General features: G+C 68.0%; 52 protein-coding genes and 1 tRNA gene. 26 read left to right on the forward strand and 27 right to left on the reverse strand.

Annotated elements, in window-relative coordinates:
* The 5 genes from AP428_RS17275 to AP428_RS17295 all read left to right on the forward strand — a co-directional run.
* On the forward strand, positions 1-1,535 hold a 1,535-nt coding region (locus tag AP428_RS17275), incomplete at its 5' end, for an ABC transporter ATP-binding protein (RefSeq protein WP_054928338.1).
* Between the two features lie 146 nt (positions 1,536-1,681).
* Positions 1,682-3,865 carry a TonB-dependent siderophore receptor gene (locus AP428_RS17280; RefSeq protein ID WP_050768806.1) on the forward strand — a complete coding sequence of 728 codons (2,184 nt, stop codon included), beginning with the start codon at positions 1,682-1,684 and terminating at the stop codon, positions 3,863-3,865.
* Entirely contained in the window at positions 3,865-4,128 is a 264-nt protein-coding gene (locus AP428_RS17285) for a hypothetical protein (RefSeq protein ID WP_011547178.1), read from the forward strand. The genes AP428_RS17280 and AP428_RS17285 overlap by 1 nt, the downstream gene beginning before the upstream one ends.
* 1 nt (position 4,129) lies before the next feature.
* Positions 4,130-5,641 (forward strand): PepSY domain-containing protein, encoded by a 1,512-nt coding sequence (locus AP428_RS17290; RefSeq protein ID WP_011547179.1) that lies wholly within the window; start codon positions 4,130-4,132, stop codon positions 5,639-5,641.
* Positions 5,642-5,663: 22 nt separating this feature from the next.
* Positions 5,664-6,911: a RhtX/FptX family siderophore transporter gene (locus AP428_RS17295; RefSeq protein ID WP_011547180.1), complete on the forward strand. Its 1,248-nt coding sequence runs from the start codon at positions 5,664-5,666 to the stop codon at positions 6,909-6,911.
* 76 nt (positions 6,912-6,987) lie between these two features.
* Here the strand turns inward: AP428_RS17295 and AP428_RS17300 are convergent, their stop codons facing one another.
* On the reverse strand, positions 6,988-8,229 hold the full coding sequence (locus tag AP428_RS17300) for an MFS transporter (protein WP_027807286.1): 1,242 nt from the start codon (positions 8,227-8,229) through the stop codon (positions 6,988-6,990).
* 139 nt (positions 8,230-8,368) lie between these two features.
* Between AP428_RS17300 and AP428_RS17305 the strand changes: the two genes are divergently transcribed.
* Complete coding sequence (locus AP428_RS17305) at positions 8,369-9,241, forward strand: LysR family transcriptional regulator (protein ID WP_011547182.1); 873 nt, start codon at positions 8,369-8,371, stop codon at positions 9,239-9,241.
* A gap of 74 nt (positions 9,242-9,315) precedes the next feature.
* Here the strand turns inward: AP428_RS17305 and AP428_RS17310 are convergent.
* Positions 9,316-9,400: transfer RNA gene (locus AP428_RS17310), tRNA-Leu, on the reverse strand.
* 143 nt (positions 9,401-9,543) lie between these two features.
* Between AP428_RS17310 and AP428_RS17315 the strand changes: the two genes are divergently transcribed.
* The gene (locus tag AP428_RS17315) at positions 9,544-10,857 is read left to right on the forward strand and encodes a leucine-rich repeat-containing protein kinase family protein (RefSeq protein WP_011547183.1); all 1,314 of its coding nucleotides are present in this window, start codon (positions 9,544-9,546) and stop codon (positions 10,855-10,857) included.
* Positions 10,858-10,872: 15 nt separating this feature from the next.
* On the opposite strand, the gene AP428_RS17320 is transcribed toward AP428_RS17315, so the two are convergent.
* From AP428_RS17320 to AP428_RS17355, 8 genes are all read right to left on the reverse strand, one after another.
* Positions 10,873-11,502 carry a LysE family translocator gene (locus AP428_RS17320; protein ID WP_011547184.1) on the reverse strand — a complete coding sequence of 210 codons (630 nt, stop codon included), beginning with the start codon at positions 11,500-11,502 and terminating at the stop codon, positions 10,873-10,875.
* 93 nt (positions 11,503-11,595) lie between these two features.
* Entirely contained in the window at positions 11,596-11,769 is a 174-nt protein-coding gene (locus tag AP428_RS37190; protein ID WP_011547185.1) for a hypothetical protein, read from the reverse strand.
* A gap of 29 nt (positions 11,770-11,798) precedes the next feature.
* The gene (locus tag AP428_RS17325) at positions 11,799-12,242 is read right to left on the reverse strand and encodes a copper chaperone PCu(A)C (protein ID WP_041489472.1); all 444 of its coding nucleotides are present in this window, start codon (positions 12,240-12,242) and stop codon (positions 11,799-11,801) included.
* A gap of 92 nt (positions 12,243-12,334) precedes the next feature.
* Positions 12,335-12,700, reverse strand: a complete 366-nt coding sequence (locus tag AP428_RS17330) for a copper resistance protein CopC (RefSeq protein ID WP_011547187.1) — start codon at positions 12,698-12,700, stop codon at positions 12,335-12,337.
* Between the two features lie 292 nt (positions 12,701-12,992).
* Positions 12,993-13,370: a DUF2946 domain-containing protein gene (locus AP428_RS17340; RefSeq protein ID WP_011547188.1), complete on the reverse strand. Its 378-nt coding sequence runs from the start codon at positions 13,368-13,370 to the stop codon at positions 12,993-12,995.
* 92 nt (positions 13,371-13,462) lie between these two features.
* Positions 13,463-13,957 carry an SRPBCC family protein gene (locus AP428_RS17345; RefSeq protein ID WP_011547189.1) on the reverse strand — a complete coding sequence of 165 codons (495 nt, stop codon included), beginning with the start codon at positions 13,955-13,957 and terminating at the stop codon, positions 13,463-13,465.
* Positions 13,958-14,015: 58 nt separating this feature from the next.
* Entirely contained in the window at positions 14,016-14,318 is a 303-nt protein-coding gene (locus tag AP428_RS17350) for a 2Fe-2S iron-sulfur cluster-binding protein (RefSeq protein ID WP_006480747.1), read from the reverse strand.
* Positions 14,319-14,400: 82 nt separating this feature from the next.
* Entirely contained in the window at positions 14,401-16,314 is a 1,914-nt protein-coding gene (locus AP428_RS17355) for a sigma-54-dependent Fis family transcriptional regulator (protein WP_011547190.1), read from the reverse strand.
* A 184-nt stretch (positions 16,315-16,498) separates the two neighbouring features.
* Here AP428_RS17355 and AP428_RS17360 point away from each other — a divergent pair, with 184 nt between their 5' ends.
* The 3 genes from AP428_RS17360 (at position 16,499) to AP428_RS17370 (ending at position 19,490) form a co-directional block, all read left to right on the forward strand.
* A complete protein-coding gene (locus AP428_RS17360) occupies positions 16,499-16,774 on the forward strand; it encodes a DUF2964 family protein (protein WP_023477572.1) in 276 nt (91 codons plus the stop codon).
* 239 nt (positions 16,775-17,013) lie between these two features.
* Positions 17,014-17,301 (forward strand): DUF1488 domain-containing protein, encoded by a 288-nt coding sequence (locus AP428_RS17365; protein ID WP_006480750.1) that lies wholly within the window; start codon positions 17,014-17,016, stop codon positions 17,299-17,301.
* A gap of 230 nt (positions 17,302-17,531) precedes the next feature.
* On the forward strand, positions 17,532-19,490 hold the full coding sequence (locus AP428_RS17370; RefSeq protein WP_011547192.1) for a serine protease: 1,959 nt from the start codon (positions 17,532-17,534) through the stop codon (positions 19,488-19,490).
* Between the two features lie 87 nt (positions 19,491-19,577).
* Here AP428_RS17370 and AP428_RS17375 read toward each other — a convergent pair whose 3' ends face one another.
* Positions 19,578-20,879 (reverse strand): NCS2 family permease, encoded by a 1,302-nt coding sequence (locus AP428_RS17375; RefSeq protein ID WP_006480751.1) that lies wholly within the window; start codon positions 20,877-20,879, stop codon positions 19,578-19,580.
* A gap of 776 nt (positions 20,880-21,655) precedes the next feature.
* Here AP428_RS17375 and AP428_RS17380 point away from each other — a divergent pair.
* Positions 21,656-21,934 carry a hypothetical protein gene (locus tag AP428_RS17380; RefSeq protein WP_006480752.1) on the forward strand — a complete coding sequence of 93 codons (279 nt, stop codon included), beginning with the start codon at positions 21,656-21,658 and terminating at the stop codon, positions 21,932-21,934.
* Between the two features lie 171 nt (positions 21,935-22,105).
* Here AP428_RS17380 and AP428_RS17385 read toward each other — a convergent pair whose 3' ends face one another.
* From AP428_RS17385 to AP428_RS17405, 5 genes are all read right to left on the reverse strand, one after another.
* A complete protein-coding gene (locus tag AP428_RS17385) occupies positions 22,106-22,480 on the reverse strand; it encodes a DUF2917 domain-containing protein (protein ID WP_011547194.1) in 375 nt (124 codons plus the stop codon).
* 250 nt (positions 22,481-22,730) lie between these two features.
* On the reverse strand, positions 22,731-23,018 hold the full coding sequence (locus AP428_RS17390; RefSeq protein ID WP_006480754.1) for a hypothetical protein: 288 nt from the start codon (positions 23,016-23,018) through the stop codon (positions 22,731-22,733).
* Between the two features lie 79 nt (positions 23,019-23,097).
* Entirely contained in the window at positions 23,098-24,003 is a 906-nt protein-coding gene (locus tag AP428_RS17395; protein ID WP_011694810.1) for a metal-dependent hydrolase, read from the reverse strand.
* A gap of 29 nt (positions 24,004-24,032) precedes the next feature.
* Positions 24,033-25,820, reverse strand: a complete 1,788-nt coding sequence (locus AP428_RS17400) for an SDR family oxidoreductase (protein WP_011547196.1) — start codon at positions 25,818-25,820, stop codon at positions 24,033-24,035.
* 41 nt (positions 25,821-25,861) lie between these two features.
* Positions 25,862-26,761 carry a M24 family metallopeptidase gene (locus AP428_RS17405; RefSeq protein WP_011547197.1) on the reverse strand — a complete coding sequence of 300 codons (900 nt, stop codon included), beginning with the start codon at positions 26,759-26,761 and terminating at the stop codon, positions 25,862-25,864.
* A 511-nt stretch (positions 26,762-27,272) separates the two neighbouring features.
* On the opposite strand from AP428_RS17405, the gene AP428_RS17410 reads away from it, so the two are divergent.
* Positions 27,273-28,550 carry an HAD family hydrolase gene (locus AP428_RS17410; RefSeq protein WP_011694809.1) on the forward strand — a complete coding sequence of 426 codons (1,278 nt, stop codon included), beginning with the start codon at positions 27,273-27,275 and terminating at the stop codon, positions 28,548-28,550.
* Positions 28,551-28,642: 92 nt separating this feature from the next.
* On the opposite strand, the gene AP428_RS17415 is transcribed toward AP428_RS17410, so the two are convergent.
* The 3 genes from AP428_RS17415 to AP428_RS17425 all read right to left on the reverse strand — a co-directional run bounded on the left by AP428_RS17415 (position 28,643) and on the right by AP428_RS17425 (position 32,130).
* The gene (locus tag AP428_RS17415) at positions 28,643-29,416 is read right to left on the reverse strand and encodes a slipin family protein (RefSeq protein WP_011694808.1); all 774 of its coding nucleotides are present in this window, start codon (positions 29,414-29,416) and stop codon (positions 28,643-28,645) included.
* The gene (locus tag AP428_RS17420; protein WP_011547200.1) at positions 29,413-30,972 is read right to left on the reverse strand and encodes a nodulation protein NfeD; all 1,560 of its coding nucleotides are present in this window, start codon (positions 30,970-30,972) and stop codon (positions 29,413-29,415) included. The genes AP428_RS17415 and AP428_RS17420 overlap by 4 nt, the downstream gene beginning before the upstream one ends.
* 123 nt (positions 30,973-31,095) lie before the next feature.
* Complete coding sequence (locus AP428_RS17425; protein WP_011547201.1) at positions 31,096-32,130, reverse strand: AraC family transcriptional regulator; 1,035 nt, start codon at positions 32,128-32,130, stop codon at positions 31,096-31,098.
* Positions 32,131-32,267: 137 nt separating this feature from the next.
* Here AP428_RS17425 and AP428_RS17430 point away from each other — a divergent pair, with 137 nt between their 5' ends.
* From AP428_RS17430 to AP428_RS17455, 6 genes are all read left to right on the forward strand, one after another.
* A complete protein-coding gene (locus AP428_RS17430) occupies positions 32,268-33,401 on the forward strand; it encodes an acyl-CoA dehydrogenase family protein (protein WP_011547202.1) in 1,134 nt (377 codons plus the stop codon).
* A 198-nt stretch (positions 33,402-33,599) separates the two neighbouring features.
* Complete coding sequence (locus AP428_RS17435) at positions 33,600-35,306, forward strand: AMP-binding protein (RefSeq protein ID WP_011547203.1); 1,707 nt, start codon at positions 33,600-33,602, stop codon at positions 35,304-35,306.
* Positions 35,307-35,422: 116 nt separating this feature from the next.
* A complete protein-coding gene (locus tag AP428_RS17440; protein WP_011694807.1) occupies positions 35,423-36,952 on the forward strand; it encodes a CoA-acylating methylmalonate-semialdehyde dehydrogenase in 1,530 nt (509 codons plus the stop codon).
* Between the two features lie 18 nt (positions 36,953-36,970).
* Complete coding sequence (gene mmsB / locus AP428_RS17445; protein ID WP_006480765.1) at positions 36,971-37,870, forward strand: 3-hydroxyisobutyrate dehydrogenase; 900 nt, start codon at positions 36,971-36,973, stop codon at positions 37,868-37,870.
* Complete coding sequence (locus AP428_RS17450) at positions 37,870-38,661, forward strand: enoyl-CoA hydratase (protein ID WP_011547205.1); 792 nt, start codon at positions 37,870-37,872, stop codon at positions 38,659-38,661. The genes mmsB and AP428_RS17450 overlap by 1 nt, the downstream gene beginning before the upstream one ends.
* Positions 38,658-39,797 (forward strand): enoyl-CoA hydratase/isomerase family protein, encoded by a 1,140-nt coding sequence (locus AP428_RS17455; RefSeq protein WP_011547206.1) that lies wholly within the window; start codon positions 38,658-38,660, stop codon positions 39,795-39,797. Before AP428_RS17450 ends, AP428_RS17455 begins: the two co-directional genes overlap by 4 nt.
* 86 nt (positions 39,798-39,883) lie before the next feature.
* On the opposite strand, the gene AP428_RS17460 is transcribed toward AP428_RS17455, so the two are convergent.
* Positions 39,884-40,789, reverse strand: a complete 906-nt coding sequence (locus AP428_RS17460; protein WP_012339624.1) for a LysR family transcriptional regulator — start codon at positions 40,787-40,789, stop codon at positions 39,884-39,886.
* Positions 40,790-40,974: 185 nt separating this feature from the next.
* On the opposite strand from AP428_RS17460, the gene AP428_RS17465 reads away from it, so the two are divergent.
* Positions 40,975-42,513, forward strand: a complete 1,539-nt coding sequence (locus tag AP428_RS17465; RefSeq protein WP_011547208.1) for an MFS transporter — start codon at positions 40,975-40,977, stop codon at positions 42,511-42,513.
* Positions 42,514-42,557: 44 nt separating this feature from the next.
* Here the strand turns inward: AP428_RS17465 and AP428_RS17470 are convergent, their stop codons facing one another.
* The 5 genes from AP428_RS17470 to AP428_RS17490 form a co-directional block, all read right to left on the reverse strand.
* Positions 42,558-43,928 carry an efflux transporter outer membrane subunit gene (locus AP428_RS17470; RefSeq protein WP_172593238.1) on the reverse strand — a complete coding sequence of 457 codons (1,371 nt, stop codon included), beginning with the start codon at positions 43,926-43,928 and terminating at the stop codon, positions 42,558-42,560.
* A gap of 15 nt (positions 43,929-43,943) precedes the next feature.
* Positions 43,944-45,989, reverse strand: a complete 2,046-nt coding sequence (locus tag AP428_RS17475) for a MacB family efflux pump subunit (RefSeq protein ID WP_011694806.1) — start codon at positions 45,987-45,989, stop codon at positions 43,944-43,946.
* Between the two features lie 2 nt (positions 45,990-45,991).
* Positions 45,992-47,185: an efflux RND transporter periplasmic adaptor subunit gene (locus AP428_RS17480; RefSeq protein ID WP_011547212.1), complete on the reverse strand. Its 1,194-nt coding sequence runs from the start codon at positions 47,183-47,185 to the stop codon at positions 45,992-45,994.
* A 408-nt stretch (positions 47,186-47,593) separates the two neighbouring features.
* Complete coding sequence (locus AP428_RS17485; protein WP_011547213.1) at positions 47,594-48,175, reverse strand: HD domain-containing protein; 582 nt, start codon at positions 48,173-48,175, stop codon at positions 47,594-47,596.
* Between the two features lie 78 nt (positions 48,176-48,253).
* The gene (locus tag AP428_RS17490) at positions 48,254-48,820 is read right to left on the reverse strand and encodes a helix-turn-helix transcriptional regulator (protein WP_011547214.1); all 567 of its coding nucleotides are present in this window, start codon (positions 48,818-48,820) and stop codon (positions 48,254-48,256) included.
* Between the two features lie 448 nt (positions 48,821-49,268).
* On the opposite strand from AP428_RS17490, the gene AP428_RS17495 reads away from it, so the two are divergent.
* From AP428_RS17495 to AP428_RS17505, 3 genes are all read left to right on the forward strand, one after another.
* A complete protein-coding gene (locus tag AP428_RS17495) occupies positions 49,269-50,672 on the forward strand; it encodes an HdeD family acid-resistance protein (RefSeq protein WP_011547215.1) in 1,404 nt (467 codons plus the stop codon).
* A 99-nt stretch (positions 50,673-50,771) separates the two neighbouring features.
* Entirely contained in the window at positions 50,772-51,350 is a 579-nt protein-coding gene (locus tag AP428_RS17500) for a hypothetical protein (RefSeq protein WP_012339630.1), read from the forward strand.
* 127 nt (positions 51,351-51,477) lie between these two features.
* Positions 51,478-52,209, forward strand: a complete 732-nt coding sequence (locus tag AP428_RS17505) for a ribonuclease T2 (protein ID WP_006498851.1) — start codon at positions 51,478-51,480, stop codon at positions 52,207-52,209.
* A gap of 25 nt (positions 52,210-52,234) precedes the next feature.
* On the opposite strand, the gene AP428_RS17510 is transcribed toward AP428_RS17505, so the two are convergent.
* The gene (locus AP428_RS17510; protein WP_011547217.1) at positions 52,235-52,888 is read right to left on the reverse strand and encodes an isochorismatase family cysteine hydrolase; all 654 of its coding nucleotides are present in this window, start codon (positions 52,886-52,888) and stop codon (positions 52,235-52,237) included.
* A 260-nt stretch (positions 52,889-53,148) separates the two neighbouring features.
* Between AP428_RS17510 and AP428_RS17515 the strand changes: the two genes are divergently transcribed.
* The 4 genes from AP428_RS17515 to AP428_RS17530 all read left to right on the forward strand — a co-directional run bounded on the left by AP428_RS17515 (position 53,149) and on the right by AP428_RS17530 (position 55,683).
* Positions 53,149-53,754: a hypothetical protein gene (locus AP428_RS17515; RefSeq protein WP_102961848.1), complete on the forward strand. Its 606-nt coding sequence runs from the start codon at positions 53,149-53,151 to the stop codon at positions 53,752-53,754.
* Between the two features lie 118 nt (positions 53,755-53,872).
* On the forward strand, positions 53,873-54,589 hold the full coding sequence (locus AP428_RS17520; protein ID WP_172593237.1) for an alpha/beta fold hydrolase: 717 nt from the start codon (positions 53,873-53,875) through the stop codon (positions 54,587-54,589).
* 126 nt (positions 54,590-54,715) lie between these two features.
* A complete protein-coding gene (locus AP428_RS17525) occupies positions 54,716-55,159 on the forward strand; it encodes a hypothetical protein (RefSeq protein ID WP_011547220.1) in 444 nt (147 codons plus the stop codon).
* A gap of 41 nt (positions 55,160-55,200) precedes the next feature.
* Positions 55,201-55,683: a cupin domain-containing protein gene (locus tag AP428_RS17530; RefSeq protein WP_011547221.1), complete on the forward strand. Its 483-nt coding sequence runs from the start codon at positions 55,201-55,203 to the stop codon at positions 55,681-55,683.
* A gap of 137 nt (positions 55,684-55,820) precedes the next feature.
* Here AP428_RS17530 and AP428_RS35385 read toward each other — a convergent pair whose 3' ends face one another.
* Complete coding sequence (locus AP428_RS35385; RefSeq protein WP_011547222.1) at positions 55,821-56,195, reverse strand: cytochrome c; 375 nt, start codon at positions 56,193-56,195, stop codon at positions 55,821-55,823.
* Positions 56,196-56,217 lie beyond the last annotated feature (22 nt).

The following is a 56,217-nucleotide window of genomic DNA, read 5'->3' on the forward strand; positions in this document are numbered from 1 at the left end:
AACGTCGAGGCTATCGCGCGGGCGGCGCGCTGGCCGTCGGCCTCGTCGAACGCCTCGTGCACCACCTGCCGCGCATCGCGTCGTGGCAGGCCGTGCGCGACAGTCATCGGGCCGGGTTGCTGCGCGGGCCGGTGATGCAGGCGATGGGAATTCCCGCGCACCTGCTCGGGCCGTTGATCGGCGCGGTCGTCACGCCGCTCGCGGTGGTCGCGGGGCTCGCGTGGATCGACTGGCGCATCGCGCTGTGCCTCGCGGCGGCGGCCGTGCTGCTGTTCGCGCTGCTGGAACGCGGCGGCGCCCGCACGCTCGCGTTCGAACAGGCGCGCGCCGCCGGCGATCGCGACATGGCCGTGCAGCTTCAGACCTTCGCCGCGCATCAGGGGCTGCTGCGCTTCGCGGGCCGGGACGGCGACGCACGCGCGGCGCTGCAGCGCGCGTTCGACGAACAGCATCGCCGCACGCGGGCGCTGATGCGGCGCTCGCTGCCGATCGAGCTCGGCTTCGCGGGAGCGGTGCAGGGCGTGTTCGTCGCGATGCTGATCGGCGGCGCGTGGGCCGTCGCGGCCGGCCGGCTCGACGCGGCGACGGCCGTCGCGGTGCTGGTGCTGCTCGTGCGCTTCATCGAGCCGCTCGCGCAGCTCACGCAGCTCGACCAGGCGCTGCGCGGCGGCTGGCGCGCGCTCGATACGGTGCTCGCGGTGCTGCATGCGCCACTTTTCGACAGCCCCGAGCGCGGCACGCCGGTACACGACGCGAGCGTCGACGCGCTGCGCGTCGGCTATCGGTCGGCCGGCGGCGCGACGCTGCTCGACGGGATCGACCTGCATTGTCCGGCGGGCGGCTTCGTCGCGATCGTCGGCCCGACGGGCGCGGGCAAGAGCACGCTGCTCGGCCTGCTCGCGCGGCTCGACGATCCGTGCGCCGGGCGCGTGCTGCTCGGCCGCGCCGACGTGCGGCACCTGAGCGAGGCGACGCTCGCCGCGACGCGCAACCTCGTGTTCCAGGACAACGGGCTGTTTCGCGGCAGCCTCGCGTGGAACGTGCGGATGGGGCGGCCCGACGCGACCGATGCCGAGCTGCGCGCCGCGCTGGATGCGGTCGGCCTGCTGCGCGACGCCGAACGCCTGCCGGACGGCCTCGACACCGACGTGGGGCCGGGCGGCCAGTTGCTGTCGGGCGGGCAGCGCCAGCGCGCATGCCTGGCGCGTGCGCTGCTGGCGCGCGCGCCGGTGCTGATGTTCGACGAGCCGACCGCGAGCCTCGATGAACTGAGCGCGCGACGCGTGCGCGACAGTCTCGTCGCGCTGCGCGGGCAACGCACGCGCATCGTCGTCACGCATCAGCCGGCGCTCGCGGCGGCCGCCGACACGATCGTCGTGCTCGATGCGGGCCGCGTGCGGGCGACCGGCACGCATGCGCAACTGATCGAGACCGATGCGTGGTACGCGACGTTCTCCCGCGCTGGACGGCCGCCCGACGGAGCGCCGCCCGCCGGCGCGGACGCCGAAACCCGCCCGGCCGAATCCGAGCAGTGACGTGAACAATGCGGGCCGCCGTGCCCGGAATCGATAGGAAAAGCTCCACGATCGAAAAATCGCCTGCCGGTTCTAATTGATAATGAGAATGATTATCAAATACGGGGGCGTGAATGCGGTACGAGGTACGGGAACCTGAGAGATCGATGATGCAGGGCGCACGCGTCGCCCGTTTCGGGCGCTGGCGTCCGTCGCTGTACCTCGGCCTGCTGATCGCCGCGCATCCGGCGGCGGCGTTCGCCGATGCGGCGCCGGCGGCCGGCGCGGAAGTCCGCCGGGACAAAGCGGCCGCCGCGCAGCCTGCCGGGAGCGAGTTGAAGGCGATTGCGGTGAATGCGTCGCGCGGCGTCGCCGACGATCCGTCCGTGGCGACGGTCGGCAAGATGCCGCTCGCGTTGCGCGAGATTCCGCAGTCGGTCAGCGTGACGACGCGCGAGCGGATCGACCAGCAGAACCTGTTCTCGCTCGACGAGGTGATGCAGCAGTCGGCCGGCGTGACCGTCCAGCCGTACGTGCTGCTCACCACTGCGTACTTCGTGCGCGGCTTCAAGGTCGATTCGTTCGAATTCGACGGCGTGCCGGTCGTGATCGGCGACATGGCGAGCGCGCCGCAGGACATCTCGGTGTACGAACGCGTCGAAATCCTGCGCGGCGCGAACGGGCTGCTGCACGGCTCGGGCAATCCGGCCGCGACCGTCAACCTCGTGCGCAAGCGCCCGCAATACCAGTTCTCCGCGCATGCGACCGCCAGCGTCGGCAGCTGGGACCGCTATCGCGCGGAAGCCGACATCGGCGGCCCGCTCAATGCGGCCGGCACCGTGCGCAGCCGGCTCGTCGCCGCGTACGAGGATCGCCACTTCTTCTACGACCACGCGAAGCAGGACACGCGTTCGATCTACAGCGTCACGGAAGTCGACGTGACGCGCGACACGCTGCTCACGTTCGGCGCGCAGTACCAGACCACGACATCGGTGCCCGACATGTCCGGCGTGCCGATGGCGCGCGACGGGTCCAGCCTCGGCCTGTCGCGCTCGACGTTCCTCGACACCGCGTGGGGCCGTTTCAACTGGGACACGACGCGCGCGTTCGCGTCGATCGAGCAGAAGCTCGGCGCCGGCTGGAAGGCGAAGGTCAGCGGCGAATACCAGAGCGTGCGCTCGGACCTGAAGTACGCGGGTTCGTTTGGCGCGATCGATCCGGCGACGGGCGCCGGCGGCCGGCTGACCGGCGCCGCGTACCAGTTCAGCAGCTACAGCCGCAGCATCGATGCGAACGTGCAGGGCCCCGTGCATGCGTTCGGGCTCACGCACGACCTGCTGTTCGGCGTCACCTACGCGAACAGCAGCAGCGGGCAGATGACCGCGCCGCTGCTCGGCGACGTGGCCGGCACGCCGGTGAACGTGTACCGCTGGAACCCGAGCAGCGTGCCCGAGCCCGGCATCGGGCCGTACCAGCAGTCGCAGCAGAACGACGTTTCGCAGAAGGGCGTCTACGGGCTGGGCCGCATCAAGCTCGCGGAGCCGCTGACGCTCGTGCTCGGCGGCCGGATGAGCTGGTGGAACCAGGACAGCCTCGGCGCGCACTACAACACCGGCCACCAGTTCACGCCGTACGGCGGGCTGATCTGGGATTTCGCGCGCGACTGGTCGTGGTACGCGAGCTATGCGGAGGTGTTCCAGCCGCAGACCAAGTCGATGTGGGGCGGCGGCATCCTGACGCCGGTGAAGGGGCGCACCTACGAAACGGGCGTGAAGGGCGAACTGGCGGGCGGCAAGCTCGACGTGTCGCTCGCGGCGTTCCGCATCGATCTCGACAACAACCCGCAGGTCGACCTCGCGCATCCGTGCGCGGGGCCGAGCTGCTACTACGTGAACGGCGGCAGCGTGCGCAGCCAGGGCTTCGAGTTCGAGGCGAACGGGCGCATCACGCCGTGGTGGAGCGTGTGGGCGAGCTACACGTACGACACGATGCGTTATGCGGACAACCTCGCGAACGCGGGTTCGTTCGCGCCGCTGCTGAATCCGCGCCACCTGTTCCGGCTGTGGACCAACTACGACCTGCCGTGGCAGGAGCGGCGCTGGAGCATCGGCGGCGGCGTGCAGGTGCAGAGCAGCTACTCGGCGCAGGCGAACGGCGTCACGATGAGCCAGGGCGGCTACGCGCTCGCGAGCGTGCGGCTCGGCTACCGCTACGACAAGCACTGGAGCGCCGCGCTCAACGTCAACAACCTGTTCGACCGCACCTACTACCTGAGCCTGAGCCAGCCGGGCTGGAACAACCGTTACGGAGAACCGCGCAACGTGATGCTGACCGTGCGCGGGCAATTCTGATGGCGGCCGGCTGGGGCGCGCGGGCGGCGATCGCGATCGGCGGCGTGCTGCCGGGGGCGGTCGCGCTCGCGCTCACGCTGGCCCGTCATTACCCCGACGACGGCCTGAACCGGCTCTATGCGGCCGTGTTGCTGACGCTCGTCGCGAGCGTCGCCGCGCTGCTGTGGGTGCTCGTCGCCCCCGGCTGGCGACAGGCCGTGTGGCGTGCGGGTGCGTGGCTCGCGGTGCTCGTGCCGTGCGCGATGTTCTGGGGAGGGCGCTGACATGGATGCTTCGTCGCGTTCGCGCTGGCGCGCGCTGCATCGCGGCGCCGGCGCGCTGTTCGGCGTGGTGCTGTTCGTCGTGCTGTTCAGCGGCACCTGGAGTCTCGCGTTCGATTCGATGCAGGGCTGGTGGCGGCCGCCTGCGGTCGCCGTCGCACGGCCGACGTTGCCGCTCGACGCGCTCGTCGCGCGCGCGGCGTCGCTCGGGGTCGCGTTGCGCGACGCGCGCATCGTGCTGCCGCGGCCGGACGATCCGGCCATCCGTTTCTGCGACGCGCGCCAGACGTGCACGCTCGCGCTCGATTCGGCGACCGGCGCGCCGCTGCCCGACGCCGCGCGGGCGACGTTGATCGTCACGCTGCACAAGACGCTGTTCGCCGGCTTCCCCGGGCGCATCTTCGTGAGCCTGTGGGGCGTCGTACTGCTCGTGCTCATCGTCGCGGGCGTGGTCGTGCATCGCAAGCGCTGGCCCGACGCGGCGCGCATCCGGCGCGGCCACGGCTTGCGCGTCGCGCTGTTCGACCTGCACGCGTGGATCGGCCTGTGGGGCACGCCGTGGCTCGTGCTGTTCGCGTTCACCGGCGTGCTGTCGGGGCTCGGCGCGCTCGGCACGGTGTCGCTCGCGGGCGTCGCGTATCCGGGGCAGCCGCAGCGTGCGTTCGCCGAGCTGCTGGGCGGACCGTCGCCCGTCGAGGCCGGCGGCCCATGGCGGCATGCGCCCGATCTCGATGCGCTGCTGCGGCGCGACGCGGTGCGCAGGCCGGATTTCCGCCCCGAAGCCGTCGTGCTGCATCGCTGGGGCGACGTGAACGCACGCGTCGAGATTGCCGGTACGACCGCGGGCCTGCCGAGCACGGCCGTGTTCGAACGCCACCTGTACCGCGCGACGGACGGGCAATGGCTCGCCGATGCGACGTCGCGCGGCCGCGGTTTCTGGCTGCGCGCGTTCATCGCGGTGCAGCCGCTGCATTTCGCGCAATACGGCTGGGTGGGTGCGGCCGGTGATGGGCTGCGCGTGCTGCATTTCCTGATGGGGCTCGCCGCGTGTGCGTTGTGCGCGACGGGGCTGCATCTGTGGATCGAGCGGCGGCGCGCGCAGCGCGATCGCTCGGCGGACGTGCTGGCCGCCACCGCGGTCGGCGTGTGCGGCGGGCTCGTGCTCGCGGGCGGTGCGCTGCTGTTCGCCGGCCGTGCGCTGCCCGACGGCATGCACGTCGACCATGCGCTCGCGATGCTGTTCTGGGCCGTGTGGGGCGGCGCGATCGCGCTCGCGGCCTGCGTCGCCGATCGCGCGGCATGGCTGCGCGTGCTGATGCGTGCGGCCGGCGTCGCGTACGGGCTGGCCGGCGCGACCCATTGCGCGCTCGCGCTGCTGGACGCGGGCCGACCCGTGTACTGGCCGATCGACGCGGCGCTCGTCGCCTTCGGCGCATTGCTGCTGCGTGCGGCGCGCCGTCCGCGGCGCGACGCGATGCAGCCCGCGCGCGTGCCGGCCGGCGCCGAACCTTTTTAACCTCATGCAACTGGAGAATTCGATGCGCGACCTGCTCGAACATCGCCGCCTGGTCATCACGATCACGCTGCTTTACCTGTCACAGGGCATCCCGATCGGCATCGCGATGGACGCGATGCCGACGCTGCTGCGCCACGACGGCGCACCACTTCATGCGCTCGCGTTCCTGCCGCTCGTCGGGCTGCCGTGGGTCGTGAAATTCCTGTGGGCGCCTGTCGTCGACAACCGCTGGTCGCCCCGCATCGGCCGGCGGCGCAGCTGGATGCTGCCGATGCAGACGATCGTCGTGCTGTGCCTGGCCAGCCTCGCGCAGATCGGGATGACGGTCGCGACGGCGGGCTGGGCGGTCGGGCTGCTGGCCGTCGCGTCGCTCGCGAGCGCGACGCAGGACATCGCGAACGACGGGATGGCCGCCGAGCATTTCAGCGGCGACACGCTCGCGAGGATCAACGCGATCCAGATCGCGGGCGTGATGATCGGCTTCTTCGGCGGCGGCGCCGGCACGTTGACGCTGATCGGCCTGTTCGGCCAGCCAACCGCCTTTCTCGCGCTGGCCGCCGTCCCGCTCGCGAGCCTCGTCTGCGTGCTGTGGGTGTTGCCGCGCGACGCGGATCGCGCGCGCATCCGGCCTGATCACGATGCGAGCCTCGTGCGCTTCGCGAAGCGGCCGCGTTCGTGGTCGCTGCTGTCGCTCGCGCTGCTGTCGGCGATGACCGCCGTATCGGGCTTCGGCCTGTCGAAGCTGTTCCTCAACGACGCGGGCTGGTCGCTCGACGCGATCGGGAAGCTCGGAATGGCGGGCGGCGTCGTGACGGTCGTGCTCGGATGCGGCGGCGGCGCGTGGCTCGTGCGGGCGCTCGGCCTGTGGCGGGCGTTCACGGCCGGCGTGAGCTGCGCGGGCGCGGCGGCGCTGCTGTGGTTCGCGCAGGCGAGCGGGTGGCTGCCGGTGTCGCCGTCGTGGGCGTGGCTGTGCACGGTGCTCGGCTCGCTCGCGACCGGCATCACGTCCGTGTCGATCATGACGGCCGGCATGCGTTTCGCGGGCGGCAGCGATCAGGCCGGCACCGACGTGACCGCCGTGCAGAGCACGCGCGATCTCGGCGAGCTGATCGCGTCGTCGACGATCCTGTCGCTGACCGCGAAGGTCGGTTATACGGGCGGGTTTCTCACCGGCGTCGCGCTCGCGGTGCTGGCGGCGCTGATCGCGATGAAGCTGCGGCGGCGCGAGGCGGCGTATGCGATGAAAGGGGACGATGCGCTGGTGTCGTGACGGCTGAGCGGCCGGCGCAGGTGCACGGCGCGGGCCGCACCGCGCCGAGCCGCGTCACGCATGGCTCAAGGGCGACTCAAGCACGACTCAAGCGCCGCGCGGCCAGCAATGCGATGACGAGCAGCACCGCGACGTACGCGGCGACGCTCGTCCACGCGCCGCGTTGCCAGAACGCGCCGCCGACCGAGCCGAGCACGCTCGACCCGACGTAGTAGGCCAGCAGATACAGCGAAGCCGCATGCCCCTTCGCGGCGCCCGCGAGCGCGCCGACCCAGCCGCTCGCGACCGAGTGGGCGACGAAGAAGCCGATCGTCACGAGCACGATGCCGACGACGATCGCGACGAGCGAGTGCGACAGCGTCAGCGCGAGGCCCGCCGCGAACACGACGATGCCGCTGACCAGCACCGGCGCCCGCCCGAGGCGATCGGCGAGCGCGCCGGCGCTCGATGACGACACCATCCCGAACAGGTATGCGCCGAAAATCAGCCCGCACGCGGTCGGGCTCAGGTTGAACGGCGCCGCCATGAGCCGGAACCCGGCGTAGTTGTAGATCGTCACGAACGCACCCATCACCAGGAAGCCGATCGCGAACACGAACGGCAGGCGCGCATGACGCAGTTGCGCGTGCCACAGCCGCAGGTGGTGACGCAGCGTCAGGTCGGTGCGCTTCACGAAGCGTCGCGAGGCCGGCAGCAGCATCACGAACGCGATCGCCGCGAGCAGGTCGACGACGCCGATCGACAGCATCGCCGTGCGCCACGAGAAGTGCTCCTCGAGCGCGCTCATCCCGATCCGTCCGATCATGCCGCCGAACGCGGTCCCGCCGACATAGAGCCCCATCGAGAAGCCGAGCCCGTCGGCGGCGATTTCTTCCGCGAGATAGGCCATCGCCACCGCCGGCACGCCGCCCAGCGCGAAGCCTTCGAGCGCGCGCCAGACCAGCAGCAGGTGCCAGTTCGGCGACCACGCGGCGAGCAGGTTGAACAGCGCGGCCAGCGTCATCGACGCGAACATCAGCCCGCGCCGCCCGACCCGTTCGGACAGCGCGCCGGCGCACAGGATCGACACCGCGAGCATCCCGGTCGACAACGACAGCGACAGCGAACTCGATGCCGCGCCGACGTTGAACTCATGGGCGAACGCGGGCAGCAGCGGCTGCACGCAGTACAGCAGCGAGAAAGTGGAAAAGCCGGCGAGGAACAGCGCGAACGCGATGCGCTTGTACGCGGCCGAGCGCGGGGACACGCCGGCCGGCAGCGCATCGGGTGCGGCGTTCTGCGTGCCGGGCATGGAACGGGAAATCGAAGCGGAGGACATGAAGGCACTCGATGTGCGACGGAATACGCGAATTCTTGCGCACGGCCATGTATATGTCCAATATATGAAATGAACCGCAGCCATATGTTTTAACACTGGCCGACAGGCCGATCCGACTCACCGCGAGGTCACGTCACGCATGGAACTCCGGCATCTCCGCTACTTTCTGGCCGTCGCGGCCGCATCGAATTTCACGAAGGCCGCCGAAATGCTCGGTATCGGCCAGCCGCCGTTGAGCCAGCAGATCAAGGCGCTCGAGAACGAGCTCGGCGTGGAGCTGTTCAAGCGGACCGCGCGCGGCGCCGAGCTCACGCTGGCGGGTGAGGTGTTCGCGGAAGAGGCGCGACGCGTGCTCGACGACGCCGAGCGCGCGGCACGGGCGGCCAGGCGCGCCGCGCGCGGGGAAACCGGTCATTTGCGGGTCGGCTTCACCGGCACGGCCGCGTTCAATCCGAAAGTGTCGGATCTGATTCGCCGCTTTCGGGAGGCGTTCCCGGATGCCGAGCTGACGTTGCAGGAAGCGACGTCGGGCGTGCTGCTGGAAGCGCTGGAGGCCGGGCGCCTCGACGTCGCGATCGTGCGGCCCGAGCGCCGCGTCGCCGCGACGCTGCGGGTAGCCGACTGGGACGAGGAGCCGATGTTCGTCGCGCTGCCCGTCGCGCACCGGCTGGCGCAGCGCCGGCGCATCGAGTTGGCGGAGTTGGCCGACGAGTCGTTCGTGCAGGTGCCGCGCGCGGCCGGCGGCGCGCTGTTCGACGACATCGTCGCTGCGTGCCAGGCCGCCGGGTTCGAGCCGCGCATGGCACAACCGGCGCCGCAGATGGCGTCCGCGGTGACGCTGGTGGCGGCCGGGCTCGGCGTATCGGTCGTGCCGAAGGCGATTACGCAGGTGCAGGTGCCCGGCGTCGTATACCGGCCGTTCGCGGGTAACCGGTTTCGCGCGAGGCTGGCCATCGCGTCGCGCTGCGACGAGCCGTCCGCGGTGGTGCGGAATTTTCTGTTGTTGGCGTAGCTGAAAACAAAAAACCCGCGACGCCATCTGCTGTCGCGGGTTTCGGAAATGCTGGAATGCGAGGAAAACGCATCTGGTGCCGACGGCGAGACTCGAACTCGCACAGCTTTCGCCACTACCCCCTCAAGATAGCGTGTCTACCAATTTCACCACGTCGGCACTGCAAGGGGCGCAATTCTAACGTCACATTCCGCATTTGTGAAGGGGGTATGACAAGGTCATGTAGGGGCACGCGATCGATCCCGGTAGAATTCGTCCGATCGACCCGACGGGTCCCCGCAACCGCCACCCGTTTTCTCCCCGTGACCCACACCCTCGAACAACTGCAGGCCGGACAACTGTCGGGCGCGCGGCAACTCAAGCTCGCGTGCGGATTAACCGAATTTCCGCGCGAGATCTTCGATCTGGCCGACACGCTCGAAGTGCTCGACCTCACCGGCAATGCGTTGTCCGCGCTACCCGACGACCTGCCGCGGCTGCATCGCCTGCGCATCCTGTTCGCGTCGGGCAACCGCTTCACCGCTTTTCCCAACGTGCTCGGCGCGTGCGATCAACTCGACATGATCGGCTTCAAGGCGAACTCGATTCACACCGTGCCGCGCGGCGCGCTGCCGCGTGCGCTGCGCTGGCTGATCCTGACCGACAACGCAATCGAGGAACTGCCGGCCGACATCGGCGACTGTGCGCGGTTGCAGAAGCTCATGCTGGCCGGCAACCAGCTGCGGGCGCTGCCCGCGGAAATGGCCGCCTGCCGTGCGCTGGAGCTGGTGCGCCTGTCGGCGAACCGGCTGGACGCGTTGCCCGACTGGCTGTCGCGCCTGCCGCGTCTTGCGTGGCTCGCCGTGGCCGGCAATCCGTTCGGCGCGGTGCCGGAGGCCGCGGCGTCCGCCGGGCCGGACGTCGCGGAAATCGACTGGGCCGCGCTGTCATGCGAACAGAAACTGGGCGAGGGCGCGTCGGGTGTCATTTACCGTGCGCAGTGGCGTGCGGACGGTCATCCGCCGCGCACGGTCGCGGTCAAGCTGTTCAAGGGCGCGGTGACGAGCGACGGCCTGCCCGATTGCGAAATGGCCGCGTGCCTGCATGCCGGCGGTCATCCGAACCTGATCCCGGTGATCGGCAAGCTGCGCGGGCATCCGGATGGCACGCACGGCCTGGTGATGGAACTGGTCGATCCCGCGCTGACGAACCTCGCCGGGCCGCCGAGCTTCGCGTCCTGCACGCGCGACGTCTATGCCGCCGATGCGAGATTCGAGCCGGCACAAGCGCTGCGGATCGCGCACGGCATCGCGTCGGTCGCCGGCCATCTGCACGCGCGCGGCATCATGCATGGCGACCTGTATGCGCACAACATCCTGCACGACGGCGCAGGCGGCGCGCTGCTCGGGGATTTCGGCGCGGCGTCGCTGTACGACCCGACCGAGCGCACGCGCGGCGCAAGGTTCGAACGGCTCGAAGCGCGCGCGTTCGGCTATCTGCTCGGCGAATTGCTCGAGCGCTGCGAACCGCACGTCGGCGCGCTCGATGCGTTGGCGGCGGCCTGCGTGAACGAGGACGTCGATGCGCGGCCGTCGTTCGACGAGATCACGGCCGCGCTGGCCGCTCGCATGCGCTGACCGGATGGGGCCGGCTCATGCCTGCCGCGCGGTCAGCAGCTTGATGCCGAGCCCGACGAACAGCAGTCCGCTCGCACGCTTGAGCGCGCGCACCGCGCGGCTCATGCCGAAGCCGCGATGCAGGCGGCGCACGCCGGCCGAATAGACGCTGTGAACGACCACGACCGTGCAGGCGATCGTCGCGTACATCACGACGAACTGCAGCGCCAGCGGGCGGTCGTGCACGATGAACTGCGGCATGAAAGCGGACAGGAAGATCATCGTCTTCGGATTGCTGCCCGACACGAACAGCGCTTCACGAAACAGCTTCCGTCGATCGGGCACGGCGATCTCCGCGGCGCCGCTCGATGCGGCGGTCTTGCGCTCGCCGCGTAACTGCCGCACACCCAGAAAGATCAGATACGCGGCGCCGATCACCTTCATCGCGACGAACAGCGGCGGCATCGCGGCCAGCACCGCGCCCACGCCGAGCGCGACCAGCAGCACGACCACGCCCTGCGCGACGAGGTTGCCGGCGATCGTCGCGGCGGTGCCGTGCGCGCCGTAGCGCACCGTGTTGCGGATCACGAGCAGCACGTTGGGCCCCGGCGACAGCGTCGTGGCGAGATAGGCTGCGGCAAACAGCATCCAGGTCTGAATGGACATGCGGCGCTCCGGAAGGCGGTTCCAGCGGTCGGGATGAAGCGATGATGCCACGCCAATAAGGGCGCGGGCCGCCGCCGGAACCGTGCCGTCGCGTCAGCGTGCGTCGCGCATGCAGTACGCGGGAATCGACGGCGGCGTATCGATGGCGGCAGGCCGCGTCATCCACGCGATCCAGGCGGCCCATAACCCGCAGACGATCAGCACCGCGACATTCAGCGGCGTCCGGTAGCGAACGATCAGGTCGGCCAGCGGCAGGCGGTTTTTCATGTGCGTCTCCTTTCGTGAGGCAGGCGGCGTTACTGGCCGGCGTAGGTCGGCGCCTTCGCGTCGCAGGTCACGGACACGGTCGAGCCGTCCGCGAAGTGCAGCCGGAACGGCACCTTCGCGCCGGGCGTGACGGACTGGCGCGGTTCCTCGAGCATCACGTGATAGCTCTTCGGCTTGAACGTCACCGAGCCGTGCGCCGGCACGACGACCGAGTCGACGTGCACCATCTTCGCGGTGCTGCCGCTCGTCTGCGTTTCATGCACCATCGCCATCCCGTAGGCGGGCGTGTCGATACCGGTCAGCGTCGCGGGCGCGTCGCCGTGGTTCTTCAGCGTGAAGTAGCCGGAGGACGGCACCGTCGCCGGCATGGTGCGAATCCAGCACGCATCGGCCTGGATGGTCGACGCGGCGAAGGTGGCGGTGGCGTGCAGCGCCAGCGCCACGAGCAGGCCGGTCGGAATCGAGCGTTTCATCATGTGTTCTCCTGATTGGGTGCGATGCCGCGGGCATCGATGCGAATGTGCTCGGCACGAAGCACCGATGCGCATCGCGTGCGTGACATGCGTTACTTCAGCGTGAATGCGTAGCGGCCGTGCGTGCGATGGCCGTCGCTGGCCACCGCGATCCATGCGACCGTGTAGGTGCCGGGCTTCAGGCTCGCCAGTGCGACGTGCATCCGCTTCCGGTTGCCGGCGTCGACGGCCGACTTCCCGTCGACGACCGACTGCCCATGGCTGTCGGTCACGGCGATCGAGCTGAACGCGGGCTCGAGCGCTTCGCCGAACTCGATCGTGACCGCGGGCGGCGCGCTCGACAGTGTGGCGTCGGGGGCCGGGTCCTGCGTTTTCGGAAGGGCATGTGCATGAGCGGCGTGGATAACGACGAAGCCGAGTGCGGCGAGTGCGCCGCGAACGAAAGTGGTGGTTTTCATGACTGGATGAGCGAATGACGAATCGGATGGAAAAGACGGATTCGACGGACGGCCGCGTGAACGGCATCGATGTCGGCGGCGCTCGGCGCGGACGTGCGAGGACGGGCATTCGCATGCGGGCGAATGCCGGAGCGCGGCGATCCGAACCGGAGACGGCCAACCACGCGCGCGGCACGACGCCGTGCGCGGCAGGGTGAGACATGATCGTCCTTCGAAACGTGACACGTCGCGCACGCGGGCGGCGTGCGCGGGCGACGTGATGCACGACGGCATCACGCGTAATGACGACGGATCAGGACGTGAACGGCGGGGCGCGCGGTTGCGCGGCCGTGAGCGGCTGCGCGCGGCGCAGGCTTTCGAAGCGGGTGGCCGCGCGATGTTCGATCGCGTGCACGCGGGCCGCAAACGTCAGTTCGGGGGCGGGTAGCGCGGGGGTATGGGCAAGCAGGCTGCAGTAGCCGCATGCGTGGAGATGGGCCTGCAGGCTTTTCGTCGCCGTATCGGCGGACGGCGTGCCGGCGGCCGGCGCGGACGAACAGTAGCCGGCCAGCAGCGCGTCGACGCGCCCTTGCGTGGTCAGCGCCTGCGAGATCGTCGGCGCGAGCGCCGTCATCAGGATGGCGAGCATCCCGATCAGACTGCCGATCTTCCGGAGGCGACGACTCAGCATGCGATGCGCGGCGGCGGGTGGACGACGATGCGGCCGATTATGCCACGCACGCCGGTTCGCCGGCCGGCACCGACGTGCGGCATCGCGGCGCGCTACGCGGGCTGCGCCAGGTACTTCGCGATCAGCGTCATCTGCGCGGCCCAGCCCTGGTCGTTCATGTCGCGCGCCGTCGCGCGACGCGCTTCGATCAACTGGTCGAAACCCGTTTCGGTGACCGTGAGCAGCGTGCCGCCGGCCTGCGGCGCGAGCGTGAAGGTGACGAGCGTCATCGGCTCGGACGCATAATCGAATTCCGGATCGATCGCGAACGGATGCCAGCGAAACGAGAACAGTTGCTTGGGTTCGATGCGGTCGACGACGATTTCGAACACAGTGCCCGCATAGGGCTCCTGCGCCTTGGCGACGTCGTCGTCGACGCGGGTGGGGGTGATGCGGCCGAACAGCGACTGGCCGGCCTCGAACGGGCCGTCGAACGACACGCCGAACCACTGGCCGAATTCGCCGGAATTGCTCACGGCTGCCCAGACGCGGTCGGGCGACGCGGCGAGCAGCGTCTGTTTTTCGATGCGATCGGTTGGCTGGACCATCACGTTCTCCATGCAGGATAGAGCGTTGCAGGACGACGCGCGCGGTCGCGCGCCGCGTCTAGTCGAGCATGACCGCGTCGGGCACGTCGAGCACGAGGTCCGACGTCGCGACGGCCACGCACGGCAGCGTATAGCCGTCGGCTTTTTCCTCGCGGGAGAGCCCCGGCCATTCGATCGTGTAGCGTACGCTGCCGCTGACGATCCGGCAAAGGCAGCTTCGGCACGTGCCGTTGCGGCACGAGCGCGGCAGCGACACGCGCGCGAACGCGGCGGCTTCGAGCAGGGTGAGCGAATCGGGCGCGTCGAAGGTCGCGCCGAGCGGCTCGATGCGCACGAGGGGCGGGTGATCTGGATCGGTCATGACGGAAGCGGGTGGCGGTTCGGCGGCAACGCGCCAAGCATACCCGAACCCGCCGGCGGCCCACGGCCGCCAGCCGTGGGGGTCAGTGCCGCCGCAGATACCGGTACACGGTATTGCGGGCGAGGCCGAGCTCGCGCGCGGCCGCCGATACGTTGCCGCCGTGCCGCGCGAGCACCGCGTCGATCATCGCGGCCTGATGGCTTTGCAGCGTCGTGCCTTCGCGCCTGCCAGGCGACGCGGGCGATACGGCTGGCGTGTCGCCCGTCGGCGTAGCCGGCGCATCGTCGCAGTCGAGCCAGAAATCGTCGGGCAAATGCGCGAGCGTGATTTCGGCTTCGTCTTCGGCGAGCATGCCGGCCGTGCGCAGCACGTTGGTCATCTGCCGCAGGTTGCCGGGCCAGCGGTGGCGCGCGAACGCATCGAGCACGTCGGCCGCCAGACGGCGCGGCATCGGCTCGCTGCGCGCGAGCCGCGCAAGGATGCGCTCGACGAGGGCCGGCAGGTCGGTGCGCGCGGCAAGCGCCGGCAGCGTGACCGCGAGCCCGTTGATCCGGTAGAACAGATCCTCGCGGAACGTGCCCTCCGCGATCATCGCGCGCAGGTCGCGGTGGGTCGCACAGACCACCCGCACGTCGACCGGCACCGCGCGTGCGCCGCCGAGCGGCATTACCGCGCGCTCCTGCAGCACGCGCATCAGCCGCACCTGCTGCGCGAGCGGCATGTCGCCGATTTCATCGAGAAACAGCGTGCCGCCGTCGGCCTGCGCGATCTTGCCGGGGCTGCCGCGCTTGCGTGCGCCCGTGAACGCGCCGTCTTCATAGCCGAACAGCTCGGCCTCGATCAGCGAATCGGGCAGCGCCGCGCAGTTGACCGCGACGAACGGGCCGTCCGCGCGCGGCGACGCCTGGTGCAGCGCGCGGGCGAGCCATTCCTTGCCGGTGCCGGTCTGCCCGAGGATCAGCAGCGGCAGGTCGCGCCCGCGAATCTTCGCGACGCGTTCGAGCACGGCGGCCATGCGCGCGTCGCCGGTGTCGAGCGTCGCGAACGTGATCGCATCGGGGTCCGGCGCACGCACGCGTGCGGCCGGTGCCGGCGGCGTGACGGCGACGGTCGTTTTCTGCGCTTCCGGAAATTCGCAGCGCGCGAGCACGCGCACGCCGGTCGACAGCGTGAGGCGGAACGTGGCGCCCGGCGCGCGCGCGGCCTGCTGCGCGAGCTGGCCGAAGCGCATGCCGAACAACGCGTCGCTGGCCTGATGCTGCAGTGCATCGAACGATGCGCCGAGCTGGAATTGGGCGCTGCGGTTCGCGGCGATCAGGCCGCCGTCGGGGCCGAACGCGACGAGCCCGGCGAACAGCGAATCGACGCAATCCTCGTGGGCGTGAAAGCGCAACCGCAGCGCTTCGCCGCACTGGTTCGCGAACAGGTGGTTCTCGATCAGTTGCGCCGACATCCGCACGAGCGCGAGCGTATGCGGGCTGGCGCCGCGCGGGTCGCCGCTCACGTCGAGCGTGCCGAGCGTGCGGCCGAACGGATCGACGATCGGCGCGCACGCGCAGGTGAGGATGTGGTTCGCGCGCAGGAAATGTTCGGCACCGTGCACGACCACGGCCTGACCCGACGCGAGCGCGGTGCCGATCGCGTTGGTGCCGCGTGCGCCCTCGGCCCACGACACGCCGTTGCACAGCGCGACGCGGTTGGCTTTCTCGATGAAGTCCGCGTCGCCGATGCTGTGCAGGATCACGCCGTCGGCGTCCGTCAGCAGCACGAGGCTTTGCGTTTCGGCGATCTGCGCGTGGAGGTCCTCCATCACCGGGCGGGCGTGCGAGAACAGCGTGTGGTTCGTGTCGAGCAGTTCGCGCAGCGCGATGCGCGACAGCGGCGAGAAATCGGGGCGTTCGTGCGCGCGCAGGCCGACCGCGGTCGAACGCGCATGCGCCTGCGCGAGCAGGTCGGTGCGACCCGTGGTGGCGGGCAGCACGTAGGGTTGCGGCATGGTTTGTCTCCTGTTCCCGGGGCCGTCGGGGCGACCGGATCGGAATCGGCGGCGGAGTGCGGCTCCGCTCGCGGTGCACCATTCGGCGCGACAGCCGACCGTCCGGGTACGCATCATCATACAAGCGCCACGTGCGATGCGCGACTGCCGACAAAATCCCCTTGCTTTCAGGCGCCCGCCTGCAATGATGGAAATGGAGCACGCACGCGCCGTGTTCCGCAGTGCAACATGCATGCGACGCGACATGCATCCGTTCGGGAGACGCATCATGGTTCGGGCGGAACTGAGAGTCGTGCTGGCGGCCATCGCCACCTTCATCATGCTGGGCGGCATTGCCGTGGCGATCCACGGACTGCTGTTCGATCTGACCGATGCGGTGAGATACGGGGCGGCCGCGATTGCGGTGGGCGTCACGACCGCCGCGATCGCGCTCAACGTCTGGCCGACCGATCCGCACTGACGGCCATTGGCGAAACGGTGCCGGATGCCGCGCAGATCAGACGAAATGCGCGTCGGAACGACGCACACCGAAATTTTTGTGTCCCGCGCGAAACCGTCTAAAGTGGAATTCAACCGGCATGCATCGACCGCGCCACACTCCGCGGCCGGGGCCTCCGCCGGCGAGCCCGCGTACATTTCGTCCGGCCGGTAGCGGACGACGGACGCGGTCATTCGTTTTCTACCGGTCGAGGCGGCTCCATGCAGATCCATTTCACGAACGAGAAGCCGGAGTATTCGGGGCGTGACCTGATGCTGGCGTTCACGGCACTGGTCAATGGCGAGCGCGTCCAATGTCAGATCACCGCCGAGGCGCTGGAAGACCACTTCGGCGCGGCATCGCCGCGCTTCGAGGACATGGTCGGTGCATTCGACCAGCACCGCGAGCGCATCGAGGCGGCCGCGCGGCGCCTGCTGTCGGAAACGCGGGCGCAATGCGTGACGCTGCGCAGCGGCTACGTGCGCTTCTACGAGGCCAACTGGCGCTGACGACACGACGCTCGTCCGGCGGCGCGCACAAGCGAGCGGCGCACGCGCGGACGTGGCCTTCATGCAATGCCGTTCGGCGGAGTCGGGCGGCATTTTCGTATGCGGGCGGTACCGGATTGATGCTGCAACGGGGCGGCTGCTAGTGTGCCGACACGAACCGGCGTCTCGATTTGTCAGGATCGCAGAGAAAATCATTCGAATTCCAACACAATAAAAAGAGGGCACCGCACGTGGAGCATCGTTCGGGATGGGGGAGGGCGCGCCGTCTGCTGGCAGGCGCATGGTTGCTCGCGGCCGGCATGTCGATGGCCGACGGGGCCGTTGGATCGGACGACGACGCGATCGGTCGGCGCGCACCCGGTGAGGTCGACATCGTCGCGGGCGACGTCACGACGGGTGGCATCGTCGTGGCGCCGGGGCGCGTCGCGACGCCGTGTCATCGGCTCGCCGGCCGACCGGCATTCGACATTGCATCGGCCGATGGCCGCCGTCTTCCCGCGCGACTCGTCGCGGGCAACCAGGATCGGGACATCTGCATCATCGAAGCGACGGGTCTCGACGTCGCCGCCGTGCCGTTGACGGCGCGAAGTCCGGAAGCGGCCACGACCGCCTATCTGGCGGGCGCGCGATTCGACCGCCGTGATCCCGTTGCGTTGCGCGTGTGCTGCCATGCATGGGCCGCGGACGGCGGCGTGCATTCCGGCCTGCTCGCGTCGCCGAATCCGGCGCCGCCGCACCTGCCCGAACCGGGCGCCGGCGTCTACGACGAGCAAGGCAATCTGATCGGCATGGTGGGCGTCCGAGCGGACAGTGCCGAGTCGCTCTACATGGTCCTGCCAGTCGAGTGGATGGCGACCGTGGCAGCGAAGATGCCGGCCGTCGACCTGCCGCTCGAAGCGACCGCCTGGATGAGCCAGGCGCGCGCGTACGCGGTGGCAAACGACGTCGACGGGCTGATTCGCCATGACCTTGCATGGACGGCCGCGCGACCGCAAAGCGCGTGGGCGTGGAACAACCTCGGCAATGCCTACCGCACGAGCCGGCTGCCCGATCGCGGCGCGCTCAGCCTGGCCGCCTATCGACGTTCGGTCGAAAACGATCCGTCATACGCATTTGGCTGGTCTTCGCTCGGCAACACCTATGCCGAGCTGGGACAGATGGATCGCGCACTCGACGCGTTTCATGCCGGCATGCGTGCCGATCCGTCGGACACGATGCTGCGGATGAATCTCGGCATCGCGTATTTGCGGCGCGGCGACAAGGCCGGTGCGCGACCGTGGTTCGAACGAGGGGTACATGAACTGTCCGGTTCGCGCCAGGCCGATGCGTGGAGTCTGCTGGCCTCGACGCAGCCGGATGCCCAGGCCACCATCGGCGTGCTGCACGACGGGTTGAAGGCCTTTCCCGACGATGCACGGCTTTGGTACGCACTCGGCCGTGCGCAATACGATCTCGGCCACCTGGCGGACGCGATCGCCAGTTACCAGCACGCGCTGAAGGCGCAGAAGGGCGGCGATCCCGCCGCAACCGCGCTCATCCAGGGCGCGCTGACCCAGGCGTATGCGCTGCAAGGCCAGTCCGGCGACGCGTCCAGCGCGATGCACAGTGCGGTTGAAGCGGCGCCGGACAATGCTGAATACTGGTTGCGGCTCGGCGCGCTGTACATGACACAGTCGAACTATGTCGATGCGTTGAGCGCGCTCGACCGGTCCCTCAAGCTGAACGACAGCGACGCGAGGGCGTGGCGGATGCACGGCGTGACGCTGGCGCAACTGGGCCAGCATGTGCATGCCGTCGCATCGTTCCGGCGCGCGGTTGCGCTGGACGAATCGCTGGCGGCGGGGTGGGTGGTGCTCGCGGGCGAACTGAACGAGATTGGTCAGCCCGACGAAGCGTCGGCCGCGGCTGCGCATGCATTGAAGCTTGATCCGTCGAACCGGTTGGCGCGGGAGGCGATGGGCATCGCGGCGAATCGCGGCAAGCGGCCCGATGCGGCAGTCGGGATCTTCGAGGAAATGAACCGCGCGTATCCCGATGACGCGCAAATCATGGCCAACCTGGCGGTCGCTTATCGCCGCACCGGGCGGGTCGATGACGCGGTGCAGTTGTATCGCCGCGTCAAGACGCTCGATTCGACGCTGGCCCAGCGGCTGTACGATGCGGAGCTCAAGGGCGTCGCAACGCCTTGATCCACGTGGACAAGGCGGCACGGCACGCACAGTGAAAACGCCACCCGAAGGTGGCGTTTTTTCGTTTCATCGTGCGATGCGCTTCGCTTACTCGCTGCCGAGATAGAAGAAGCGGAACAGGAACACGGCCGCGATGATCCAGACGATCGGCTTGACCGTGCGGCCCTGGCCCGTCAGCAGCTTGAGGCCGCCGTACGCGATGAAGCCGAATGCGACGCCGTTCGCGATCGAGTACGTGAACGGCATCAGCAGCGCGGTCAGCGCGGCCGGCACGGCTTCCGTCGCATCGTCCCACGGTACTTCGACCATTTCGCGCAGCATCAGGCACGACACGTACAGCAGCGCGGGCGCCGTGGCGTACGCCGGCACGACGCCGGCGAGCGGCGCGATGAACAGGCACGCGAGGAACAGCACCGCGACGGTGATGGCCGTCACGCCGGTGCGGCCGCCGGCCTGCACGCCCGACGCGCTTTCGATATACGCGGTGGTCGACGACGTACCGAGCACCGAGCCCGCGACGATCGCCGTGCTGTCGGCGAGCAGCGCCTTGTTCAGGCGGTTCATCTTGCCTTCGACGAGCAGCCCCGCGCGATTCGCGACGCCCATCAGCGTGCCGGTCGCGTCGAACAGCTCGACGAGGAAGAACACGAGGATCACGTTGATGATGCCGGTCGACAGCGCGGCGCCGATGTCGAGCTTGAACAGCGTCGCGTCGATCGACGGCGGCGCGGAGAACACGCCGTGGAACTGGTTGCCGGCGAAGAAGAACGACAGGATCGTTACGCCGATGATGCCGATCAGGATCGCGCCGCGCACGCGCAGGTGGTCGAGCGTGACGATCGTGAAGAAGCCGACGATCGCGAGGATCGTCTCGTGCTTGTGCAGGTCGCCGAGCGTGACGAGCGTGGCCGGGTTGCCGACGATCACGCCCGACGTCTTCAGCGAGATGATGCCGAGGAACAGGCCGATACCGGCGGTAATGGAAATCCGCAGCGATTTCGGAATGCCGTTGACGATCGCCTCGCGCACGCGGAACAGCGTGACGAGCAGGAACAGGCAGCCGGAGATGAACACCGCGCCGAGCGCCGCCTGCCACGTGAAGCCCATCCCCTTGACGACCGTGTACGCGAAATACGCGTTCAGGCCCATGCCGGGCGCGCAGGCGATCGGGTAGTTCGCGTACAGCCCCATGATGATCGACGCCAGCGCCGCGACGAGGCAGGTCGCGACGAACACGGATTCCTTCGGCATGCCGGCGTCGCCGAGGATCGCGGGGTTGACGAAGATGATGTAGGCCATCGTCAGGAACGTGGTGACGCCCGCGAGTATTTCGGTGCGGAAATCGGTGCCGGCTTCAGCGAAGCCGAAATACCGCTTGATGGATTCCATGAAGGCGTTTCTCCGGTCGGGTTGTCGTGTTGATTGTTGTGCCGAATTGTTGTACAGGCAGCGCGGCCGGCTAACTGTAACCAGCCACTATTGTCCGGCTATCGGCGGATTGTAATAGCGCGGATAGCTCGGACGATATAGTTGGAGGGCACGATCGGTTGCCTGCGCGCGAACGGTCTGGCGGCCCGCCCGTGCGGCGAAGGCGCGCATTTTACCGGTTCGCGCGGCATGGGCCGGCAGAAATGGCTGAAACGATGGAAACGACGCGGGGCAGGTGGGAGAAACGGGCCGATGCGTGCGCAACGGCACGCCGGCTGCGTTGCGCGCGGGCGGTGCACGATGACATGCGACTGAAACGGAGCGCCCGCATGCTGCACGAACGCGGTGCAGGCGGCGGGTGCGCATGTCCGCACGTGTGCTGCCGGCGCGGATACACGGCGCGGCAGCGGCGTGCAGCGGCCATTCGTCAGGCCAGGCGGGTGCAGGGATCGGATTATCGTGCGCCGAAGCCGTCCCGTCCGCAACCGTCATTTCGCGATGCGGGCGCGACTGTGGTTTCTGTGTAAAAGATTGCAAGACCCCATCGCGTAAACCGGCAAGTCTTTCTAGGATAGATACACCGCGCATGCACACGCCGGCCGGTTATTGCCGATGCGGGGGAGTTGCAGTCCGTGCAGGCCAGGCGGTGAATGGTGGTCAAGGCCGTTGCGCGTTTGGGCAGGCACGGCCGGCTGCGATTGCCCGATGCGGGTTCGTCCGTAATCACGGAGGTCAGCATGTTGAACTGGATCAGCCGTTGGGCGATGCGACACGCCCCCACGCCGGAAAAAACCGCTGCGTCGATGCTCGTGACGGCGCGCATGGAACTGTTCGCAGCCGAACAGCGCGTCATCGATGCGAAATTACAGGCGGATTACTGGCGCACACGTGTGTCATTCCTCGAAGAGGTGCAGAAACAGGGCATCGATCCGTGGGTGACCTCGCAGGCCGCGCAACGTCCCGACCTCGATTCCACTCCACGAAGCACGGGCCCGCGTCTCGCCGCCAGCACCTGATGCACCTGCTGCATCCTCTCGCTGCGCACGGCGCGCGATCGCTCGCGGCACGCACCGGCGTGCCGCGTCCTTCGATGCGCACCCGCGACGCGTTGCGCCGCGGGTGCGTCCGTTTCCGGTCGCGGCCGTTGCGCGTGTCGTGTACTTGACGCACGCGTAACGGCGCGCCGCTCATCCGCTCCTTCTCCCTATCCCGACGAGCAAACGTTGCACTTGCGCGAGCATGCGCCTGACCCGTTCGCCGCGTCGCACGTACGCGGTCGTGATCGTCGCTTCGGCCGACCGGTCGGCATCGGTGCCGAGCCAGATGCGCTCGCCGCGCGCGATGCGCAGCACGTCGCCGGGCTGTACCCAGTAATCGTCGACATTCGGCGGGCGCGTGATCCACAGCGCCGCGCCGTGCGCGCGGATCTCCGCGTCCTGCGGCGCGCGCCAGGTCATCGTCGTGCGCGGCGCGACCGCGAAACGGATCACGACGGTCGGTAATGCGATCGTGCCGGCGGGGCGCCGATCGCGGCGTTCGAACAGGGGGCTTGCCTGGTCCATCGTCTGCTCCATTCAGTGAGCCGGACGGATGACGTGCACCAGAACAAAAAGGCCTCATCCGTTTCCGGCGAGGCCTTGTGTGACATGCGGTACTGCTCGATTGCTAACGCACAAGCGCCTCCCGTGATCCATTCTTTCGAATGTTCACCGGGCAATGAATCGCGATGGCGACGAGCTTGAACGTAGGCATGCGAACGAGTGTGTCGTCGCGGCGCAGCGCTGTCAACGGAAATTTCGAGATACGTGGCGGTTACGCGTCGCGTTGCGCGAGGCCGTTCACGAGCAGTTCGGACAGCAGGCCCGTCATCCCTTCCGGGTGCGTGGCCGCGCGCGCCTTCAGTTGCTCGACGAGCTCGGCGTTGAGCTTGCACGCGAACGGCACGAGGCCCTGTTCCTGGTCGAGCTTGCGCTGCGCGCGGCGGTCCAGCTTGGCCGCTTCGTCGGCGCCCTTGCCGAAACGCGCGGAGCTCGACTGTTTCATCGCGTGCGTCAGCTTGAGCGCCTTGTTCTTTTCGAGATCGGTTTTCTTCATGGCCATCGCGGCACCTCCGGGAAATTGAAGCCGCGATTGTACGCATTTCGGCGGGCGCCGCCCGCCGAGCCGGCCGGAAGCCCGGTCACGCCCCTTTCGCCGCGCCCCAGTTGCCGCCGTGCGCGGCCGCCTGCGCGGCCGGCGAGCGGGCGAGGTAGGCGAGCGCCTGCTCGGTCGAACCTTCGTGGTGCGGCGTATAGCCCGGCTTGAAATAGCGCAGCGCCGCGCCGATCACCTTCCAGAACGACGGCAGGTGCCCGCGTCGCGAACCCCGCCACCACGCGAGCACGAAGCCCGGGTAGCGGCCGGCGTCCGGGTCGCGCCGGTACATGAACTTCGCACCAGTCGTGATGTAGTAGAGCAGCAGCAGGATCACGAACGCCATGTGCACGCAGCGTTCCGGATAGGTGCCGCCCATGTGACGGTAGATGTCGAACGCGACGGTGCGGTGCTCGACTTCCTCGGCGCCATGCCAGCGCAGCAGGTCGACCATCGTCGGGTCGGCGCGGCCTTCGTCGAGACCGTGCGCGTTGAGCACCCAGTTGCCGAGATAGCCGAAGAAATGCTCGAGCGACGCGATCACGGCCAGCTGCTGCCGCAGCCAGAAGCGCGTATGGCCGATCTTCAGCCCCAGCGGCTGCTCGCCCAGCACGCGCGTGAACAGGCGGTTGAGCTTCTGCGTGAACGGCTTCGTGTCGATGCCGTGGCGGTCGTAGTAGTGCTTCAGCACGCCGCCGTGCGAGCGCGAATGCACGGCTTCCTGCCGCAGGAAGCCTTCGGCTTCGTCGCGCAGGCGTGCATCGGTGATCAGCGGCAGCGCCTTGTTGTACACGCGGCAGAACCACAGCTCGCCTTCCGGGAACAGCAGGTTCAGCGTGTTGATGATGTGCGTGCTGCCCGGATCGTTCGGCACCCAGGTGACCGGCGTGTCGCTGAAGTCGAACTTCACGTGCCGGGCCTTGATCTTGTGATAGTCGGCGGTATCGGTCATGTTGTCTCCCTGTGCGGCGTCGTGCGCCGTCAATGCGATGCCATGCTGACGCGGGCGATCATCCGGCCCAGCCACGGCATGAAGCGGCCGACGAAGCGCAGCGCGTGCGCTTCGCCGCCGACCGCGACGACGGGGCGGTTGCGCAGCACGCCGTCGACCATCGCCTGCGCGACGGTTTCCGGTTTCAGGCCGCGCATCTGGTACAGCTTCGTCGCGCGCTTGCGCAGCCGCGCTTCGTCCTGTGCGTTGGCGCCCGCGTAGTGCGTCGACGCCATGATTCCGGTTTCCGCGAAACCGGGGCACACGGCCGTCACGCCGATGCCTTGCTCCGCGAGTTCCGCGCGCATGCATTCGCTGAGCATCAGCACCGCGGCCTTCGTCGTCGCATACGCGGGCAGGTCGCGCGACGGGCCGAACGCGGCGGCCGACGCGGTGTTGACGATGTGCCCGCCGGTGCCGCGCGCGGCCATCTGCTGCGCGAACAGCCGCGAGCCGTGGATCACGCCCCACAGGTTCACGTGCAGGATGCGCTCCCAGTGCCGCGCGCTCGTGTCGAGGATGCCGCCGGCCATGCCGATGCCCGCGTTGTTGATCACGACGTCCGCGCCGCCGAGTTCGCTGCCGACCCACGCCGCGAGCGCTTCCATCTCGTCGGCGGACCCGACGTCGACGCGTTTCGCATGGGCCTGGGCGCCGGTCAGCCCGATCAGCAGCGCGGTGCGTTCGGCGCTCGCGAGATCGATGTCGCAGGCGACGATCGTCGCGCCTTCGCGTGCGAAGGCCAGCGCCGCGCAGCGGCCGATCCCGCTGCCCGCGCCGGTGACGACCGCGACCTTGCCGCTGAAGCGTCCGCTGGTGGCGCGACGGCGCGCGTTCGCGAGCGCGGGCGGTTCGTCGCCGGATTCGACCGCGTCGATCAATTGCTCGGCGAGCGCCGCGAAGCGCGCGGGATCGGCGAGCGGCAGCCAGTGGCCGGCCGCGACTTCGCGGCGGTAGTACTGCGGCACCCAGCGCGACAGGTTCTCGGACAGCGCGGGGCTCACGTATTTGTCGCCGAGCGGCACGATCGTCTGCACCGGTGCGTGCGCGTAGCGTTCGCGCGGCGCGAACAGGCAGCGGATGAAGTTCGCGCGATAGAGCCGTACGCCGTGCGCGCCGTCGTCGGCCTGGGTCGGGCGTGGCGCGGCGGGCGTTTTCTCGAGCCGGCGCAACAGGCTCGGCCACGCGCGGCCGAGCCACAGCCGCCAGCCGAGCTCGGGGATGAACGGCAGGTGGAACAGATAGACGTACCACGAACGCACGAGCTGGCCGCCGAGCTTCGCCAGCGACGCGGGCGTCGGGTGCAGCACGCGTTCGCGCAGCCAGAAGCCGACGTGGTCGAGGCACGGCCCCGAGCACGACGTGTACGACGCGATGCGGCCGGCCAGGCGCGGATCGGTGACGAATTCCCAGCCCTGGATCGAGCCCCAGTCGTGCGCGACCAGATGCACGGCGCGGCCGGGGCAGAGCGCATCGATCACCGCGACGAAATCGTCGGTCAGCTTCGCGAGATGGTAGTCGGCCGTGCGCGTCGGCACGCCCGACAAGCCCGCGCCGCGTACGTCGTACGCGATCACGTAGTGCCGGCGCGCGAGCAGCGGCGCGACGTGCTGCCAGACGCTGCTGTCGTCGGGATAACCGTGTACCAGCACGACCGGCGAGCGGGCCGGGTCGCCCCAGGTCCGGACCGCGAGCGTCAGGTCGCCGGAGGCGACCGCCGTTTCGCTGTGAACCGATTCGAACAGGGCCAGCGGCGCTTCGTCGGAAAGAGGCTGCATCGTGAGTCCGTCGTTCAGGGAGTCGGGAGGTGGGTGGTTCGTCAGGCGGCGGCCGACAAGGTCGACGCAGCCTGCGCGCGCTCGGCCTGGCGGCGCTGCCAGCGGCGCACGTGCGGCAGATCCTCGTCGAGCCAGTACGCGTCGTCGTCGGTGATCACGAGCAGCTCCTCGAATTTCGCGCCGACGCCGGCGAAGCCGAGATGCGGCTCGACGGCCCACAGGCCCGGCACCGGCGCATGCTCGGAGCGGCGGTCGATCGACCACAGCGGCGACCAGCCCTGCTGTTTCGCCGCGCGGCCCTGGTCGAGCAGCAGGTTGCGTGTCGCGTTCAGCCCGAAGCGCGCGACGAAGCGCGGCTTCGACAGCTTGTGGATCTTCGCGACGCGATGCGCGAGCACCTTGAACGGATAGGCCTTGTGGCGCGGCTCGACGCCCTGGCGGCGGCACAGCGCGTCGACTTCCTGCGCGACTTCCGCCATCGGCCGGCGCGCCTTCACGAGCCGCACGATCATGTCGCGATGGTCCATCAGGTCGTCCTGCAACTGCTCGAGGATCGGGTTGCGGCCCAGGCAGTGCGCGTAGCCGACGTCGGCGACGATGCCGTCGAGCACCGGCGCGACGTCGAGGATCACCGGCATGTCGGTTTCGAGCTGGCGGTTGCTCGGGAAGAACGCGAGATTGAAGCCGCCCATGTGCTTGAGGCCCGAGAAGCCCTCGAACGCGGTGCGGTCGCCGAACCACGCGAACGGCTTGTGCAGCCAGTCGTGCACGCCGTTGTCCTGCAGCCATTCGGTCAGGAGGCGCGCGGCCTCCTTCTCGGTGATGCCGGGGTAGAGCATCGCGCCGACGGTTTCGACGCAGCGGTAGGCCAGTTGCTGGACCGCGCGGAATTGCGGCAGCTCGTCGAGGTGGACTTCCGGCAGCGGATGGTGGGCGGTCATGATGCGTCTCCATGTGTCGGCCCGCGTTTGCGTGTCGGCGTAGGGCGGGTCCTGGGCAAGGCTTGGGGTGCTGATCTGGATGCATCCGCCGGCGTCCATCGTCATACGGCTTATTCAGTCAGCATTTAATGTGTCATTGAGTAATGTAATGATCATAGCCGGTTCGCGGTCGCGCGCCAGCCCTTGGAGATGAGGACTTCTCCTAATGAAGGGCCGAAATGGAGGGGAAGCTCTAGATTTCAGGCGCTCGGGGCTGGATGGGCGTCGCTTGTCCGTGCGTCCTCAGCAGGGAAGTCGACAGGGATCGCGCCAGGCAAGGCTTCCACACGGCCCGGCATGTCGCGCCGGATCAACTCCCCGTCGTGTCACGGTGGGACGCTGTCAAATTGCCGAAATAATTTCGTCACATCATCCGCCCCGATTCGAAGCCTTTGCGGCTTCGCGAGGCCGGTGTGTCGCGCGTCGCGCGGGGCAGCGACCGAAGCCGATTCGGCATTTCAACGGAGAGACCATGCAACGCCGCCAGTTCATGAACACCCTTGCCGCGGCGACCGCTGCGACGCCGCTGATGCTCAAGGCCGGCATCGCCGGCGCGAAGAGCGCAACCGCCCCGGACGCGCTGGACCCCGGCCGCTGGTCGCCGTTCAACGCCGCGCGCCTGCAGGCGGTGCTCGACCAGCATGGCGTCGCGAGCGCCCGCTACGACGCAAAGCGCCGCCCGTATGCGGTGTTCGACTGGGACAACACGTGCATCATGAACGACTGCGAAGAGGCGTTGCTGATGTACCAGATCAACCATCTGCAGTACAAGCTGACGCCGGACGAATTCGTCGCCGTGATGTGGAAGGACGTGCCGAAGGGCGCGTTCATGAAGGACTACACGACCGTCGACGGCAAGCCGGTGACGATGGAGGACCTCGCGGCCGACGTCGAGTCCGACTACCGCTGGCTCCATGCGAACTACCAGGGCTTCGGCGGCGACAAGAGCCTCGACGAGATCCGCGAGACCGACCAGTTCAAGGATTTCCGCGCGAAGCTGTACTTCATGTACGACGCGATCTGCGACACGCATCCGCTCGAAATCGGCTACAAGTGGATCATCTACTTCTACCAGAACATGACGACCGCCGAGTTGCAGGCGATGGCGCAAGCGTCGAACAACTACGGGATCGGCGACGCGCTGCGCAAGGTCCGCTACGAAAGCCCGAAGACGCTGCCGGGCAAGGCCGGCGTGGTGGCCGATACGCATTTCCACGGCATCCGCATTCACGAGGAAATCCGCGCGGTGATGCATACGCTGCGGGCGAACGGCATCGACGTGTACGTGAGCACCGCGTCGCTCGACGACGTCGTGCGCGTGTTCGCCGGCAATCCGAACTATGGCTATGGCGTGCCGCCGGAGAACGTGATCGGCTTGCGTCTCGACATGCAGGACGGCAAGTACACGAGCACCTATCCGGCCGGCTGGCACTTCAACTGGGGGCCCGGCAAGACGGTGGGCATTCGCAACGTGCTCGTGTCGAAGAAGGGCTACGGGCCGCTGCTGGTATTCGGCGACAGCGATGGCGACGCGTGGATGCTGCGCGATTTCAAGGACACCGCGGCCGGCGTGATCGTCAACCGGATGAAGAAGGGCGAGATCGGCGCGGACAGCAAGCTCGCGGCCGAACAGATCGGCAACCCGGACGCGCGTTTCCTGCTGCAGGGCCGCGACGAGCATACGGGGCTGATGATTCCGGACGAGAAGTCGATCAAGTACGGCAAGGCCGAGCGCAAGCTGCTGGCCTGACGCGGGCGGGCGCTGGCCGCCGGGCGCGGGCCGCGGCTCCCGCGCTCATCGACATCGGCCCGCGGCGTCTTGCGGGACGGCGCACGCGCGTCTTAAGGCTCGCGCGACGGGCCCAGCCGATCCAGCAACGCCCCCAGCAGATCGACCGGCAGCGGAAACACGATCGTCGAATTCTTGTCCGCCGCGATCGTCGTCAGCGTCTGCAGATAGCGCAACTGCATCGCCTGCGGCTGCAGCGCGAGCCGCTGCGCGGCCTGCAGCAGCTTCTCCGACGCCTGAAGCTCACCTTCCGCATGAATCACCTTCGCGCGCCGCTCGCGCTCGGCTTCCGCCTGCCGCGCAATCGCGCGGATCATCGTCTCGTTCAGGTCGACGTGCTTGATCTCGACCGTCGACACCTTGATCCCCCACGCATCGGTCTGCGCGTCGAGCGTCTTCTGGATGTCCGCGTTCAATTGTTCGCGCTCGGCGAGCAGCGCGTCGAGTTCGTGCTTGCCGAGCACCGCGCGCAGCGTCGTCTGCGCGAGCTGGCTCGTCGCCTCGAAGAAGCGCGCGACCTGGATCACGGCCTTCTCCGGATCGACGACGCGGAAATACACGACCGCATTGACCTTCACCGACACGTTGTCGCGCGTGATCACGTCCTGCGCCGGCACGTCGAACACGACGGTGCGCAGGTCGATCCGCACGACCTGCTGGACGATCGGGATGATCAGCACCAGCCCCGGCCCCTTCACTTTCCAGAACCGGCCGAGCATGAACACGACGCCGCGCTCGTACTCGCGAAAGATGCGGATCGACGACGCGACGAGCACCACGACGAAGACGACGAGGACGCTGCTGAAGCCGAACGTGTAACCGATCATGAAGGTTCTCCCTGCGGATGGGCGGGGGCGGGCGCGTCGTAGAGCGGCGCAACCGTCAGCGTCAGCCCGTGGCGGCCGGTGACGCGCACGCGGCAGCCGGCGGCCAGCGGCGTGCTGCTCGCCACGCGCCAGCGCTCGCCGTGCACGCGCGCCCAGCCGGCGGCCGACGAGGGTGCACCGGCCGCGCCTGGCGGCTGGTCCGGCTGCAGGCCGTCGTCGAGCACTTCGCCGATGCTGCCGAGCATCGCCTCGGCGCCCGTCACGACCGGGCGCCGCCGCGCGCGCAGCGCGACGCTCGACACGCCCGCGACGAGCAGCGCGCCGCCGAGCGCGAGGCTCGCGATCACGGGCCACGGAATCCCGTAGCCGGGCACGTCGGTGTCGATCAGCATCAGCGCGCCGATCGTGAACGCGACGATGCCGCCGAACCCCAGCACGCCGAAGGTCGGCAGGAACGCCTCCGCGACGAGGCAGCCGAGCCCGAGCAATACGAGGCCGAGGCCCGCATAGCTGACCGGCAGCAACTGCATCGCGAACAGCCCGACCAGCAGGCAGATCGTGCCGGCGACGCCCGGCAGCACGAAACCGGGGTTCGCGAATTCGAAGAAGAGGCCGTAGATGCCGATCGTCAGCAGGATCAGCGCGACGTTCGGATCGGCGATGATCGCGAGGAAGCGGCTGCGCCAGTCGGGCGCGAGCACGACGAGCGGCGCGTGCGCGGTCGCCAGATGCAGCGTGCCGGCGGTCGTCGTCACCGCGCGGCCGTCGAGCTGGCGCGCGAGATCGGCCGGGTCCTGCGCGATCAGGTCGACCACATGCTGCGCGCGCGCCTCGTTCGCCGACAGGCTCACGGCCTCGCGCACCGCGCGCTCGGCCCATTCGGCGTTGCGTCCGCGCAATTGCGCGAGGCCGCGGATGTATGCGGACGCGTCCTGCATCGCCTTGCGGATCTCGGTCGATTGCGTGTCGGTCAGCAGCATGGCGGCCGCGTCCGACACGCCAGACGCACCGGACGCACCCGATGCGCCAGTCGGTCGCGGTGCACCGGGATTCGCGCCCGGCGGTGCGCCACCGCCGATGCCGAACTGCACGGGCGACGCCGCGCCGAGGTTGGTGCCGGGCGCCATCGCCGCGACGTGGCTCGCATAGACGATGTAGGTGCCCGCGCTCGCCGCCCGCGCGCCGCCCGGCGCGACGAACGCGGCGACCGGCACCGGCGAGCCGAGGATGGCCTTGATGATCTGCCGCATCGACGTATCGAGGCCGCCGGGCGTGTCGAGCTGCAGGATCGCGAGCGGCGCGTGCTCGCGGGCCGCACGGTCGAGCGAACGCACGATGAAATCGGCGCTGGCCGGCCCGATCGCGCCGTTGACGGGAATCACGACGACCGGGTGCGCGGCGGGCGCGTCGGCCGCTGGCGGCGCGGCAACCGCGGCGCACACGACGAGCAGCGCCGCGAACAGCGCGGCGCGCGCGACCCGCGCGGACAGCGGGTGACGGGGGCGGCCGTCGGGCGCGGCAGGCGCCGGCGGCGGGCCATGACGATGAAAGCGCATCGGGACGTCCGGGCGGCGCGCGGCCGCGTGCCGTCCGGCTGGCGGAAAGGGCGTGGGCCCGATGCTTGAAGATTAGGCGGTTTCGGCCGAAAGCGCGAAGGCGAGGCAGGACTGGCCGCGCATTCAGCCGGCGCCGCCGCCGCGCGCGAGCGCTTCTTCCCGAAACTCGGCCGGGCTGCGCCCGCTCCACTTGCGAAACGCGCGGTAGAACGCGCTCGGCTCCGCGAAACCGGTCGCGGCCGCGACGTCGGCGATCGTGCGGGCCGGGTCGGCCAGCGCCTCGAACGCGAGATCGCGCCTTAGCGTGTCCTTGATCGACTGGTACGCGTGGCCTTCCTGATGCAGCTTGCGGCGCAGCGTGGCTTCGGCCACGTGCAGCCGCGCGGCCATCCCGCCCGCGCCCGGCCACGCGGCGGGCGGCATTCCGCGCAGCACCGCGCGCACCCGCTGCGCGAGCGCGTTCGGGTTGCGGTACTTGACGATGAAGCTGGCCGGCGCGTTGCGCAGGAACGTTTTCAGCGTCTTCGCGTTCTGCACGACCGGCAGCGTCGCGAATTCGGGATCGAAATCGACATACGAATCGGGCTCGTTGAACCGCATGTCGTCGCAGAACATCGACGGGTATTCGTGGTCGGCCGGCGGCGTATCGCAGCGGAAGCTCGCGTGCAGCAGCGGTATGCGCCGGCCGATCAGCCAGCAGGTGAGCCCGTACACGATGATGAAATAGGTCGCGTACGTGAACATCGCGGGCGTCGCGCCGTTGTTGCGGTGCACGAAACGCAGCCGCACGCGCTGCGGGTTCGCGTCGAGCTCCGCGTGCAGGTCGTCGAGCACGCAGTGCATGAAGTTCACCGCGCGCGCCATCGCGTGCAGCCCGTCGCGTGCGGACAGCGCCGCCTGGCTCATCGCGATGAAGCTGCCGCTGCGCATCGGATGGCGATCCTGCCCGAAAAACTCGTCGTCGAGCGTGCGCGCGATCGCGTTCCACAGCGCGCCGTATTGCTGCGCGGACACGCGTGCGCGCGGCTGCGCGAGCAGCGCGGGCGCGATGCCGGCCTGCGCGAGCAGCGGCTCGGCCGCGACGCCGCGCCGCGTGGCCAGCGACACGCTGTGCGCGACGAGGCTGATCGCGACGGTTCCCTTGTCTTCCTGCTTCATCGGTGTCGCCGGTGTGGCAAAAACGCTCAGTGTAAATGAGCGACGCGAGCATCGAACAGTCGCGCGCGCTTGCCTACACTTGTTGCATCGAAACGCAAGGACGGTCGCGCCCGGCGGCCGCGGGAGACTGCAGCACCATGGACGAGCTTTACACCGAAGATCAGCGGATGATCCGCGACGCCGCGCGCGCTTTCGCCACCGAGATGCTGGCGCCGAACGCCGCGCAGTGGGACCACGACGCGCACCTGCCCGACGCGATCGTCGCGCAGCTCGGCGAGCTCGGCCTGCTCGGGATGATCGTGCCGCAGGAACTGGGCGGCTCGTATACGGATTACGTGGCGTATGCGCTGGCGATGGAGGAAGTCGCGGCCGGCGACGCCGCGTGCGCGACGATGATGAGCGTGCACAACTCGGTCGGCTGCGGGCCGATCCTCGGCTTCGGCACGCCCGCGCAGAAGGATCGCTGGCTGGCCGACATGGCGGCCGGCCGCGTGATCGGCGCATTCTGCCTGACCGAGCCGCATGCCGGTTCCGAGGCGAACAACCTGCGCACGCGGGCCGAACTGCGCGACGGCCAATGGGTGCTGAACGGCGCGAAGCAGTTCGTGACCAACGGCCAGCGCGCCGGTGTCGCGATCGTTTTTGCCATGACGGACCCGGAAGCCGGCAAGCGCGGCATTTCCGCGTTCCTGGTGCCGACCGACACGCCCGGCTTCATCGTCGGCAAGCCCGAGAAGAAGATGGGCATCCGCGCATCGGATACGTGCCCGATCACGTTCGAGAACTGCGCGATTCCGGAAGAGAACCTGCTCGGCAATCGCGGCGAAGGGTTGAAGATCGCGCTGTCGAACCTCGAAGGCGGGCGCATCGGCATCGCCGCGCAGGCGCTCGGCATCGCGCGCGCCGCGTTCGACAAGGCGCGCCGCTATGCGGGCGAGCGCGTGCAGTTCGGCAAGCCGATCGCCGAGCATCAGGCGATCCAGCAGAAGCTCGCCGACATGGCCGTGCAGATCAACGCCGCGCGCCTGCTCGTGCATCACGCGGCGAAGCTGCGCACGGCCGGGCTGCCGTGTCTGTCGGAAGCGTCGCAGGCGAAGCTGTTCGCGTCCGAGATGGCCGAGCGCGTGTGTTCGGATGCGATCCAGATCCACGGCGGCTACGGCTACCTGGTCGATTACGAAGTCGAGCGTCACTATCGCGACGCGCGCATCACGCAGATTTACGAAGGCACCAGCGAAGTGCAGCGGATGGTGATCGCGCGGCAGCTGTGAGCCGCGACGTGCGCCCATCCGGCATCACGCAGTCGAACAAACGGTCGAACAAGCAGGCACACGAGACAGGCACGAGGGCAGCGCGGCAAACGCGGCACGCAACGACGTGACCGTGCGCCGTGCAACACGGAACCGGGCAAGTGCCGCAGCACCTGCGCCGGTTGACCGCTGGGCATGGAGACTGGACGGAGACGACACATGACGGTACAGGCATTCCTGGACGCACGCGACTTCCTGCTGCGCCATCGCACCGACTACGACACCGCGTATCGCGATTTCGCATGGCCGGTGCTCGATGCGTTCAACTGGGCGCTCGACTACTTCGACCCGATGGCGCGCGGCAACGACCAGCCCGCGCTGTGGATCGTCGATGCGGCGACCGGCACGGGCGATCCGTATTCGTTCGCGCAGATGTCCGAGCGTTCGTCGCGGATCGCGAACTGGTTGCGTTCGATCGGCGTCGGGCGCGGCGACCGCATCCTGTTGATGCTGCCGAATCGGGTCGAGTTGTGGGACGCGATGCTGGCCGCGATGAAGCTCGGCGCGATCGTGCTGCCCGCCACCACGCAACTGTCGCCCGACGACGTGCGCGACCGCGTGCAGATCGGCGGCGCGACCTACGCGATCGTCGACGAGCACGAAACCGCGAAGTTCGAGCAGGCCGGCCTCGGCCTCAAGCAGAAAATCGTCGCCGGCGTGCCGCGCGAAGGCTGGCTCGCGATGAACGACGGCTATGCGGCGAGCGCCGCGTTCGAGCCGGACGCCGTCACGCACGCGAACGATCCGATGCTGCTGTACTTCACGTCGGGCACGACGTCGAAGCCGAAGCTCGTCGAGCATACGCACCGCACCTATCCGATCGGGCACCTGTCGACGATGTACTGGGTCGGCCTGCAACCGGGCGACATCCACTGGAACATCAGCTCGCCGGGCTGGGCGAAGCACGCGTGGAGCTGCTTCTTCGCGCCGTGGAATGCGCAGGCGTGCGTGTTCGCGTTCAACTATGCGCGCTTCGAGCCGAAGGTCGTGCTCGATGCGCTCGTCAAGTATCGGGTGACGACGCTGTGCGCGCCGCCGACCGTGTGGCGCATGCTGGTGCAGCAGCCGCTCGCGTCGTTCGACGTGAAGCTGCGCGAGATCGTCGGCGCGGGCGAGCCGCTGAATCCCGAGATCATCGAGCGCGTGAAGAAGGCCTGGAACATCTCGATTCGCGACGGCTACGGCCAGACCGAGACGACCTGCCTGATCGGCAATTCGCCGGGCCAGCCGGTAGTCGCCGGCTCGATGGGCCGGCCGCTGCCCGGCTACCGGATCGCGCTGCTCGACCCGGACGGCGCGCCGGTGACCGAAGGCGAGGTCGCGCTGCCGATCGGTGACGACGTCACGCGCCCGGTCGGGCTGATGAAGGGCTACGCGAACAATCCCGATGCGACGGCTCATGCGATGCGCGACGGTCACTACCGTACGTCGGACATCGCGATGCGTCGCGACGATGGCTACTACGTGTACATCGGCCGCGCAGACGACGTGTTCAAGTCGTCCGACTATCGGCTGAGCCCATTCGAACTGGAAAGCGTGCTGATCGAGCATCCGGCGATCGCGGAAGCGGCCGTCGTGCCGAGCCCGGACCCGGTGCGGTTGTCGGTGCCGAAGACCTTCATCACGCTGCGTCAGGGCTACGAGGAAAGCCCCGCGCTCGCGCTGGAGATCTTCCGTTTCTCGCGCGAGAAGCTCGCGCCGTACAAGCGCATCCGTCGCCTGCAGTTCGCGGAACTGCCGAAGACGATCTCGGGGAAGATCCGCCGCGTCGAGCTGCGCCGCCGCGAGATCGAGCGTGGCGACGACGCGACCGAGCGCATGCCCGGCGAGTACTGGGAAGAAGATTTCGCCAACGAACTGAAATGACCGGCTGCGGGCCGTGCGCGCCGCTTTTTTTTCGGCGCGCCGCCCGCCGCCTCGCTGAACCGAACCGGCCGCGCGTCGCACGACGCCACGCGGCCCACTGCAAGGAGAAAACGCTGATGAACGCGAATCCGACGCCCCGCACGGGGCAAGACGTGCCGACGGTCAAGCTGCTGATCGACGGCGCCTTCGTCGAGTCCACCACCAGCGAGTGGCGCGACATCGTCAACCCGGCGACGCAGCAGGTGCTCGCGCGCGTGCCGTTCGCGACCGTCGCGGAAGTCGACGCGGCCGTGCAGGCCGCGCACGCCGCGTATGCGACGTGGAAGAACACGCCGATCGCCGCGCGCATGCGCATCATGCTGAAGTTCCAGGATCTGGTGCGCGCGAACCAGCAGCGCATCGCGAAGACGCTGACGGCTGAACAGGGCAAGACGATTCCCGACGCCGAAGGCGACATCTTCCGCGGCCTCGAAGTGGTCGAGCACGCATGCTCGATCGGCACGCTGCAGCTTGGCGAATTCGCGGAGAACGTCGCGGGCGGCGTCGACACCTACACGCTGCGCCAGCCGCTCGGCGTGTGCGCGGGCATCACGCCGTTCAATTTCCCCGCGATGATTCCGCTGTGGATGTTCCCGATGGCGATCGTGTGCGGCAACACGTTCGTGCTGAAGCCGTCGGAGCAGGACCCGATGTCGACGATGGAACTCGTCGAGCTCGCGCTCGAAGCCGGCGTACCGAAAGGCGTGCTGAATGTCGTGCACGGCGGCAAGGAAGTCGTCGACGCGATCTGCACGCATCCGCTCGTGAAGGCGATCTCGTTCGTCGGTTCGACCGCCGTCGGCACGCACGTGTACAACCTCGGCAGCCAGCACGGCAAGCGCGTGCAGTCGATGATGGGCGCGAAGAACCACGCGATCGTACTGCCCGACGCGAATCGCGAGCAGGCGATCAATGCGCTCGTCGGCGCGGGCTTCGGCGCGGCCGGCCAGCGCTGCATGGCGACGTCCGTCGCGGTGCTGGTGGGCCAGGCGCGCGAATGGCTGCCCGACCTCGTCGCGAAGGCGAAGACGCTGAAGGTCAACGCGGGCTCGGAAGCGGGCACCGACGTCGGGCCGGTCGTGTCGCGCGGTGCGAAGGCGCGGATTCTGTCGCTGATCGACATGGGCATCAAGGAAGGCGCGAAGCTCGAACTCGACGGCCGCGACGTGAAGGTCGCCGGCTTCGAGGAAGGCAACTTCATCGGGCCGACGATCTTCTCCGGCGTGAAAACCGACATGACGATCTACACGCATGAAATCTTCGGGCCCGTGCTGGTCGTGATGGAAGTCGACACGCTCGACGAAGCGATCGCGCTCGTCAACGCGAACCCGATGGGCAACGGCGTGGGCATCTTCACGCAGAGCGGCGCGGCGGCACGCAAGTTCCAGAGCGAGATCGACGTTGGCCAGGTCGGCATCAACATCCCGATTCCGGTGCCCGTGCCGTTCTTCAGCTTTACCGGTTCGCGCGGCTCGAAGCTCGGCGACCTCGGCCCGTACGGCAAGCAGGTCGTGCAGTTCTACACGCAGACCAAGACGGTCACCGCGCGCTGGTTCGACGACGACACGACGGCCGGCCCGGTGAACACGACGATCCGGCTGCATTGAGCGGCGGAGGACACCAACATGAAAATCGGATTTATCGGCCTCGGCCACATGGGCGCGCCGATGGCGCTGAACCTGCTGAAAGCCGGCCACGACGTGCATGCGTTCGACCTGAGCGCCGACGCATTGCGCGCGCTGCAGGACGCCGGCGCGCAGGTGGCAGCTTCCCCGCGCGATGCGGCATCGGGCGCGACGTTCGTGATCACGATGCTGCCGGCCGCGCCGCACGTGCGCTCGGTGCTGTCCGGCGAGAACGGCGTGCTGGCCGGCCTCGGTGCGGGCGCGACCGTGATCGATTCGAGCACGATCGACCCGGCGAGTGCGCAGGCGTTCGGCGCGCTGGTGCGCGAGCACGGCGGCGCGTTCGTCGATGCGCCGGTGTCGGGCGGCACCGGCGGCGCGGCGGCCGGCACGCTGACCTTCATGGTCGGCGGCAGCGACGCGGATTTCGAGCGCGTGAAGCCGGTGCTCGCCGGGATGGGCAAGAACATCGTCCATTGCGGCGCGACCGGGATGGGGCAGGTCGCGAAGGTTTGCAACAACCTCGTGCTCGGCATCTCGATGGCGGCGGTGTCGGAAGCGATGTCGCTCGGCGTCGCGCTCGGCATCGACCCGAAGGTGCTGGCCGGCATCGTCAACACGTCGACGGGCCGCTGCTGGAGTTCGGACACCTACAACCCGTATCCGGGCGTGATCGAGACCGCGCCGTCCTCGCGCGGCTACTCGGGCGGCTTCGGCACCGACCTGATGCTGAAGGATCTCGGCCTCGCGAACGATGCGGCGAAGCAGGCGCGCCAGCCCGTCTATCTCGGCGCGCTCGCGCAGCAGCTGTACCAGACGATGAGCAGCCGCGGCGACGGCCAGCTCGATTTCTCGGCGGTGATCCGCCTGTATCAACCGGCCACGAAGAAGGACGCGTGATGATCGAACTCGACTATGTCGACGACGGCGCGATCGCGTGCGCGACGCTCAAGCGTCCGCCCGCGAACGCCTTTACCGCCGACGGGCTGCAGCAGTTGCAGGCCACCGTCGCCGAACTGAATGCGAACCCGCGCGTGCGTGCGCTGGTGATCACCGGCGACGGCCCGAAGTTCTTCAGCGCGGGTGCCGACCTCAACACGTTCGCCGACGGCGATCGCGCGGTCGCGCGCGCGATGGCGGCGCGCTTCGGCGCGGCGTTCGAGGCGCTGCACGACGCACGTGTCGTGACGATCGCGGCGATCAACGGCTATGCGATGGGCGGCGGCCTCGAATGCGCGCTCGCATGCGACCTGCGGATCGCGGAGACGCATGCGCAGATGGCGCTGCCCGAGCCGTCGGTCGGCCTGCTGCCGTGCGGGCTCGGCACGCAGACGCTGCCCTGGCTCGTCGGCGAAGGCTGGGCGAAGAAGATCATCCTGACCGGCGCGCGCGTCGACGCGGCCACCGCGCTGCGGATCGGCCTCGTCGAGGACGTGGTGGAAAGCGGCGCCGCGCGCGAGGCGGCACTCGCGCTGGCGCGCAACGTCGCGCGGCAAAGCCCGCACGCGGTGGCTTACAGCAAGGAGCTGATCGGCCTTGCACGTCGCGGTGTGCCGCGAAGCGCGGCGCTCGCGGTCGAACGCGAACGCTTCGTCGACCTGTTCGACACGGCCGATCCGCGCGAGGGCGTGGCGGCGTTCCTGGGCAAGCGCGCGCCGCAGTGGCGCACCGATGGAGAGTCGCAACGATGAGTACGCCGGTGACGAATCACGACGCATTCGCGGAGCACGCGCCCGAGGTGCTGTTTCGCGTGGTGAACCGCGTGGCGCTGATCACGCTGAACCGGCCGGCCGCGCTCAACGCGCTGTCGTACGCGATGATCGGCGAGCTGGCCGCGCTGTTCGAGCGCTGCCGCCACGACGACCAGATCGTCGCGGTCGTGCTGCGCGGCGCGGGCGAGAAGGGCTTCTGCGCGGGCGGCGACGTGCGTGCGTTGTACAAGATGGTCGCGCAGCGCGAGACCTGGCTGCCGTTCTTCGTCGACGAATACCGGCTCGACTACGCGATCCATATGTTCCCGAAGCCGGTGGTCGCGCTGATGGACGGCGTGACGATGGGCGGCGGTATGGGCCTCGCGCAGGGCGCGGCGCTGCGCGTCGCGACCGAGCGCAGCAAGATCGCGATGCCGGAAACGCGCATCGGCCTCGTGCCCGACGTGGGTGCGACGCATTTCCTGTCGGGCATGCCGGTTGAACTCGAACTGTACGTGGGGCTGACCGGCGCGATGCTGTCGGGCGCCGACGCGCTCACCGCGAAGCTCGCGGACCTGTGCGTGCCGTCCGCATGGCTCGACACGTTCGAGACGCGCATCGAAAGCGTGAAGTGGGACGGCGATGCGCTGCCGTTGCTGCGCAAGGTGTTCGAGCCGCCGTGCAACGTGGTGCCGCATGCGGCGCTCGACAGCCAGATGCCGTGGATCGTCCGCCATTTCGACAAGCGCTCGAGCGTCGAGCGGATCGTCGCGACGCTCACGCAGGAGCTGACGCGCGACGAGCTGGCACGCGAGCACCGCCAATGGCTGCAGGCGACGCTCGACGCGCTCGCGAGCCATTCGCCGACGATGCTCGCCGTGACGCGCGAGGCGCTGCTGCGCGGCCGGCAGATGACGCTCGCGGAGTCGTTCCGGATGGAGCTCGGCATCGTGGCGCGCGCGATCGAGGAAGGCGATTTCTGCGAAGGCGTGCGCGCGCATCTCGTCGACAAGGATCGCAAGCCGCGCTGGGCGCCTGCGTCGCTCGTCGAGCTGCGCGCCGAACGCGTGCGGCATTTCCTGACGTCGCCGTGGAAACTGTTCGCGCATCCGCTCGCCGATCTCGGCGCGGCGTGATCGTCGCGTGACGGCCCGACGCGCCCGTGCGGCGCGTCGGTTGCCGCGCATTGCCTTCCTTTGCGTCCGCGCTCGGCGCCTGGCGCTCAGCGCTCGATCATCGGCGGTACCGCCTCCACGAGCGCATCGATCACGCAGCGCGTCTTGCGTGGCAGGTAGCGCGTTTTCGGCCAGATCGCATGAATGTCGCCTTCGCAGACGAAACAGCGATCGAGCACGACCACCATCTCCCCGCGCTTCACGTAGTGATCGAGCAGCCAGCTCGGCAGCCACGCGATCCCGAACCCCGACGCACCGGCCGCCGCGATCGCCTGCACGTCGTCGAAACTGAGCTGGTGCGGCATGTCGATGTGGACGCTCGAGCCGTCCGGCGCACGCAGGTACCACGGCTGCACGACGCCCGAGCGTGAATACGCGATCGTGCGGTGGTTTTTCAGATCGTCGAGCGATTGCGGTGTGCCGTGGCGAGCGAGATACGACGGCGCCGCGCCGAGGCTCCCGTATTGCGTGCCGAGCCGCCGCACCGCGAGGCTCGTGCTGTCGGCGAGCGGGCCGATCCGCACCGCGAGGTCGATCCCTTCCTCGACGAGATCGACGAAACGGTCGGTGATCGACACGTCGATCCGCAGGTGCGGGTAAGTGCGCGCGAGGTCGAGCACGATCGGCGTCACGCAGTGATGCCCGAATGCGAGCGGCACGCTCAGCCGCAGCTTGCCGCGCGCCTCGTGGCGGCCGCAGTCGAGATCGGCTTCCGCCGCTTCCAGTTCCGCCAGCGCGCGCACGCAGCGGTCGTAGTACGCCTGGCCGTCGTCGGTCAGGCTCTGGCTGCGCGTCGTGCGCTGCAGCAGCCGCGCGCCGAGCCGCTTCTCGAGCCGCGCGATCGCCTTGCCGACGGCCGAGCGCGTCATGTCGAGCCGTTCCGCGGCGAGCGCGAAGCTGCCGGATTCCACGACCTGGACGAAGGTCGTCACGCCGTCGAGTCTGTCGGTCATGGCGGGTTGTGCGTTGCATCGATTGGGGCCTGAGATTCCCCAGTCCATGGAAACGGGTGCGTCAATGGGGAGGTGAATTCTCACTATAGTACCGATTCCCGCCCAGCGTGCGTCGCCGGCCGCGCGCGGCGAATCCTACTCACCTGGAGGCGCGCGGCCTGTCGCCGGGCCGCCGCGCAATACGCATGACGCTATCCGACTCCCGCAGGAATGCGGTCGCGCTCGCGGCCGTCTGTCTCACGTCGCTGATGTTCGGCCTCGAGATCTCGAGCGTGCCGGTGATCCTGCCGACGCTCGAACACGTGCTGCATGGCGATTTCAACGGCATGCAGTGGATCATGAACGCGTACACGATCGCGTGTACGACGGTGCTGATGGCGGCCGGCACGCTTGCGGACCGGTTCGGCCGCAAGCGCGTGTACGTCATCGGCACCGTGCTGTTCGGCGCGACGTCGCTGCTGTGCGGGCTCGCGCCGAACGTGCCGGTGCTCGTCGCGGGCCGGCTGCTGCAGGGCGCGAGCGGCGGCGCGATGCTGATCTGCCAGATCGCCGTGCTGTCGCACCAGTTCCGCGAAGGGCGCGAGCGCGGCCGCGCGTTCGGAATCTGGGGGATCGTGTTCGGCATCGGGCTCGGCTTCGGGCCGATCGTCGGCGGCGCGATCGTCGCGCTGGCGAGCTGGCCGTGGGTGTTCCTCGTCCATGCGCCGCTCGCGGCCGTCGCGCTCGTGCTGATCGGCGGCGCGGTGCAGGAGTCGCGCGATCCGCATGCGGGCGCGCTCGATGTGGCGGGCATCGTCACGCTGTCGCTCGCGGTGCTCGGCCTCGCGTTCTACATCACCCAAAGCGCCGAACTCGGGCTGACGAGCGCGGCCGGCCTCGGTGTGCTCGGTGCGACCGTGCTCGCGGTGCTCGGCTTCGTCATCGCGGAGCGCGCCAGCGCACGGCCGATGTTCGACTTCTCGGTGTTCCGGATTCGCGCGTTCACCGGCGCGATCTTCGGCTCGATGGGGATGAACTTCAGCTTCTGGCCGTTCATGATCTACCTGCCGATCTGGTTCCAGGTCGCGCTCGGCTACGACAGCGTGACGGCCGGCCTCGCGTTGCTCGCGTACACGCTGCCGACGCTGATCGCGCCGCCGTTCGGCGAACGGCTTGCATTGCGCTACGGGCCGGGCGTCGTGATTCCGGCCGGCCTGTTCACGATCGCGGCCGGTTTCGTGCTGATGCGGTTGGGCAGCGCGGCCGATCATGCGAGCTGGCTGACGATGCTGCCGGGCTGCGTGATCGCCGGCATCGGGCTCGGCTTGACCAATACGCCCGTCACCAACACGACGACGGGCGCGGTGCCGTGTGCGCGGGCCGGGATGGCGTCGGGCATCGACATGAGCGCGCGGATGATCTCGTTGGCGCTGAACATCGCGACGATGGGCTTCGTGCTGGTGGCGGGGATCGTCGCGAGCCTGAAGGGCGGGCCGGCCGGCGCGATCGGCGACGCGGCGCTGCGCCGGCTCGCGCAGGAGATCGCGGCGGGCCGCACCGACGGGCTGCAGGCGATCGCGCCGGCGCTCGCGCAGGCCGACCCGAGCGGCGCGGCGTTGCACGCGGCGCTCGTGCATGGCTTCGGCTGGGTGATGGTGTACGGCGCGGCGGGCGTGGCCCTGCTCGCGACCGCGAGCGCGGTGGCGTTCGCGCCGGCGCGGCGTGGAGCGGCCGTGTGCGAATGACGCGGCCGGCGTGCGGCGGGTGAGGTGCGGCGTGTGACGGCCGGTCAGGAAGTCCCGCCGCCGAGCGCGCGGTAGAGCTTCATCTGGTTGTTGAGCCGGTTCAGACGCGTCAGTTCGTCGGCGCTTTGTGCGCTCCGCAGCACCTGCTGCTGATCGAGCCACGGCTGCACGGCGGTCGCGCCGGCCGCGAAGCGCGCGGCGGCCAGCCGTTCGGCGCGCTGGGCCTGGGCGAGCGACAGCGTGCGCTGTTCGGCTTCGCGTTCGAGCTGCACGCGCGCCGACAGCGCGTTCTCGACTTCCGCGAGCGCCGTGTAGAGCCGCTGGCGGAACCCGACGACCGCTTCCTCGTACTGCGACTTCGACACCCTGATCTGCAACTGCATCGTGTTCCACTGGATGAACGGCAGCGCGAGGCCGAGCCCGAGCGTGCCGACCGGATTCGTCAGCACGCGCTCGAGGCTCGTGCTCGTCGTGCCGGCGCTGCCGGTCAGCGTGAAGGTCGGATAGAAGCTGGTGCGCGTCGCGTCGACCTGCGCAAGCGATTCGCGCAGCCGGAATTCCGCCGCACGCAGGTCGGGGCGCCGGCCGAGCAGGCTGGCGGGCAGGCCGGCCGCCACGTCGGGCGGTGCGGCGTCGGGCAACGCAGCCGGCTCGGCCGCGCGCTGCTGCGGCGGCCGGTCGAACAGGATCGCGAGCGCGTGGCGGTTCTCGGTGCGCTGCTGGATCAGCTGCGTCTGCGCCGCGCGTTGCGCGGCGAGGCTCTGTTCGGCCTGCGCGAGGTCGAGCCCCGACACGGCGCCGGCCGTGTGCCGCGACCGCACGAGCGCGAGCGTGCGCTCCGCATACGCAATATTCGCGTCGCCGAGCGCGATCTGCCGGTTCAGATAGCCGATCTGCCAGTACAGCGCCGCGGTCGTGCCGATCAGCGACAGCCGTGCGGCTTCCAGATCGTCGGCGGTCGCGTCGGCCTCCCAGTGCGCGGCGTCGCGCAGCGCGGCCAGCCGGCCCCACAGGTCGAGTTCATAGCTGAGCGAACCATTGACACCGCTCGAACGGCTCATCTGGTGCGTGTCGAGCGTACGCGATACGGCGCCGTTCGCGCCGAGCGTCACGTTGGGCGTCAGGTTCGTATCGACGAGCCCGGCCTGCAACTGTGCGCGATACACGCGGATCGCCGCGATCGCGAGATCGTTGTTGGCGCGCAGCGCGTCGTCGATCAATGCGTCGAGTTGCGGATCGCCGAAACTGCGCCACCAGTCGCCCGTGGCGGCCGGCGCGTCGGCCGCGACCGGCGCGGCCCAGTTCGCGGGCATCGCGACGGCGGGCAGCGGATCATGGCGCGCACCCGCGCAGCCGGCGAGCAGTGCGGCCGCGCACGCGAATGCGCCGAGACGGTGAAGCGGGGAGGAATGCATGATGGCCATGTTTCGTCAGTCGCGCGCGAGCGCATCGATCGGGTCGAGCCGCGACGCGTTGCGCGCGGGCATGAAGCCGAAAATCACGCCGGTGAGCGTCGAGCACACGAACGCCGTCACGATCGCGCCGGCCGAGAACACCATCTTCCACTGCGCGACGAACACCGAGAACAGCGCGCCGAGCCCGAACGACAGCGCGATGCCGATCGTGCCGCCGAGCAGGCAGACGAGCACGGCCTCGACGAGGAACTGCTGCAGGATGTCGGACTGGCGCGCACCGACCGCCATCCGGATGCCGATCTCGCGCGTGCGCTCGGTGACCGACACCAGCATGATGTTCATCACGCCGATCCCGCCGACCACGAGCGAGATCACCGCGATCAGCGACAGCAGCAGTGTGAGTGACTGGCCGGTCTTCTCGACGGTCTTGACCACGCTGTCCATGTTGTACGTGAAGAAGTCCTTGCGGCCGTGGCGCTGGATCATCAGCTTCTCGAGGCTTTTCTCGGCGGCGGCGCTCGGCTGCCCGTCGCGCACGCGCACGGTGATGCTGTCGAGATAGCGCTGGCCGAACAGGCGCCCGCTCGCGGTCGTGTACGGCACCCACACGTTCAGGCTCTTCACGCTGCCGAACGCGCTCTTCTTGTCGGCGGTCACACCGATCACGACGCACGGCACGTTGTCGACCAGGATCGCTTCGCCGACCGGATTGCGCGTCGCGCCGAACAGCTTGCGGCGCGTGTTCTGGTCGATCACGGCCACTTGCGCCTGGCGGCGCACCGCATCGTCGTCGAACGGGACGCCGAGCGCGAAGCGCATTCCGCGCGTCTGGAAGTAGCTGTCGCCGACGCCGCTCACGAGCGCGTGGACGTCGACGTTGCGGTAGCGCAGCAGCAGCGTGCGCGACGTTTCGGGCGTCGCGCTGTCGACGTACGGCTGCTCGGCGAGCGCGGCGACGTCGGCGGGCACGAGCGTCTGGATCGTGTCCGCGCGGCTGTCGCCCCAGTCGGAGCCCGGATAGAGGCTGATCGTATTGGTGCCGATGCTGCCGATTTCTTCGAGCATGTAGCGCTTCGCGCCTTCGCCGACCGCGACGATCGACACGACCGACGTAATGCCGATGATGATGCCGAGCATCGTCAGCAGCGTGCGCAGCCGGTGCGACACGAGCGCGATCCACGCCATCCGGCATGCTTCGGCGAAACGGCCGGTGCCGGCGGCGAAGCGTCGGGCGCGGGGGGCGGGATCGGCGGCGGTATCGTTATTGGCGGGCGGCGGTGCGTCGCCGGAAGCCGGCGCGGACCGCGTGTCGGCTGCCGTTTCCGTCGTTGCGGCCGCGCCGACGCCCACTTCCGCGAATGCCTCCGCGTAGTGGCGGTTCGGCCGGTCCGCGACGATCTCGCCGTCGCTGATCTCGATGATGCGCCGCGCATGGCGCGCCACGGCCTTGTCGTGCGTGACGATCACGATCGTATGGCCGAGCGCGTTCAGCTCGTGCAGGATGCGGATCACGTCCTGGCCGCTTTTCGTGTCGAGCGCGCCGGTCGGTTCGTCCGCGAGGATCACCTGGCCGCCGTTCATCAGCGCGCGCGCGATGCTCACGCGCTGCTGCTGGCCGCCGGACAGTTGGCCGGGCCGGTGATGCGCGCGATCCGCGAGCCCGAGGCGCGCGAGCAGTTCGCGGGCGCGGGCGTGCCGATCGGCGCGCGGGGTGCCCGCGTAGATCGCCGGCATTTCGAGGTTCGCGACCGCGTCGACGTGCGGCAGCAGGTGATAGCGCTGGAACACGAAGCCGAAGTGCTCGCGGCGCAGCTGCGCGAGTTCGTCGCTGTCGAGCATGTGCGTGTCACGTCCGCCGACCGTGTACGTGCCTTCGCTCGGATGATCGAGGCAGCCGAGGATGTTCATCAGCGTCGACTTGCCGGAGCCCGACGCGCCGACGATCGCGACGATCTCGCCCGCGCCGATCGACAGGTTGACGTTGTTCAGCACGACGACGTCCTTGTCGCCGGCCGGAAAGCGTCGCGTGACGGCGGCGAGTTTCAGCAGGGGCTGGCGCATCGTTACACCACGTCCGACAGCGGCGCGCGCTCGTCCGCCGACGCTTCGCCGATCACGACACGCTCGCCGTCCTTCAGGCCGGCCAGTACTTCGACGCGCACGTTGTTGTTGATGCCGATGCGGACGTGGCGCGTTTCCGTGCTGCCGTCGGCGCGCAGCACGCGTACCGCGACGGTGCCGTCCTTGCGCTTCTCGCCGAGCGCGGCGGCCGGGATGCTGAGCGCGTTGCGCGCGTTGCCGAGCACGATGTTGACCTGCGCGGTCATCGCGATGCGCAGCCGGTGCTCGGGATTCGGCACGTCGAACAGCGCGTTGTAGAACACCGCGGCGTTCGGCTTCGCGCCGCCGCCGGCCCCTCCGCCGAGCGCGCTTTGCGCGTCGGCGTAGTTCTGCGGTGCCGGTTCGATCGCGCGCAGCTTGCCGTAGTGACGCTTGTCCGGTTCGCCGAGAATCGTGAAATAAGCGGTCTGGCCGGCGCTCACGCGGATCACGTCCGCTTCCGACACCTGCGCCTTCACGGTCATCGTGTCGAGATTCGCGAGCTTCAGGATCACCGGCGCCTGCTGCTGCGCGATCACGGTCTGGCCTTCCTGCGTGACGATCGCGACGACCTCGCCGTCGATCGGCGCGACGATGCGCGTGTAGCCGAGGTTGGCTTGTGCGGTCTCGATCTGGATGCGGGCCGAACGGATCTGCGCGGCGAGCGACGCGAGGGTCGCGCGCTGCACGTCGAGCGTCGCCTTCGCGGCTTCGAACGATTCGCGCGACGTCGCATCGTCGGGCAGCATCGCCTGCTGGCGGCGGAACGCGAGTTCGGCTTGCGTCAACTGTGCGGCGGTCGATCGTTGCTGCGCGCGCAGGCTTTCTTCGCTGGCGCGCGCCTGGCGCAGTGCGTTTTCCGAGATCACCGGGTCGATCTCGGCGAGCCACTGGCCCTTCGTGACCTTGTCGCCGAGCTTGACCTTCAGCGTCTTCAATTGCCCCGACACCTGCGCGCCGACGTCAACCTGCCTGAACGCCTGCAGCGCGCCGGTCGCGAGCACCGCGTTCTCGAGATCGCCGCGCGTGACCGGCGCGGAAAGGTATTGCGGATGCTTGGTCGGCGCGCAGGCCTTCAGCGTGATGCCGACGGCGATCGCGACGACGGCAAGGGTAGCCAGCACGATGCGCCGGCGGCGATGGGTCTTCTGGGTCATGAGAATGCGGCGAGGATGAAGCCGGCGCCGGCGATGCGTGCGGCCGAGCGGAACGATCCGGTCGGCGTCGCATGCCGGGCATGTTGCCCGCGACGGGTTCCGCGTACGCATCGCGCGGGTGTGCCGAATCGAATCAGGCGTTCATGGTAAGCGAGGAATTCGCGCCAAAACGTGTGGAAATTGTGCTGAATTGTGTGGACGCCGTACCGATATGCGGGCCGGACGGCGCAATTGTCTCGATCTGTGAAAAGGCGGTGATTCGCCGCGCCCGCACTGCTGCCGTGCGGCGACGATCGCCATCATCGGTCGGTCACGTTCCTCGTCGAGCGCGCGCAGCGCATCAACCTGCTCCGGCGTCGGCCCCATTCGTACAGGGGTATGAGCGTGAAGTTTCCCGATCCTGCGAGCCTATGCGCGCTCCCCACCCGCGTCGATCTTGCGCTGCGTATCGGCGTCGACGATTTCGCGGATCGCGCGGAACAGCGGCGCAGCATCGGTATAGCGCCGGCCGTAGCCGAGATTGAACGCATAGTCGAAATCGGGCGGATTGCTGCCCTGGTTGTGCTGCACGATCGTTTCGAGCTTGTCGAGCGCCTTCGCCGCGCGGGCTTCGGGTGAGGCGGCCGCCTCGTATTCGTCCCACAGCGCGACGATCTCGTCGCGCACCGCGCGGTCTAGCGACGCGGTCAGCGTCAGCAGGTCGTCGCGTTCATGTGCGCTCTTGTCGGGATGCGCGGCCTGCTCGATCGCGGGGATGTCGCCGTGCAGCGCCTCGCCGAGGTCGTGGACGACGCACAGTTTCAGCAGCTTCAGCGCGTCGACGCCGGGCAGTGCGTCGGTGAACACGAGCGCCATCAGGCACAGCCGCCAGCTGTGCTCGGCCGTGCTTTCCGGGCGGCCGGCCGACGTGTGGCTGCTGCGCAGCACGTCCTTCAGGCGTTCGGCTTCGCGCAGGAACGCGAGTCGCGCGTGGATCGTATCGGGGTTCATGGTCGGCGTCGTTGCGATGAACCGCCAAGCGTACGCCGGCCGGCCGTGGTGCGTCCACGCATGAAATATGCGCGACTGTCAGTGTGCGTCGAGCGTCTCCACGAGCCGCACGGCCGAGCTGTCCGACAGTGTCATCCGTGTCCACCGGCATCGGCTGCCGCGAATCGGCACGACGCGCGACGCATTCGCGCCGGTGTCGAACTCGACGCTCGGCGGCCCCGCGCGGTCGTGCCAGCCGAACGGGTCGAGCGCGGCTTCCATGCGGACGATCTCCGGTGTCGCGTAGCGCCACAGCGACGTGCCGAGCAACGTCGAAAGCGGTTGCGAGAACTCGGCCGCGCGTGCTGGGGAACTGGCCAGCAGGCGGTGCGTGAGGTCGCACACGAGATGCATGCGGCCCGCGCTGCCGGCGATCAGCCGCGCGAGTGCGTGGTCGCCCGCCGAGTCGAGGCGCGCCGCGAGCAGCCGTTCGGCCGTCGCGCGCTCGGCGGGCGACATCTGCTGGAGGCCGGCTTCCCAGCGCGAGATCGTCGATTGCGCGACGCCGAACAGTTCGGCTGCATGGCTTTGCTTCACGCGGTGCAGCGCGCGCCAGCGCTTGAGTTGCGGGCCGAGCGAGGATGGATGAAGCGGCGGATGGGGCATGTCGATGCTCCTGTTTCATGCGTCGGCCAGCGCCATGACGGACAGGGGCCGGCGTGGAACCCGGCGAGTGGCGGCCAGCATGTGCCGGCGTTGAATCGGTCCATGCATGTGTTCTTGTCCCGTCTGTGCGGTTCGGTTGGGTGGCTTTCGCCCTCGGAAGCCGGATTCTCGCGTATCCGTCGCACGTTGTCGAACCCGAACCCTGCTGTGGCAGTGGGCAGCCGCTCCCCTCCGCGCCCCATCGAAGACGTTTTCGCGAGGCTTTCAAGCGGCCCCTTCATATCTTATTATTCGCCCAGAGCGGCGCGTGCCGGCCGCCATCGAGCATGTCGACGACATGACGCGCTGGCAACGATGACCGCTTTCCGGCCGGCGCGTCGCCCGACACGCGGTCGACACGACAGGGAGCGCGAGGCCGCGCGTATCCCGAAAAAGATACGAGGGCGCAATGGTACGACTGGTGTTGCTGCTGCTGGGCATCGAATATCTGCGAACCCGCTGGCGCGGGCTGACCGTGCTCGGCTGGCTGTGGGTGGCCGCGGGCATCGGCATTTTTGTCGATGCACTCGACGGCGCGCTGCATTTTCCGATCGAGCTGTTCGCGTGGCTGTTCCTGATCGAGGGACTCGCGACGCTCGCGGTGGCCGGCAGCGGTGTCGGCGGGCAGCGCATCCTGCGCTACGTGAAGGGCATCGCGGTCGTGATGGCGGCGGGGCTCGTGTTCGCCGGCCATCATCACGGCCACTTTCTGCTGTCGATGATCTTCGGCACGCTGTTTCTCGTCGACGGGCTGCTGCAATGCACGTCCGCGTGGATGGTGCGCTATCGCCGCTGGCACGTCGCGTTCGCGTGGGGCGTGGTCGAGATCCTGTTGGCGATTTTCTTTTTCCAGCCGTACCCGACGCACTACGCGGGCACCGTGCCGTACTGCCTCGGCCTGCTGCTGATGTTCGGCGGGATGCATATGCTGAGCCTCGCCGCACGCGTGCGGCGGCTGACGCGCAACCCGGCGTTCGCGACGTCGCCCACGCCGGCGCTTGCACCGGATCTCGACGACGCACCGGACCAGCCGCAGTTCGCGCAATCCGAATGGGACGGCCCGCCGGCCGACGGCGAGCGGGCGCTCACCGTGCACGTATGGACGCCGACCGGCACGTCGAAGGCCGAAGCGCAGCGCTACCCGGTGATCGACCGCTACATCGCGGCGGTGGACGTCAACGGCGTGATCTCGACCGGCCATGCGGCGCTGGAGTCGCCAGAGGGCATCTACATCAGCCTGTATCCGGGCGTCGAAATCGATCGTTCTCCGGACGAATTCACGCGCATCCTGCGGGCGACGCGCGAGAACGACGTGCCCGGCCTGTTCCAGCCCGACTATGCGACCGAGTCGAAGGCGTGGTGTCCGTCGACCGTGCGCGTGCGCATTCGCAACTACGATCCGGCCAAGCTCGACGCGTTCTGGTCGTCGTACCGGCAGAACACGACGTACAACCTCACGTACCGCAATTGCTCGAGCACCGTGTCGAATGCGCTCGAGGCCGCGCTCGACGGTGCGGTGTGGCGCCTGAAGGGCGCGCGGGCCGGATGGGGGGCATTCGTGCGGCTGCTGCTTACCCCCGAGCTATGGGTGGCCGCGCAGATCCGCAAGCGCGCGGTGACGATGGCGTGGACGCCCGGCCTCACGCTCGACTATGCACGTGCGCTCAGCATGCTCGCCGATCCGCGTCCGTTCGCGTGGTGGAAGGTCGCGCGCTCGGCGGTGAGCGCGATCATGGCATCGCGGCGTGCATGGCGCGAGCAGGACAGCGCAGCGCTGTCGCCCGGCGGATCGGAGGCGGTGTCGATGAAGTAAAACGCGTGGCGCCGGAAGCGGGTCCGGCATCACGAAGGGCGCCTGCGCGCGGTGCGGCCCGCCGATATTGCCCGCGATAAAAACCCACGGACGACAACAATGAACGAGACGACGGCGTTCCGCATCCTGATTCCCGCCGCGTTGACGCTGGCGCTGGCAAGCGCCAGCTTCGCGCAGGCGGGCACCGACGAAGTGCCGCGCATGAGCAACGACGTGTACCGGACGTCGGTGTCGTTCTGCTCGAACGTCCCGGCCGCCGAGAGGATCGCGTGCCAGGGCGACATGATCGCCGCGGGCAGCCGGATCGTCGCGGCGATCGGCGGCCTGCCGCCGGCTTCGGCCACGGCGATCGACGAAGGCGCGCGCAGCAAGCTGCCGCCGGACGAGCGCAACGGGCTCGCGCCGGTCGAGCCGGGTGCGATCGACAAGGACGACACGCTGGCCGGCCTCGCCGGCATGGTGCGCCTGTGCGACGTGTACGAACCGGAACCGGCGTCGCGCGCGCGGCATCACGCTGCGCTGCAGCAGAAGGCGCCCGATGTCGCACCGCGTGTCGAGGCGTTGCTGGCCGATGCGTCGACCGCGGCGCGCCGGCGCGTCAGCATCGGCGTGTGGCAGATTCTCGCGCTCGAGGGGCCCGAAGCGTCGGCGCGCGCGTGTACGCAGTTGGGCACCTGAGCGAAGCGCGCATTCTTTCGTGCACCTTCACATTCGTGCCACGTTGCGGCAGCAACAATCGCGGGCAGACATTCGACAACCTTGCGGCGCATCCCGCGACCGCAAGCCTTTTCCGAGGAAACACGCCATGCTCAAGACGCTCGCCCGCGCCGCTGCCGCACTCGCCGTCGCTTCCGTTTCACTGCACGCCGCCGCGCAGACCAGTTACGACTACCTGTTGCTCGCCGCGTCGTGGGAGCCGGGTTTCTGCGCGTCGCACGACACCCCGGAATGCACGAACCTCGCCGGCTCGTACGCGGCGACGAGCCTGTCGCTGCACGGGCTGTGGCCGAACCGCTACGACGGCAACCAGCCGTTCTACTGCGGCGTGCCGCAGAACGACATCGACCTCGACAACGCGCACCAGTGGTGCAGCATGGACGCGTACCCGATCAGCAGCGCGACCCGCAACACGCTGTCGACGTACATGCCGGGCGTTGCTTCGTGCCTCGACAAGCACGAATGGTTCAAGCACGGCACGTGTTCGAATTCGGCGACGCCCGATGCGTACTGGAACCAGGCGTCGGGCATGATCAGCCGGCTCGGCAACACGTCGTTCAACGCGTTCCTGCAGGCGAACGCGGGCAAGACGGTCACGCGTAACCAGTTGCTGTCGGCGTTCGAAGGCGCGTTCGGCAGCAACACGCGCAGCGCGGTGTCGCTGAAGTGCACGAAGACGAACGGCGTGAGCTATTTCACCGAAGCATGGATCGCGGTGAAGACGAATGCGACCGCGCAATTTCCGAGCGCGGCGTCGCTCGTGACGGACGGCAATACGCAGGGCACGTGTCCGACGTCGGGGGTGTTTATCGCGAAGTGAGGCGGATGCTGCGGCTCGCCCGTCGTCACGCCAGCAGCCGCAGCGCATCCGCGAGCGACAGTACCGTCGTGCGCGATTCGAACGCGGTGGCGAACAGATGCTCGTGGACGATCGGGTCCGGGTCGTAGCAGCAATCCTTGATCGTGTAGAGGCGGAAATCGGCGTCACTCGCATGGGCGATCGACGACAGCATCACGCCGGTCGACGCGATGCCGACCATGATCAGCGTATCGACGCCTTGGGCAATGAGCCGCGCCTGCAGATCGGTGCCGAAGAACACGCTCGCGCGGTGGGCGACGATCAGCGGTTCGTCGGGTCGTTTGGCCAGTTCGGGACAGGGGGCATCGTCGATGAAGAGGCCGAGTTGCTTGATGCCCTGGCCGTTCTTGTTGAGCGGGCTGACTTCCGGATAGCCGGGGCTGAAGCGGAGATTCGCGAACCAGACGCCGACGCCGGCGGCGCGTGCCGCGTCGCAGAGGCGGCGGGTATTGGCGAGCAGCTCGGGCGCGACCGACGGGAACAGGCCGAGGATGTCGGTCTGGTAATGCATGACGAGCAGCGCGGTTTTGGATGGCGCGATCGGGGGAATCTGGTAGAGCGTGCTTTGAGCAGGCGTGTTGTCACCATGGGCGGGCGTGTGGGTTGCCATTTCGATATCCGGTGCGGTTTCCTCGTTCATGAATGACGCTCTCCAATAGCTCGGGCAATTTTTTCGGTGCAGCCTTATCTGACGTTGGTACGCGCGAACCGATGCAATATAAACCGGGATGCGTTCTCGCGCCGACTCCGCTGAGCAGGTTTTGCCGGCGCACGTGGCTGGTGCGGAGGGGGCTCCGATGTAGGCTGTCGCGAGATCGCTGTTCAGCGTGCGATCTCGGCTTGAAGAGATCTGATTCAAGGGCGTACTTCCAGTGTGGCTGTCCGATGGAGAATCAGGCAATGCCGGAACGCTTCGATATATCCGTGACGTTAGAGCGATCGGTCTCGCTGGCCGAGCGCCAGGAGATCGTTTTTTCCCTCGCGAAAATCTGCACCCCGTTCTTTGATGCGTTTCACGAAGTGTCCGTCCTCGATTTCAAGACCGGATCGGAGGTCCGCAAAGAATGGGCCGACGGCGAAGGCTTGGCGGGATGGCGGGCGGGGGAGGATGAGCTGCTTTTCGTCTACGGGGCCAAGTCGACACAATTCACGGGTGCTCGCGGTTGCATGCGAATTGAAGAGCGCGAGTGGGGTGCGCAGTTTTCGATTTCCTTGCCGCTGTCGGCGGATGCCGATTCATTTCGACTGGAGTCTCTCCTGGTTGATATAAAGGATTACGCGGCACACCAGTCGCCCATGTTCATCGTCGCGGCCGGATGGGAGCTGGATTGCGATATCGATGCCGGGATCGACGGCATGGTGAAAGACGCGTTGTCCGATGGTTCGTTGTGCCAGTGGCTTGCGACGCCCGCGCCGATCGTTCCGGATCGGCCGAACGATTGGCAGGAAACAAATGAATCAGGCGGAATAACGTGTCTAAAGCGGAAATCGGTGCGGTGGGCCTGAAGGAGTCCGCGCTGTTGACGAGTCGCGTCTGAATTTTTTGCGCGCGTACTTCAAAAAATTGACCGCCGAGGTCGCAAACTTGTTACCGCAGTCGTGCAATCCGTCTTCGCAGAGTGCCATGCCATTACCGCTCGTCTTTTTGCCCGCAATGCCCTGCGACGGACGCATGTATGCCGATCAACTCGAACGGTTGAACGATCTGGTCGTACCGTCCGTCCGGATGCTGGCCTATCCTACGTTCGCTGAAAGCGCCGAGAGGCTGCTTGCTTCCATCGACGGCCCATTCATCATTGCAGGCACGGCTTACGGTGGTTGTATCGCGATGGAAGTAGTCGCGTGCGCGCCGCAGCGCGTGCGTGGACTGTGGTTGATGAACTGTCAGCCCGGACTACCCCCGTATCCGGATCGTGTTCGCGACACCAGCCGAAGGATTCGGGAGGGGGAACATGAGCAAGTTATCGCCGAATTTGCCGAAAACGCCATTCCCCCTGTAGATATCAGGTCGAGAGCAGCGTTTGTTCAAATGGCTCGCGATACGGGTGCCGACATGTTCGCGCGACAATCCGATGCGACTTTGACTCGCTCGGATCATTGGTCGACGCTGGCCACGAGTGCGATTCCGACACTTCTCATATGGGGCGAGGCAGACCGCTTCGTTCCGGTCGATGTCGGCCGTCGGATCGCCAGGATGATGCCGCATGCTCGTTTCGAGACGCTGGAAGGATGCGGGCACTTTCCGACGCTGGAGCGGCCATCAATATGTACCGACATTGCTCGACGCTGGCTGATAGAGCAGGTTATCGGTAGCCCCGTCGACGGCATTGCAGCCACATGAGAGAACCCCCAAGACTGTCGGGCGAGAAGCGGCCGTTCTCGGTCGCTCAACAAGGTTGTATCGTTCGTCGACAATCGATTCTGTCATGTTGGCAGCACCGCTTGATTTGCCTATCCTCCCTCTACCATGACCACTATTTACGACACCATCGTTTGGTTACAGTCGGATACCAGCGCGGAACAATTTCCGATCGTTGAATTTTCTGCCGACACCGACATGGCGACCCTGGGATGGGTGTCCTTGACGAGCACGGATCAACCGGAAATCGTCGTTACGCAGGTAACGGCAGAAGAGTTCCGCGCGATAGCGAAGGGTACGGACGGTTATCTTGCTGTTGAACATCGGGTAAACGCCGCGCTTAAGCGGCTCGATCTCAAGTGCTCGTGGCTGGTGCGTGTTGACGATGGCCCGAACGTCGCAGGCGGGTCGTTCCAGATGTTCCGGGAAGCGTATCGGCCACCAAAATTGTTTTTTCGAGACATTTTTAGTGACGCGTTGGCACAGGAGGCCAGTCGTACGACTCGCGCCGAGTTCGAGCGTAACGGTGGAAAAGTCATCGTTCTCCAGTGATCCGTTCAACGACGCGGCGCGCCTCTTAAAGGAGAACCCCGATGAGCCGGCCAGATTTCATCAAGCACTGGACTGAACTCGAAGAACCGGATGCGCATTCCTATCGCGGCGATACCGAGCCAATGGCGTTCGACGCGCCGCTTTCAGCCGCACTCGGCATTACGCGTATTGGAATCCATCATGTCAGGCTTCTGCCCGGACGGCGGACGTCATATCCCCACGCCGAAAGTACCGAGCAGGAGTTTGTGTACGTGCTCGAAGGCAAGCCCGACGTATGGATCGACGGCGTGCTTCACCCCATTGCCGAGGGCGATTCCGTCGCGTTTCCGGCAGGCACCGGAATTTGTCACACCTTCATCAACAATACGAAGGACGAAGTCAGGTTGATGGTGATCGGCGAACGTCCTCGCGACGACAACCGCATTCGTTACCCGCTCAACGAAGCGTACGAACTGACCCGCGCGGACCGATGGGTGGACTGGCCCGACAGACCGCTCGGCGACCATGACGGGATGCCGGACTGACGCTCACCGGAAGACCGCATCGGCCGACCCCTGCCAGCGACAGTATCCGGACGAGTGACCGCCGTACTTTTAGGATTCAACCCGCCGATGCAACGAATGGATGAAATCGCTTAGCCGATGTATCGAAGTTCAGTATGCTATTTCTTTGAAATCAATCCGGTCATATATTGATTCAAATCGCGAAAATCTTTGACCGTCCACGGATGCGGCGGCAGTTTTACGCCATTCTCTCGCAAGGTTTTGGGAATCAGGTCGCCGTTCGGGCGAAGTATGACGGATGAAACGATAACGCCCGGGTAATCACTCAGCCGTTTTTTGAAAGCGGGCGTCGTAAGATCGGGCGTGGGCGGGTTGCTTTTATTGGCCAATGGTCCCGTTCCTCTGGCGTCTGCTCCGTGACACATGGCGCATCTCGCCAGGAAGATCTTTTTTCCGTTATCACTATCCGCAAAGGCTTGGGATGTTTGAGAAAACAATGAAACTCCTAGCGAGGCGATGAGCAATATTTTCATTTTTGTTGATTTTTTGTATAAG

Origin of the sequence: Burkholderia sp. E168m22 (genome assembly GCF_001319805.1) — a bacterium.
Taxonomy (GTDB): Bacteria; Pseudomonadota; Gammaproteobacteria; order Burkholderiales; family Burkholderiaceae; genus Burkholderia; species Burkholderia orbicola.

What these genes read in the sequence shown, in the direction of transcription:
- AP428_RS17345 (WP_011547189.1), bottom strand. Translation starts at nt 13,957, where the DNA reads ATGGTCCAGCCAACCGATCGCATCGAAAAACAGACGCTGCTCGCCGCG.
- AP428_RS17485 (WP_011547213.1), bottom strand. Translation starts at nt 48,175, where the DNA reads ATGAACCCCGATACGATCCACGCGCGACTCGCGTTCCTGCGCGAAGCC.
- AP428_RS17325 (WP_041489472.1), bottom strand. Translation starts at nt 12,242, where the DNA reads ATGAAACGCTCGATTCCGACCGGCCTGCTCGTGGCGCTGGCGCTGCAC.
- AP428_RS17515 (WP_102961848.1), top strand. Translation starts at nt 53,149, where the DNA reads ATGCCGGAACGCTTCGATATATCCGTGACGTTAGAGCGATCGGTCTCG.
- AP428_RS17295 (WP_011547180.1), top strand. Translation starts at nt 5,664, where the DNA reads ATGCGCGACCTGCTCGAACATCGCCGCCTGGTCATCACGATCACGCTG.
- AP428_RS17475 (WP_011694806.1), bottom strand. Translation starts at nt 45,989, where the DNA reads ATGCGCCAGCCCCTGCTGAAACTCGCCGCCGTCACGCGACGCTTTCCG.
- mmsB (WP_006480765.1), top strand. Translation starts at nt 36,971, where the DNA reads ATGAAAATCGGATTTATCGGCCTCGGCCACATGGGCGCGCCGATGGCG.
- AP428_RS17505 (WP_006498851.1), top strand. Translation starts at nt 51,478, where the DNA reads ATGCTCAAGACGCTCGCCCGCGCCGCTGCCGCACTCGCCGTCGCTTCC.
- AP428_RS17425 (WP_011547201.1), bottom strand. Translation starts at nt 32,130, where the DNA reads ATGAAGCAGGAAGACAAGGGAACCGTCGCGATCAGCCTCGTCGCGCAC.
- AP428_RS17285 (WP_011547178.1), top strand. Translation starts at nt 3,865, where the DNA reads ATGGCGGCCGGCTGGGGCGCGCGGGCGGCGATCGCGATCGGCGGCGTG.
- AP428_RS17290 (WP_011547179.1), top strand. Translation starts at nt 4,130, where the DNA reads ATGGATGCTTCGTCGCGTTCGCGCTGGCGCGCGCTGCATCGCGGCGCC.
- AP428_RS17435 (WP_011547203.1), top strand. Translation starts at nt 33,600, where the DNA reads ATGACGGTACAGGCATTCCTGGACGCACGCGACTTCCTGCTGCGCCAT.
- AP428_RS17280 (WP_050768806.1), top strand. Translation starts at nt 1,682, where the DNA reads ATGATGCAGGGCGCACGCGTCGCCCGTTTCGGGCGCTGGCGTCCGTCG.
- AP428_RS17520 (WP_172593237.1), top strand. Translation starts at nt 53,873, where the DNA reads ATGCCATTACCGCTCGTCTTTTTGCCCGCAATGCCCTGCGACGGACGC.
- AP428_RS17525 (WP_011547220.1), top strand. Translation starts at nt 54,716, where the DNA reads ATGACCACTATTTACGACACCATCGTTTGGTTACAGTCGGATACCAGC.
- AP428_RS17420 (WP_011547200.1), bottom strand. Translation starts at nt 30,972, where the DNA reads ATGCGCTTTCATCGTCATGGCCCGCCGCCGGCGCCTGCCGCGCCCGAC.
- AP428_RS17500 (WP_012339630.1), top strand. Translation starts at nt 50,772, where the DNA reads ATGAACGAGACGACGGCGTTCCGCATCCTGATTCCCGCCGCGTTGACG.
- AP428_RS17305 (WP_011547182.1), top strand. Translation starts at nt 8,369, where the DNA reads ATGGAACTCCGGCATCTCCGCTACTTTCTGGCCGTCGCGGCCGCATCG.
- AP428_RS17385 (WP_011547194.1), bottom strand. Translation starts at nt 22,480, where the DNA reads ATGGACCAGGCAAGCCCCCTGTTCGAACGCCGCGATCGGCGCCCCGCC.
- AP428_RS17530 (WP_011547221.1), top strand. Translation starts at nt 55,201, where the DNA reads ATGAGCCGGCCAGATTTCATCAAGCACTGGACTGAACTCGAAGAACCG.
- AP428_RS17450 (WP_011547205.1), top strand. Translation starts at nt 37,870, where the DNA reads ATGATCGAACTCGACTATGTCGACGACGGCGCGATCGCGTGCGCGACG.
- AP428_RS17405 (WP_011547197.1), bottom strand. Translation starts at nt 26,761, where the DNA reads ATGACCGCCCACCATCCGCTGCCGGAAGTCCACCTCGACGAGCTGCCG.
- AP428_RS17300 (WP_027807286.1), bottom strand. Translation starts at nt 8,229, where the DNA reads ATGTCCTCCGCTTCGATTTCCCGTTCCATGCCCGGCACGCAGAACGCC.
- AP428_RS17495 (WP_011547215.1), top strand. Translation starts at nt 49,269, where the DNA reads ATGGTACGACTGGTGTTGCTGCTGCTGGGCATCGAATATCTGCGAACC.
- AP428_RS17470 (WP_172593238.1), bottom strand. Translation starts at nt 43,928, where the DNA reads ATGCATTCCTCCCCGCTTCACCGTCTCGGCGCATTCGCGTGCGCGGCC.
- AP428_RS17390 (WP_006480754.1), bottom strand. Translation starts at nt 23,018, where the DNA reads ATGGCCATGAAGAAAACCGATCTCGAAAAGAACAAGGCGCTCAAGCTG.
- AP428_RS17375 (WP_006480751.1), bottom strand. Translation starts at nt 20,879, where the DNA reads ATGGAATCCATCAAGCGGTATTTCGGCTTCGCTGAAGCCGGCACCGAT.
- AP428_RS17460 (WP_012339624.1), bottom strand. Translation starts at nt 40,789, where the DNA reads ATGACCGACAGACTCGACGGCGTGACGACCTTCGTCCAGGTCGTGGAA.
- AP428_RS17320 (WP_011547184.1), bottom strand. Translation starts at nt 11,502, where the DNA reads ATGTCCATTCAGACCTGGATGCTGTTTGCCGCAGCCTATCTCGCCACG.
- AP428_RS17465 (WP_011547208.1), top strand. Translation starts at nt 40,975, where the DNA reads ATGACGCTATCCGACTCCCGCAGGAATGCGGTCGCGCTCGCGGCCGTC.
- AP428_RS35385 (WP_011547222.1), bottom strand. Translation starts at nt 56,195, where the DNA reads ATGAAAATATTGCTCATCGCCTCGCTAGGAGTTTCATTGTTTTCTCAA.
- AP428_RS17400 (WP_011547196.1), bottom strand. Translation starts at nt 25,820, where the DNA reads ATGCAGCCTCTTTCCGACGAAGCGCCGCTGGCCCTGTTCGAATCGGTT.
- AP428_RS17410 (WP_011694809.1), top strand. Translation starts at nt 27,273, where the DNA reads ATGCAACGCCGCCAGTTCATGAACACCCTTGCCGCGGCGACCGCTGCG.
- AP428_RS17455 (WP_011547206.1), top strand. Translation starts at nt 38,658, where the DNA reads ATGAGTACGCCGGTGACGAATCACGACGCATTCGCGGAGCACGCGCCC.
- AP428_RS37190 (WP_011547185.1), bottom strand. Translation starts at nt 11,769, where the DNA reads ATGAAAAACCGCCTGCCGCTGGCCGACCTGATCGTTCGCTACCGGACG.
- AP428_RS17365 (WP_006480750.1), top strand. Translation starts at nt 17,014, where the DNA reads ATGCAGATCCATTTCACGAACGAGAAGCCGGAGTATTCGGGGCGTGAC.
- AP428_RS17510 (WP_011547217.1), bottom strand. Translation starts at nt 52,888, where the DNA reads ATGAACGAGGAAACCGCACCGGATATCGAAATGGCAACCCACACGCCC.
- AP428_RS17355 (WP_011547190.1), bottom strand. Translation starts at nt 16,314, where the DNA reads ATGCCGCAACCCTACGTGCTGCCCGCCACCACGGGTCGCACCGACCTG.
- AP428_RS17415 (WP_011694808.1), bottom strand. Translation starts at nt 29,416, where the DNA reads ATGATCGGTTACACGTTCGGCTTCAGCAGCGTCCTCGTCGTCTTCGTC.
- AP428_RS17380 (WP_006480752.1), top strand. Translation starts at nt 21,656, where the DNA reads ATGTTGAACTGGATCAGCCGTTGGGCGATGCGACACGCCCCCACGCCG.
- AP428_RS17395 (WP_011694810.1), bottom strand. Translation starts at nt 24,003, where the DNA reads ATGACCGATACCGCCGACTATCACAAGATCAAGGCCCGGCACGTGAAG.
- AP428_RS17480 (WP_011547212.1), bottom strand. Translation starts at nt 47,185, where the DNA reads ATGACCCAGAAGACCCATCGCCGCCGGCGCATCGTGCTGGCTACCCTT.
- AP428_RS17340 (WP_011547188.1), bottom strand. Translation starts at nt 13,370, where the DNA reads ATGCTGAGTCGTCGCCTCCGGAAGATCGGCAGTCTGATCGGGATGCTC.
- AP428_RS17440 (WP_011694807.1), top strand. Translation starts at nt 35,423, where the DNA reads ATGAACGCGAATCCGACGCCCCGCACGGGGCAAGACGTGCCGACGGTC.
- AP428_RS17430 (WP_011547202.1), top strand. Translation starts at nt 32,268, where the DNA reads ATGGACGAGCTTTACACCGAAGATCAGCGGATGATCCGCGACGCCGCG.
- AP428_RS17360 (WP_023477572.1), top strand. Translation starts at nt 16,499, where the DNA reads ATGATGGAAATGGAGCACGCACGCGCCGTGTTCCGCAGTGCAACATGC.
- AP428_RS17330 (WP_011547187.1), bottom strand. Translation starts at nt 12,700, where the DNA reads ATGAAAACCACCACTTTCGTTCGCGGCGCACTCGCCGCACTCGGCTTC.
- AP428_RS17490 (WP_011547214.1), bottom strand. Translation starts at nt 48,820, where the DNA reads ATGCCCCATCCGCCGCTTCATCCATCCTCGCTCGGCCCGCAACTCAAG.
- AP428_RS17350 (WP_006480747.1), bottom strand. Translation starts at nt 14,318, where the DNA reads ATGACCGATCCAGATCACCCGCCCCTCGTGCGCATCGAGCCGCTCGGC.